The 47,035-nt window shown below is 71.5% G+C and carries 47 protein-coding genes and 1 pseudogene (1 of these 48 only partly in view); 21 read left to right on the plus strand and 27 right to left on the minus strand.

All coding sequences use genetic code 11. From position 1 onward, the window contains the following. From ACK4TT_RS07155 to ACK4TT_RS07165, 3 genes are all read right to left on the minus strand, one after another. Positions 1-1,104, minus strand: partial view of a pentapeptide repeat-containing protein gene (locus ACK4TT_RS07155; RefSeq protein WP_409637672.1) — the 5' portion only. The gene continues 111 nt to the left of window position 1, outside the view; the window shows 1,104 of its 1,215 coding nt (coding positions 1-1,104); its start codon is at positions 1,102-1,104; its stop codon lies beyond the left edge, outside the window. A 69-nt stretch (positions 1,105-1,173) separates the two neighbouring features. Continuing rightward, the gene (locus ACK4TT_RS07160) at positions 1,174-2,127 is read right to left on the minus strand and encodes a magnesium transporter CorA family protein (protein WP_409637675.1); all 954 of its coding nucleotides are present in this window, start codon (positions 2,125-2,127) and stop codon (positions 1,174-1,176) included. A 60-nt stretch (positions 2,128-2,187) separates the two neighbouring features. Then, complete coding sequence (locus ACK4TT_RS07165; RefSeq protein WP_409637678.1) at positions 2,188-2,862, minus strand: CHAP domain-containing protein; 675 nt, start codon at positions 2,860-2,862, stop codon at positions 2,188-2,190. Positions 2,863-3,364: 502 nt separating this feature from the next. Here ACK4TT_RS07165 and ACK4TT_RS07170 point away from each other — a divergent pair. Further along, entirely contained in the window at positions 3,365-4,162 is a 798-nt protein-coding gene (locus tag ACK4TT_RS07170) for a TerC family protein (protein WP_409637681.1), read from the plus strand. Here ACK4TT_RS07170 and ACK4TT_RS07175 read toward each other — a convergent pair. Further along, positions 4,159-6,321 carry a primosomal protein N' gene (locus ACK4TT_RS07175; RefSeq protein WP_409637684.1) on the minus strand — a complete coding sequence of 721 codons (2,163 nt, stop codon included), beginning with the start codon at positions 6,319-6,321 and terminating at the stop codon, positions 4,159-4,161. The two genes, ACK4TT_RS07170 and ACK4TT_RS07175, sit on opposite strands and share 4 nt — an antisense overlap. Before the next feature lie 63 nt (positions 6,322-6,384). Here ACK4TT_RS07175 and fsa point away from each other — a divergent pair, with 63 nt between their 5' ends. From fsa to ACK4TT_RS07190, 3 genes are read left to right on the plus strand one after another with little or no spacing between them, the layout of a single operon-like run. Continuing rightward, positions 6,385-7,038, plus strand: a complete 654-nt coding sequence (gene fsa, locus ACK4TT_RS07180) for a fructose-6-phosphate aldolase (protein WP_409637687.1) — start codon at positions 6,385-6,387, stop codon at positions 7,036-7,038. Between the two features lie 12 nt (positions 7,039-7,050). Further along, on the plus strand, positions 7,051-7,752 hold the full coding sequence (locus tag ACK4TT_RS07185) for a DUF484 family protein (RefSeq protein WP_409637690.1): 702 nt from the start codon (positions 7,051-7,053) through the stop codon (positions 7,750-7,752). Then, entirely contained in the window at positions 7,737-8,663 is a 927-nt protein-coding gene (locus ACK4TT_RS07190) for a tyrosine recombinase XerC (protein WP_409637693.1), read from the plus strand. Before ACK4TT_RS07185 ends, ACK4TT_RS07190 begins: the two co-directional genes overlap by 16 nt. 22 nt (positions 8,664-8,685) lie before the next feature. On the opposite strand, the gene ACK4TT_RS07195 is transcribed toward ACK4TT_RS07190, so the two are convergent. Together ACK4TT_RS07195 and lpdA are read right to left on the minus strand one after the other, a co-directional pair. Then, positions 8,686-9,114, minus strand: a complete 429-nt coding sequence (locus ACK4TT_RS07195) for an N-acetyltransferase family protein (RefSeq protein WP_409637696.1) — start codon at positions 9,112-9,114, stop codon at positions 8,686-8,688. Next, positions 9,096-10,502, minus strand: coding sequence for a dihydrolipoyl dehydrogenase (gene lpdA, locus ACK4TT_RS07200; protein ID WP_410212697.1), 1,407 nt, complete (start codon positions 10,500-10,502; stop codon positions 9,096-9,098). Before lpdA ends, ACK4TT_RS07195 begins: the two co-directional genes overlap by 19 nt. Before the next feature lie 113 nt (positions 10,503-10,615). Between lpdA and ACK4TT_RS07205 the strand changes: the two genes are divergently transcribed. The 3 genes from ACK4TT_RS07205 (at position 10,616) to queG (ending at position 13,443) form a co-directional block, all read left to right on the plus strand. Continuing rightward, entirely contained in the window at positions 10,616-11,548 is a 933-nt protein-coding gene (locus ACK4TT_RS07205; protein ID WP_409637702.1) for a cation diffusion facilitator family transporter, read from the plus strand. An 82-nt stretch (positions 11,549-11,630) separates the two neighbouring features. Next, positions 11,631-12,320, plus strand: coding sequence for a glutathione S-transferase family protein (locus ACK4TT_RS07210; RefSeq protein ID WP_409637704.1), 690 nt, complete (start codon positions 11,631-11,633; stop codon positions 12,318-12,320). After that, the gene (gene queG, locus ACK4TT_RS07215) at positions 12,301-13,443 is read left to right on the plus strand and encodes a tRNA epoxyqueuosine(34) reductase QueG (RefSeq protein WP_409637707.1); all 1,143 of its coding nucleotides are present in this window, start codon (positions 12,301-12,303) and stop codon (positions 13,441-13,443) included. Before ACK4TT_RS07210 ends, queG begins: the two co-directional genes overlap by 20 nt. Here the strand turns inward: queG and rfbC are convergent. Further along, entirely contained in the window at positions 13,440-13,994 is a 555-nt protein-coding gene (rfbC, locus tag ACK4TT_RS07220) for a dTDP-4-dehydrorhamnose 3,5-epimerase (RefSeq protein WP_409637710.1), read from the minus strand. The two genes, queG and rfbC, sit on opposite strands and share 4 nt — an antisense overlap. A 33-nt stretch (positions 13,995-14,027) precedes the next feature. Between rfbC and ACK4TT_RS07225 the strand changes: the two genes are divergently transcribed. Beyond that, positions 14,028-15,056 (plus strand): glycosyltransferase family 2 protein, encoded by a 1,029-nt coding sequence (locus ACK4TT_RS07225; protein ID WP_410212698.1) that lies wholly within the window; start codon positions 14,028-14,030, stop codon positions 15,054-15,056. On the opposite strand, the gene argE is transcribed toward ACK4TT_RS07225, so the two are convergent. The 3 genes from argE to ACK4TT_RS07240 are packed head-to-tail and all read right to left on the minus strand — an operon-like array spanning position 15,031 to position 17,952. Then, positions 15,031-16,194: an acetylornithine deacetylase gene (argE, locus tag ACK4TT_RS07230; RefSeq protein WP_410212699.1), complete on the minus strand. Its 1,164-nt coding sequence runs from the start codon at positions 16,192-16,194 to the stop codon at positions 15,031-15,033. The genes ACK4TT_RS07225 and argE overlap by 26 nt on opposite strands. Positions 16,195-16,228: 34 nt before the next feature. Next, complete coding sequence (locus tag ACK4TT_RS07235; RefSeq protein WP_410212700.1) at positions 16,229-16,723, minus strand: FKBP-type peptidyl-prolyl cis-trans isomerase; 495 nt, start codon at positions 16,721-16,723, stop codon at positions 16,229-16,231. A gap of 20 nt (positions 16,724-16,743) precedes the next feature. Continuing rightward, a complete protein-coding gene (locus ACK4TT_RS07240) occupies positions 16,744-17,952 on the minus strand; it encodes a threonine ammonia-lyase (RefSeq protein WP_410212701.1) in 1,209 nt (402 codons plus the stop codon). 60 nt (positions 17,953-18,012) lie between these two features. Here ACK4TT_RS07240 and ACK4TT_RS07245 point away from each other — a divergent pair, with 60 nt between their 5' ends. Continuing rightward, on the plus strand, positions 18,013-18,591 hold the full coding sequence (locus ACK4TT_RS07245) for a D-glycero-alpha-D-manno-heptose-1,7-bisphosphate 7-phosphatase (protein ID WP_409637726.1): 579 nt from the start codon (positions 18,013-18,015) through the stop codon (positions 18,589-18,591). On the opposite strand, the gene ACK4TT_RS07250 is transcribed toward ACK4TT_RS07245, so the two are convergent. The 5 genes from ACK4TT_RS07250 to ACK4TT_RS07270 all read right to left on the minus strand — a co-directional run bounded on the left by ACK4TT_RS07250 (position 18,584) and on the right by ACK4TT_RS07270 (position 22,486). After that, complete coding sequence (locus ACK4TT_RS07250; RefSeq protein WP_409637728.1) at positions 18,584-18,958, minus strand: hypothetical protein; 375 nt, start codon at positions 18,956-18,958, stop codon at positions 18,584-18,586. The genes ACK4TT_RS07245 and ACK4TT_RS07250 overlap by 8 nt on opposite strands. A 99-nt stretch (positions 18,959-19,057) precedes the next feature. Beyond that, on the minus strand, positions 19,058-20,692 hold the full coding sequence (locus tag ACK4TT_RS07255) for a cisplatin damage response ATP-dependent DNA ligase (protein WP_409637730.1): 1,635 nt from the start codon (positions 20,690-20,692) through the stop codon (positions 19,058-19,060). A 37-nt stretch (positions 20,693-20,729) separates the two neighbouring features. Further along, positions 20,730-20,942 (minus strand): hypothetical protein, encoded by a 213-nt coding sequence (locus ACK4TT_RS07260; protein ID WP_409637733.1) that lies wholly within the window; start codon positions 20,940-20,942, stop codon positions 20,730-20,732. Positions 20,943-20,999: 57 nt separating this feature from the next. Then, on the minus strand, positions 21,000-21,437 hold the full coding sequence (locus ACK4TT_RS07265; protein ID WP_410212702.1) for a YybH family protein: 438 nt from the start codon (positions 21,435-21,437) through the stop codon (positions 21,000-21,002). A 38-nt stretch (positions 21,438-21,475) separates the two neighbouring features. Next, the gene (locus tag ACK4TT_RS07270) at positions 21,476-22,486 is read right to left on the minus strand and encodes a ligase-associated DNA damage response exonuclease (protein ID WP_409637738.1); all 1,011 of its coding nucleotides are present in this window, start codon (positions 22,484-22,486) and stop codon (positions 21,476-21,478) included. Positions 22,487-22,559: 73 nt separating this feature from the next. Between ACK4TT_RS07270 and ACK4TT_RS07275 the strand changes: the two genes are divergently transcribed. Together ACK4TT_RS07275 and ACK4TT_RS07280 are read left to right on the plus strand one after the other, a co-directional pair. Then, the gene (locus ACK4TT_RS07275) at positions 22,560-22,988 is read left to right on the plus strand and encodes a PaaI family thioesterase (protein ID WP_409637741.1); all 429 of its coding nucleotides are present in this window, start codon (positions 22,560-22,562) and stop codon (positions 22,986-22,988) included. Positions 22,989-22,992: 4 nt separating this feature from the next. Further along, a complete protein-coding gene (locus ACK4TT_RS07280; protein WP_409637744.1) occupies positions 22,993-23,412 on the plus strand; it encodes a PaaI family thioesterase in 420 nt (139 codons plus the stop codon). Here the strand turns inward: ACK4TT_RS07280 and phnD are convergent. Both phnD and ACK4TT_RS07290 read right to left on the minus strand, forming a co-directional pair. Next, positions 23,409-24,419, minus strand: coding sequence for a phosphate/phosphite/phosphonate ABC transporter substrate-binding protein (gene phnD / locus ACK4TT_RS07285; protein ID WP_410212703.1), 1,011 nt, complete (start codon positions 24,417-24,419; stop codon positions 23,409-23,411). The genes ACK4TT_RS07280 and phnD overlap by 4 nt on opposite strands. Then, positions 24,416-25,222: a hypothetical protein gene (locus tag ACK4TT_RS07290; protein ID WP_409637750.1), complete on the minus strand. Its 807-nt coding sequence runs from the start codon at positions 25,220-25,222 to the stop codon at positions 24,416-24,418. Before ACK4TT_RS07290 ends, phnD begins: the two co-directional genes overlap by 4 nt. Before the next feature lie 129 nt (positions 25,223-25,351). Between ACK4TT_RS07290 and ACK4TT_RS07295 the strand changes: the two genes are divergently transcribed. The 4 genes from ACK4TT_RS07295 (at position 25,352) to ACK4TT_RS07310 (ending at position 29,999) form a co-directional block, all read left to right on the plus strand. After that, entirely contained in the window at positions 25,352-27,025 is a 1,674-nt protein-coding gene (locus tag ACK4TT_RS07295; protein ID WP_409637968.1) for a lysine--tRNA ligase, read from the plus strand. Between the two features lie 147 nt (positions 27,026-27,172). After that, the gene (locus ACK4TT_RS07300) at positions 27,173-27,649 is read left to right on the plus strand and encodes a MerR family transcriptional regulator (protein ID WP_409637753.1); all 477 of its coding nucleotides are present in this window, start codon (positions 27,173-27,175) and stop codon (positions 27,647-27,649) included. A 66-nt stretch (positions 27,650-27,715) separates the two neighbouring features. Beyond that, positions 27,716-29,503 carry an acyl-CoA dehydrogenase C-terminal domain-containing protein gene (locus ACK4TT_RS07305; RefSeq protein WP_410212704.1) on the plus strand — a complete coding sequence of 596 codons (1,788 nt, stop codon included), beginning with the start codon at positions 27,716-27,718 and terminating at the stop codon, positions 29,501-29,503. Between the two features lie 16 nt (positions 29,504-29,519). After that, positions 29,520-29,999 (plus strand): OsmC family protein, encoded by a 480-nt coding sequence (locus ACK4TT_RS07310; RefSeq protein WP_410212705.1) that lies wholly within the window; start codon positions 29,520-29,522, stop codon positions 29,997-29,999. Here ACK4TT_RS07310 and ACK4TT_RS07315 read toward each other — a convergent pair. From ACK4TT_RS07315 to ACK4TT_RS07335, 5 genes are all read right to left on the minus strand, one after another. After that, complete coding sequence (locus tag ACK4TT_RS07315; protein WP_409637762.1) at positions 29,996-30,502, minus strand: N-acetyltransferase family protein; 507 nt, start codon at positions 30,500-30,502, stop codon at positions 29,996-29,998. The genes ACK4TT_RS07310 and ACK4TT_RS07315 overlap by 4 nt on opposite strands. Then, the gene (locus ACK4TT_RS07320; RefSeq protein ID WP_410212706.1) at positions 30,499-31,065 is read right to left on the minus strand and encodes a helix-turn-helix domain-containing protein; all 567 of its coding nucleotides are present in this window, start codon (positions 31,063-31,065) and stop codon (positions 30,499-30,501) included. The genes ACK4TT_RS07315 and ACK4TT_RS07320 overlap by 4 nt, the downstream gene beginning before the upstream one ends. A gap of 7 nt (positions 31,066-31,072) precedes the next feature. Continuing rightward, complete coding sequence (locus ACK4TT_RS07325; protein WP_410212707.1) at positions 31,073-31,510, minus strand: very short patch repair endonuclease; 438 nt, start codon at positions 31,508-31,510, stop codon at positions 31,073-31,075. Between the two features lie 31 nt (positions 31,511-31,541). Then, positions 31,542-32,531, minus strand: coding sequence for a cysteine synthase A (cysK, locus tag ACK4TT_RS07330; RefSeq protein WP_409637770.1), 990 nt, complete (start codon positions 32,529-32,531; stop codon positions 31,542-31,544). A 104-nt stretch (positions 32,532-32,635) separates the two neighbouring features. Continuing rightward, positions 32,636-33,763 (minus strand): DNA cytosine methyltransferase, encoded by a 1,128-nt coding sequence (locus ACK4TT_RS07335; RefSeq protein WP_410212708.1) that lies wholly within the window; start codon positions 33,761-33,763, stop codon positions 32,636-32,638. A 54-nt stretch (positions 33,764-33,817) separates the two neighbouring features. Here ACK4TT_RS07335 and ACK4TT_RS07340 point away from each other — a divergent pair, with 54 nt between their 5' ends. The 5 genes and pseudogenes from ACK4TT_RS07340 (at position 33,818) to recQ (ending at position 39,293) form a co-directional block, all read left to right on the plus strand. Further along, on the plus strand, positions 33,818-34,270 hold the full coding sequence (locus ACK4TT_RS07340; RefSeq protein WP_410212709.1) for a COG3650 family protein: 453 nt from the start codon (positions 33,818-33,820) through the stop codon (positions 34,268-34,270). A 117-nt stretch (positions 34,271-34,387) separates the two neighbouring features. Further along, complete coding sequence (locus ACK4TT_RS07345) at positions 34,388-35,035, plus strand: endonuclease domain-containing protein (RefSeq protein ID WP_410212710.1); 648 nt, start codon at positions 34,388-34,390, stop codon at positions 35,033-35,035. A gap of 72 nt (positions 35,036-35,107) precedes the next feature. Beyond that, positions 35,108-36,847, plus strand: coding sequence for an N-acyl-D-amino-acid deacylase family protein (locus ACK4TT_RS07350; protein ID WP_410212711.1), 1,740 nt, complete (start codon positions 35,108-35,110; stop codon positions 36,845-36,847). A gap of 127 nt (positions 36,848-36,974) precedes the next feature. Continuing rightward, positions 36,975-37,298: pseudogene (locus ACK4TT_RS07355) on the plus strand (endonuclease domain-containing protein); the annotation flags it as partial. 156 nt (positions 37,299-37,454) lie between these two features. Continuing rightward, positions 37,455-39,293 (plus strand): DNA helicase RecQ, encoded by a 1,839-nt coding sequence (recQ, locus tag ACK4TT_RS07360; protein ID WP_410212719.1) that lies wholly within the window; start codon positions 37,455-37,457, stop codon positions 39,291-39,293. A gap of 4 nt (positions 39,294-39,297) precedes the next feature. On the opposite strand, the gene ACK4TT_RS07365 is transcribed toward recQ, so the two are convergent. The 5 genes from ACK4TT_RS07365 to ACK4TT_RS07385 form a co-directional block, all read right to left on the minus strand. After that, positions 39,298-39,690, minus strand: a complete 393-nt coding sequence (locus tag ACK4TT_RS07365; protein WP_410212712.1) for a hypothetical protein — start codon at positions 39,688-39,690, stop codon at positions 39,298-39,300. A 69-nt stretch (positions 39,691-39,759) separates the two neighbouring features. Then, entirely contained in the window at positions 39,760-41,994 is a 2,235-nt protein-coding gene (locus ACK4TT_RS07370) for a TonB-dependent receptor (RefSeq protein ID WP_410212713.1), read from the minus strand. A gap of 144 nt (positions 41,995-42,138) precedes the next feature. Continuing rightward, complete coding sequence (locus tag ACK4TT_RS07375) at positions 42,139-43,674, minus strand: DHA2 family efflux MFS transporter permease subunit (protein ID WP_410212714.1); 1,536 nt, start codon at positions 43,672-43,674, stop codon at positions 42,139-42,141. Between the two features lie 9 nt (positions 43,675-43,683). Continuing rightward, positions 43,684-44,826, minus strand: a complete 1,143-nt coding sequence (locus tag ACK4TT_RS07380; RefSeq protein ID WP_410212715.1) for an efflux RND transporter periplasmic adaptor subunit — start codon at positions 44,824-44,826, stop codon at positions 43,684-43,686. A gap of 13 nt (positions 44,827-44,839) precedes the next feature. Beyond that, positions 44,840-46,258 carry an efflux transporter outer membrane subunit gene (locus ACK4TT_RS07385; protein WP_410212716.1) on the minus strand — a complete coding sequence of 473 codons (1,419 nt, stop codon included), beginning with the start codon at positions 46,256-46,258 and terminating at the stop codon, positions 44,840-44,842. 99 nt (positions 46,259-46,357) lie between these two features. Between ACK4TT_RS07385 and ACK4TT_RS07390 the strand changes: the two genes are divergently transcribed. After that, positions 46,358-46,981 (plus strand): TetR/AcrR family transcriptional regulator, encoded by a 624-nt coding sequence (locus ACK4TT_RS07390; protein WP_410212717.1) that lies wholly within the window; start codon positions 46,358-46,360, stop codon positions 46,979-46,981. Positions 46,982-47,035: the final 54 nt, after the last annotated feature.

The following is a 47,035-nucleotide window of genomic DNA, read 5'->3' on the forward strand; positions in this document are numbered from 1 at the left end:
GCGCAGGGATGCGCGGGTGAAGTCCGTGCGCACGAAGCGGCCCGGCGCGATCATAAGCGGCCCCATGCGCGCGCCCCGCAGGTCGGCGCGGGCGAGCTGGGCGTCGGTGAACTTCGCGCCCCTGAGGTCCGCCTCGCGCAGGTTCGCGCCCCGGAAATCGCAGCCCGACAGGTCCGCGCCCTGAAGCTGGGCGCCTTCCAGATCCATGCCGAAGAAGATCGAGCGCGGCGCGGCGAGCGCGGTCAGCTTGCGGCGCTTCAGCGCCTTCAGCGGACGGAAGTCCACCTGCTCCAGGCGCATCACCTTGCCGCGCGCGCCGTCGCTGTCGCAGTAGGTCTCGTGGTCGGCGAGGATCTCGTCCAGGGCCCGGTCATCGACGTAGACGATGGGGGGCGGAGCGCGCAGCACCTCCGAGAGGTCCACGTCCTCCAGCCTCGCCTGCTCCAGGTTCACCCCGGCCAACACGGCGCGCTTCATCGAGGCGCCGGTGAGGTCGGCGCCGCCCAGGTCCGCGCCCGACAGGTCCGCCCCGTCCAGCACCGCCCGCGTCAGCCGCGCGCCCGCCAGGACCGCGCCCGCCAGGTTGGCGTCGGTGAAGTCGCTGGCCATGGCGATGGTGCCGGCCATCTGGGCGCCGGCGAGGTTCGCCCCCGACAGCACCGCATAGTTCAGTTCGCCCGGCCGGTGCTCGTGGCGCAGGATGCGGAAGCCGTCGAGCTTGTCCTGCAGGGCGATGCGGCCCTCGCGCAGGTCGCAGCCGGCCATGTCGGCGCCCGAGAGGTTCGCGCCCTTCAGGCAGGCGCCGCGCAGGTCGGCGCGCTTCATGTTGGCGCCGCGGAGGTCGGCCTCGCGCAGGTCCGAGCCGAACAGGATGGCCCGCGCCAGGTTGGCCTTGGACAGCATGGCGCCCTCGAGCTTGGCGCCCGACAGGTCGGCGTCGCGCAGGTCGACGCCCTCCAGCGAGCAGTTCGAGAGATCGGCGTAGGTCAGGGACAGGCGCCGCCCGCCCGAGCGGCCGGCCAGATAGCGCCGATGCGCCTCCAACGCGTCGTGCAGCGTCTGGGCGTCGATGGCCAGATGGTGCTGTTGAGCCTGGGACTGCATGAAGACCTTCGGCGGGGACCTTCACGCGCCGCGCTTAAGGAACGGTTGCGGGGCAACCCTAACGGAGGGTTAGAGCCAGCCCCGCCGCTTGAACCACAGGATCGGCAGCACCGCCGAGATGACCATCAGGACCAGGGCGAAGGGATAGCCCAGCGGCCAGTGCAGTTCGGGCATCCGGTCGAAATTCATGCCGTAGATGGAGGCCACCAGGGTCGGCGGCAGGAAGACCACCGCCACCACGGAGAAGAACTTGATGATGCCGTTCTGCTCGATGTTGATCAGGCCCAGCGCCGCGTCCAGCAGGAAGGAGACGTGGCTGGACTGGTAGCTCGCGTGCTCGGTCAGCGACTGGGCGTCGCGCTGCAGCGAGTCCAGATGGGCCCGGCGCTCGGGATCGCCCGAGATTTCCGGGGCGAGGGCCGCGAAGCTGAGCAGGCGGGCAAGGCTCACCAGGCTGTTGCGCGTCAGGGCGATCACCGACTGGGCGTGGGCGAGGTCGGTGAGCAGCGGGCGGAAGTTGCCGCTCTGCGGTCGCTGGAAGATCGAGAGCGACGCGGCTTCCACGGAGTCGCCGGCGCGGCCCAGCACCTCGGCCAGGCGCTCGACGACAGCGTCCAGCAGGCCGAGCAGCGCCGAGACCGCCGACTGGGCCTCGCCTTCCCGCACCCGCTCGCCGAACACCTCGAAGGCGCGCAGCTTCTCGTAGCGGACCGTGACCAGGACGCCCTTGCCCACCACGAAGGTCGCCGGCGTGGCGTGGGGCTTGGGCGCGCTGCTGTGGGCGAGCAGCGTGGCGGTCATGAAGGTCGCCCCGTCCTCCTGGTAGAGGCGGGTGGAGGGCTCCAGCGCCTCCATCTCGTCGCGGGTGGGCAGTTCAAGGCCCAGCGCCGTCTCGACCGCGAATTCCTCCTCCCGCGTCGGACGGACGAGGTCGATCCAGACCACGTCCGGACCGGGCCGCCAGTCGGCCCCGGCGCTCTCGGTCTGGAAGCCGTGGGTTCCGCGCCTCAGGACGTTCAGCATGGCGTCTCCTCGCGGCCCATCTGCGGGCGCGGGACCGGAGCCGTCAACCGGCGCGGAAACTCAGTTGCCGGGGGTCTCGCCACGCGCCGCCGCCGCGATCAGGGCGGCGATGCGGTCGGTGGAATCGGCGGCCTGGCTCAGCACGCCCAGGGGGCCGGCGCCCGGACGCACGGCGGCGCCCATCTGGCTGGCGGCCGACTGGGCCACGGCGATCATGCCGTTCTGGAGCTTGGACACGCCCGAGGCCGCCATCACCCGCGCCGTGGCGTCGGGATAGATGAAGCCGTGGGTCGGATAGGTGGACCCGCCGAGGTCGCGGCTGGGATCGTACCAGACCTTCACCTCGCTCCAGTCGCCCTGGGGCGACACGTCGATGACGGTGACGTCCTTCTCCACCTTGCCGCGCGACCCCTCGATGGGGGACCAGTTGGCGTGGGTGATCTGGACGACGCGGTCGGTCAGCACCTGGCTGACCACGGCCACGTGCCCCAGGCGCATGCGCGCCGTCGGCTTGAAGCACAGCACCGCGCCGGCGCGCGGCTGGTAACCGGTCTCGTACCGGCCGGCGGCCTGCTGCCACCAGGTGCGCGCGTCGCCGAAGATCTGGATGCCCGAGATCAGGCGCGCGAAGGGCACGCATTGCCAATAGGTATCGGCGATGGCCCCCGCAGGGGCGAGGACCATCACGGCCGCAGCGGCCAGGGAACCCACGAGGGTCCTCGTCCGTTTGCGCATGTTTTGGCTACTCCCCGACACTGGGCGAAGGAATAACCCTATCCGCGACTGAGTGAAAAGAGGGTTTACACCCAGCGCCGACGCGTCGCCCGGAATTTATCCACAGGACGCCAGCGGCCCGCTCACGCTTAGCCGGAGGCCATAAAATTAGAGCCAAAGTTATTGCCGTTCATATTCCTGAATATCAAGCATCATATGCCGGATGCGTTAGCCAAGTCGCCGTATTTGAACTCTCGATTTCGGGAAATCCATTCTCCGAATACACGATCCTATACAGACTGTAATGACGACCGGTGGCGGGGCAACAATCTGAAACAATCCCCGACCGGCCCGCGGGCGCCGTTTTTCGAGGCGCCGCCAAGTCGTGGGTCTGCTCCTTCACAAAACCGAGAGCTGGTGAGCGGCGGGTGGCGGCGGCGCCGAAAAAACGAACAGCGCTCTCCGGGTCTAGGCGAAGCCGTCGGAAACGCTATCTAGCTTGGCTGCATATGGGGAGAACTGAATGGATATCGCCGCGCTCCTGAGCGACCCGGCCGCCTGGGCCGCCCTCGTCACCCTGATCGTGATGGAGGTGGTGCTGGGCATCGACAACCTCATCTTCATCTCGATCCTCTCGAACAAGCTGCCCGAGCATCAGCGCCAGAAGGCGCGGCGCATCGGCATCTCGCTGGCGCTCATCATGCGCCTGGGCCTGCTTTCGACCCTGGCCTTCATCGTGGGTCTCACCCAGCCCGTCTTCGAGCTGCCCTGGCATGGCCCGATCGGCGAACACGGCGAGCCGATGTTCGAGCTGTCGTTCTCCTGGCGCGACCTGATCCTGATCGCCGGCGGCCTGTTCCTGGTCTGGAAGGCCACCAACGAGATCCACGAGAAGGTCGACCCGGCCGCCACTCACGGGGTGATGGACGCCGACTCCAAGGTCATCTCGAACATGGGCTCGGCCATCGCGCAGATCCTCCTGCTGGACCTGGTGTTCTCGGTGGACTCGATCCTGACGGCCGTCGGCATGACCGACCATCTGCCGATCATGGTCACGGCCGTGGTGGTGGCGGTGGGCGTCATGCTGCTGGCCGCCGATCCGCTGGCGAACTTCATCAACAAGAACCCGACGGTCGTGATGCTGGCCCTGGGCTTCCTCTTGATGATCGGCGCCGTGCTGATCGCCGATGGCTTCGGCTTCCACGTGCCCAAGGGCTACATCTACGCCGCCATGGCCTTCTCGGCCGGCGTCGAGGCCCTGAACATGCTGGCCAGGCGCGCGGTCGCCCGGAAGGCGCCGCACGGAGAGACGAAGCACTAGAGGAAGCTGTACGGGTCGATGTCGATGGCCACCCGGACCTGTCCGGGGGGCCGGACCCGGGCGCGCCAGGCGGCCATGTAGGCCGAGAGGTCCACGCCCCGGTCCGCCCGCACCAGGAAGCGCTTGCGCCGGCGACCCCGCACCAGGCCCAGCGGGGCGTCGGCCGGCCCGTACACCTCCACCCCCGGCGTGTTCGGCGCGGCCTCGGCCATGCCGCGCACGAAGGCGTCGAGCTGGGTCGCGTCCGGCCCCGAGGCGATCACCGCCGCTAGGCGCCCGAACGGCGGCAGGCCGGCGGCCTCCCGCTCGGCCATCTCGGCCTCGACGAAGGCGTCGCGGTCCTGGGCCTTCAGGGCCTGCATCACCGGGTGCTCGGGCGCGTAGGTCTGCAACAGGGCCCGCCCCGGCCGGTCCTTGCGCCCGGCCCGGCCCGTGGCCTGGGCCAGGAGCTGGTAGGTCCGCTCGGCGGCCCTGAGGTCGCCGCCGCGCAGGCCGAGGTCGGCGTCCACCACCCCCACCAGGGTCAGCTTGGGGAAATTGTGGCCCTTCGCGGCGGCCTGGGTGGCCACCAGGATGTCGATCTCGCCCGCCGCCATGGACTCCACGAGCCGCCGCGCCTCGCGGGCGTCGAACACCGTATCTGACGAGAAGACCACCACCCGGGCCTCGGGGAACAGCTCGCGCGCCTCCTCCTCCACCCGCTCCACGCCGGGCCCGATCGAGACCAGGCTGTCCCTGGCTCCGCAGTGGGGACAGGCGGCCGGCTTGGGCATGGAGAAACCGGTCAGGTGGCATACGAGGCGGCCCGAGTAGCGGTGCTCCACCAGCCAGGAATCGGTGTCGGGCGCGCACAGCCGCTCGCCGCAGGCCTTGCAGAGCACCAGCGGCGCATAGCCCCGCCGGTTGAGGAACAGCAGCGTCTGTTCGCCGCGCGCCCAGGTCTCGCCCATGGCCGCGATCAGCGGGGGCGAGAGCCAACGGTCCTTATCGGGCGGGGTCTCGCGAAGGTCGATCAGCTCGATGTCCGGCAGGCGCGCCGTTCCGTGCCGGGCGGAGAGCCGCAGCCACCGGTAGCGTCCGGCCTCGGCGTTCCGGAGGCTCTCCAGCGACGGCGTGGCCGAGGCCAGGACCACCGCCGCCCCCTCGATCTTGCCCCGCGCCACCGCCAGGTCCCGGCCGTGGTAGATGAAGCCGTCCTCCTGCTTGAACGAGCTGTCGTGCTCCTCGTCCACGACGATCAGCCGAAGCTTGCGGAACGGCAGGAAGAGCGCCGAGCGGGCCCCCACCACGATCCGGCAATCGCCCGAGGCTGTGGCCTCCCACACGCGCCGCCGCGCGGGCGGGGCGACGTCCGAGTGCCACTCGCCGGGCGGGGCGCCGAAGCGGTTCGCCACGCGCGCGATCACCGCCTGGGTCAGCGCGATCTCCGGCAGCAGGATCAGCACCTGGGCGCCCGGATCGGCCGCCAGCGCCTCGGCCGCGGCCTCCAGATAGACCTCGGTCTTGCCCGAGCCGGTCACCCCGTCCAGCAGGGCGACGGAGAAGCCCCCGACCCGCACCATCTCCTTCAGGGCGCCGGCCGCCGCCGCCTGGCTGGCGTTGAGCGCCGATCCCGCCCGCGACAGGTCGGGCGGCGGGAAGGTCGCGGCCTCGACCACGAAGCGTTCGGCCAGCGCGCCCTCGTCCAGCAGTCCCTTCACGACCCCGGCCGAGACGCCCGCCGCCCGGGCGAGGTCGGCGCCGCTCATCGGCCTTCGCGCGGCGGCCTCCAGCACGCGGGACCGGGCCGGCGTGGCGCGGGCCGGCGCGACGCCCGTCGCCTCCAGCACCCGCACAGGCTTGGGCTTCGGCGCGCGGGCGCCCCGAAGGGCGATGGCCAGCGGCTGGCCGGGCGCGTCCACCGAATAGCGGGCGGCCCACTGCACGAACTCCAGGGTTCCGGGCGGCAGGGGCGGATCGTCCAGGCGTTCGGCGACGGGCTTAAGCGGCCGGTTGCCGCCGGCCGCCTCGCGCAGGGCCGCCACCACGCCGCGCATCAGCCGGGGGCCCAGCGGCACGGCCACCTGGTCGCCGGGCGCGAGCGCCATCCCCTCCGGCTCGGCGTAGTCGAACGCCTCGGGCAGGGGCATGGGGATCAGGACGGAGGCGATGCGGCTCATCTGGGGGTTCGCTCACGCCCTCATGGCGGCTACAAGCGGCGCGAACAAGCCCGGATCGGACCCATGCAGCTCTTCCTCGACACCACCGACGTCGCCGCCCTGAAGGACCTCGCCGCCACCGGCCTGGTGGACGGCGTCACCACCAACCCCTCGCTGATCGCCAAGTCGGGGCGGAACATGCTGGAGGTGATCGCCGAGATCTGCGGGATCGTCGAGGGCCCGGTGAGCGCCGAGGTCGCCTCGACCGACGTGGAGGGCATGCTGGCCGAGGGCCGCAAGCTGGCGGGCGTCGCCCCCAACGTGGTGGTCAAGGTGCCGCTGACCCGCGAGGGCCTGATCGCCACCGCCGAGTTCTGCGCCGAGGGGATCGCCACCAACGTCACCCTGTGCTTCTCGGCGACCCAGGCGCTGCTCGCCGCCAAGGCGGGCGCCACCTACATCAGTCCGTTCATCGGCCGCCTGGACGACCACGGCGCCGACGGCATGGACCTGATCACCGAGATCCGGGCCATCTACGACAACTACGACTACGACACCGAGATCCTGGCGGCCTCGATCCGCACGCCGGCCCACGTGAAGGAGGCGGCGCTGGCCGGCGCCGACTGCGCGACCATTCCGCCCGACGTCTTCCAGGCCCTTTTCAAGCACCCGTTAACCGAAAAGGGGCTTCAACAATTCCTCGCGGACTGGGCCAGGACGGGCCAGTCGATCTTGTAGGGGGTTAACCATATGGACGGTTCGCAGGGCGATATGTTCGAGGCCGCCCCGCTGGCGCCGTCCCCCCTCTCGCCCGAAAGCGTCCGGCGCTTCCTGGCCGACAACCCCGAGTTCCTGCGCGAGGACGACGGCCTGCTGGCCGAGCTCGGCCTGAAGGTCGCCGCCGGCAACGTGGTCGACTTCGGACCGGCGGCCCTCGCCCGCGTCCACGCCGCCCACCAGCGCGAGGCCGAGCAGCGGCGCGAGCTGGAGGAGGTCGCCCGCGCCAACTTCGCCGCCCAGGCCCAGATCCACGGCGCCGTCGTCGACCTGCTGGATGCGCGCAACCCTTCGGACCTGGCCCGCCGGGTGGACGAGCTGGCGCGCAGCCGCTTCGGCCTCGCCGCCGGCGTCATCGCGCTGGAAACCGACGGCCTGCCGCCCGCCGGCTGGGTGCGCCTCGTCGAGGGCCAGGTGGACATGATCCTGGACGGCCCCCAGCGGCTCGCCCGCATGGGCTTCGCCCCCACCGCGCTCGGCCTGTTCGGCGAGGCCAAGGACGAGGTCCGCTCGATGGCCATGGTGCGCATGGCGATCTGGGAGCCGTCCCGCACCGGCCTGCTGGCCTTCGGCTCGGCCGATCCGGTCGGCTTCACCGAGGACATGGGCTCCGAACTCGTCGCCTTCCTGGCCCGGGTCGTGGAGCGCACGGCGGAGCGATGGCCGCTCCTCTGACCGCCTTCCAGGCCCGGGCCGCCTGGCTTGAGCACCTGGCGAACGAACGGCGCGCCTCGCCCCGGACGCTGGAGGCCTACGGTTTCGCCGCCGGCCGCTACATCACCTTCCTGGAGCAGCACCGCGCCGAGAGCCTCTCGGCCAAGGACCTGGGCTCCGTCACGGCCGGCGAGGTCCGCGCGTGGCTCGCGCACCTGCGGATGGGCGAGAAGCCGCTGTCGCCCCGCTCGCTGTCCCAGGCGCTGTCGGCCATCCGCACCTTCCACCGGTTCCTGGACCGGCGGCTCGACATCCCCAACCCCGCCATCGCCCTGGTGCGCGGGCCGCGCGTGAAGCCCGGCGCGCCGCGCCCGGTCACCGAGGACCAGGCCGTGGGGCTGATCGCCGAGCCGGCCCTCGACCCGGACCGCGAGGACTGGGAGGTCGCCCGCGACCAGGCGGTGCTGACCCTGCTCTACGGCTGCGGCCTGCGGATCTCGGAGGCGCTGTCGCTGAAGCGGTCGGAGGCGCCGCTTCCCGACCAGCTCCGCATCACCGGCAAGGGTTCGAAGACGCGGATCGTGCCCGTGCTGCCGGCCGTGCGCGAGGCGGTGGACGACTATCTGGCCGCGGTCCCGTTCGGCCTCTCCCCCAACGATCCCCTGTTCCGGGCCAAGCGCGGCGGGCCCCTAAGTCCGCGCCACGTCCAGGCCACCGTCCAGACCCTGCGCGGGCGCCTCGGCCTGCCGGCCAGCGCCACGCCGCACGCGCTCCGTCACTCGTTCGCCACGCATCTGCTGGGCGCCGGCGCCGACCTGCGCTCGATCCAGGAACTGTTGGGCCACGCCTCGCTGTCCACGACCCAGCGCTACACCGAGGTGGACGCCGCCGCCCTGCTCAGCGCCTATTCGAGCGCCCATCCAAGGGCATGACGCCGGGCCGCCCGAACGAGGCTCAGCCCCGCACGAAGCGGAGCCAGGCCACGCCGTTGTCGCTGCCGGTCTCGGTGCAGCGGAAGCCCTCGCGCCGGTAGAAGGCCTGGGCCCGGCGGTTGGCCGCCTGGCACTTCAGCGACAGCGGCCCCCCGGCCACGGCCTGCAGGTGGTCGAGCAGCGCCTTGCCGATCCCCCGCCCGCGCTCGGCCACGTAGAGCGAGTGGATGAAGTTCTGCGGCCGGTAGAAGGCGGCGATCCCCAGGAGCCGGCCGCCTTCCTCCGCCACATAGACCTCCTCGACCAGCGCCGCCCGCAGGAAGTCCGACGCCTTGTGGCGGTCGGGCGGGAGCCAGGTAAAGGTCTCGCGCAGGACGCGGACGTAGAGCTCGGCGCAGTCCGCCAGTTCTCCCGCCCGCGCCCGGCGGACGGTCAGGCCTGCATCGTCCATCCTTCGACGCCCATGGCGGCCTGGCGCAGGGCCTCGGACCGGGTGGGGTGCGGATGGCAGGTGCGGGCCACGTCCTCGGACGCCGCCCGGAAGGCCATCGCCACGCAGTACTCGCCGATCATCTCCGAGACCTGCGGGCCGATGGCGTGGGCGCCCAGGATCTCGTCGGTGGCGGCGTCGGCCAGCACCTTCACGAAGCCCTCGGTCTCGTGGTTGATCTTGGCCCGGCTGTTGGCCGTGAAGGGGAACTTGCCGACCTTGTAGGCGCGGCCCTCTTCCTTGAGCTGCTCCTCGGTCTTGCCGACCCAGGCCACCTCGGGCGCCGTGTAAACAACCGACGGGACGAGGTTGTAGTCCACGTGGCCGTAACCCTTGGCGATCGTCTCGATCACCGCCACGGCGTCCTCCTCGGCCTTGTGGGCCAGCATGGGCCCATGGATCACGTCGCCGATGGCCCAGACGCCGGCGGCGCTGGTCTTGAAGTGGTCCGTCTCGATGAAGCCGCGCTTGTCGGGCGTGATCCCCACCGTCTCCAGACCCAGGCCGTCCGTGAAGGGCCGCCGGCCGATGGCCAGGAGGACGTAGTCGCCCTCGATGGTCTCGGCCGCGCCGCCGGCCACCGGCTCGAAGGTCAGGGTGACGCCGGACTTCGAAGCCTTCGCCCCCGTCACCTTGGCGCCCAGCTTGAACTCCATGCCCTGTTTGGTCAGCGAGCGCTGGAAGGTCTTGGCCACCTCGGCGTCCATGCCGGGGGTGATGCGGTCCAGGTACTCGACCACCGTCACCTTCGCCCCCAGGCGGCGCCACACCGAACCCAGCTCCAGGCCGATGATGCCGGCGCCGATGACGATCAGGTGCTTGGGGACCTCGGGCAGCGCGAGCGCGCCGGTGGAATCGACGATCCGCTTCTGGTCGACGGCCACGCCCGGCAGCTTGGACGGCTCGGAGCCCGTGGCGATGACGATGTTCTTGGCCTCCAGGGTCGTGACCGAGCCGTCCTCGGCCTTGACCTCCACCTTGCCGGGGCCGGCGATACGGCCGAAGCCCTTCACCCAGTCGACCTTGTTCTTCTTGAACAGGAACTCGATGCCCTTGGTGAGCTGGCCGACGCTGTCGGCCTTCTGCTTCATCATCTGGGCCAGGTTGAGCTTGGGCGTCACCTCGATGCCGAGGGTGGCGAATTCGTTCCCCGCCGCCGCGTAGAGTTCGGAGGCGTGCAGCAGCGCCTTCGAGGGCATGCAGCCCACGTTCAGGCAGGTGCCGCCCAGGGTCCCGCGGCTTTCCACGCACGCCGCCTTCAGCCCCAACTGTCCGGCCCGGATCGCGGCGTTGTAGCCGCCGGGTCCGCCCCCGATGATCACGACGTCGTAGGTGGTGGTCTCAGCCATGGATCGCTCGCCTTGAAATGGGGGCGCACCCTAGGCCGGGAAAACCCAAGGTCAACCTCGGGAACCTCGCCTGACCGCTTCGCGGATGCGCCTGGCGGGGATATGGGTGTCGCATGACCGTTCCACACGGCCTTTCGCCCGCCCAAGCGGCGGCCCTCACCCGGCGCGTCACGGCGCTGTCCGTCGCCACGGCCGCGATCCTGGTGACGATGAAGGCCGCCGTCTGGACGGTCTCGGGCTCGACCGCGCTCCTGGCCTCGATGGCCGACTCGGCCCTCGACCTGGCGGCCTCGCTGACCACCTTCTTCGCCGTGCGCTACGCCCATGCCCCGCCCGACGCCGAGCACCGGTTCGGGCACGGCAAGGCCGAGGCCTTCGCCAGCCTGATGCAGGGCGGCCTGGTGTTCGCCTCGGCGGCCCTCGTCGCCCGCGAGGCCATCGGGAACCTGATCGACCCCCAGCCCATCCGCCAGGAAGGTTGGGCCGTGGCGGTGATGGCCGTATCCATCGTGCTGACGCTCCTGCTGGTCGCCGCCCAGACGCGCGTGCTGAAGAAGACCGCCTCGGTGGCCGTCTCGGGCGACCGGGCCCACTACTTCTCGGACCTCGCCTCCAACCTGATCGCGCTCGCCGGCATCGGCGCGGCGGCCTGGTTCGGGATCGAGGGCTTCGACGCGGTGGCCGCCCTGGCGGTCGCGGCCCTCTTGCTCTGGGGCGCCATCGGCGTCTTCCGCGAGGCCTCCGGCCAGCTCATGGACCGCGAGCTCTCGGACGAGGCCCGGGCCGAGATCGTCCGCCTGGTCACGGCGGACGCCACCCTGACCGACGTCCACCAGCTTCGCACCCGCGCCTCGGGCCCCTTCGTGCACATCCAGATGCACGTCGACCTCGACCCGGACCTGACGCTCGAGGCCGCCCACCGGTCGATCGTCGCGGCCGAGAAGCGGATCCTGGAGCGCTTCCCGGCGGCGGACATCCTCATCCACGCCGACCCGCGCGGCCGGGCCGAGCCGCACGGCGGGGCCTTCGCCGAGGTCCATACGTAACGCAGTAAACGGCCCCTTAAGACGCGGGGCGTCAGGTGGGGCCAAGGATCGATTCGCGCGAGAGAGACGCGCCACGGAGCCCATGAGCGTCGAACGCACCCTGCACCACTTCCCCCTCGACCCGGCCTCGCGCCAGGTGCGCCTGGCGCTGGGCGAGAAGCGGCTGCCGTTCGCCGAGGTGCAGGTGCGCTACTGGGAGCGGCCGAAGGAGTTCACCCGGCTCAATCCCTCGGGCCTGGTCCCGGTGCTGGTCGAAACCACGGACGGGGGCGAGCCCCTGGTGCTCTGCGAGGCCCGGGCCATCCTGGACCACATCGAGGAGACCGCCTCCGAGCCGCCGCTGCTGGGCCACGAGGCCGCAGAGCGGGCCGAGGCGCGACGCCTGCTCCAGTGGTTCGACCGCAAGTTCGAGTTCGAGGCCGGCGGCTACATCCTGCACGAGAAGATGGAGAAGCGGCTGCTGGGCCTGGGCGCGCCCGAACTCGCCAACCTGCGCCAGGGCCGCGACGGACTGCGGGTCCACCTGCACTATCTGGAGGATCTGCTCCAGGCGCGCGAATGGCTGGCCGGCAAGCGTCTCTCCCTGGCGGATTTCGCCGGCGCGGCCCATCTGTCGGTCATCGACTACTTCGGGGACGTGCCCTGGCGCGACTTCCCCGGCGTGAAGACGTGGTACATGAAACTGAAATCCCGGCCGTGCTTCCGGCCGCTGCTGGCCGACCGCTGGCCGGGGCTCACGCCCGCGGGCCACTATGACGACCTCGACTTCTGACGCGCCGGAAGAGCTGATCCGGGCCGAAGCCCTGATCAGGAATGAAGCAAGGGCGCTGGGCTTCGACCTCTGCCGCATCACCGACGTCGACGAGGCCTGGCCGGCCGCGGCGCGTCTGGCCGAGTTCGTCGCCGCCGGCCGGCACGGCGAGATGGGCTGGATGGCCGAGACCCTGGAGCGCCGGTCCAATCCCCGCGCCATGTGGCCGGACGCCCGCTCGGCCGTCGTGCTCGGCCTGAACTACGGGCCCGAGGGCGACCCGCTGGAGATCCTCGGTCGCCGCGACCGGGGCGCGATCAGCGTCTATGCCCGCAACGAGGACTACCACGACCTGATCAAGAAGCGGCTGAAGGCGCTGGGCCGCTGGATGCAGCAGAGGTTCGGCGGCGAGCTCAAGGTGTTCGTCGACACCGCGCCCCTCATGGAAAAGCCGCTCGCCGAGCGGGCCGGCGCGGGCTGGCAGGGCCGCCACACCAACCTCGTCAGCCGCGAGTTCGGCTCCTGGCTGTTCCTCGGTTCGATCCTGACCACCCTGGAGCTTTCGCCGGACGCGCCCGAGGCGATGCACTGCGGAAGCTGCGCCGCCTGCCTGGAAGCCTGCCCGACGAACGCCTTCCCGGCGCCGTTCCAGCTCGATGCGCGGCGCTGCATCTCCTACCTGACCATCGAGCTGAAGGGGCCGATCCCGCGCGAATTCCGCGAGGCCCTGGGCAACCGCATCTACGGCTGCGACGACTGCCTGGCGGTCTGTCCCTGGAACAAGTTCGCCGCCCAGGCCCGCGAGCAGAAGCTGGCCGCCCGCGAGGAACTGAAGGCCCCGAAGCTGACCGACCTCGCCCGGCTGGACGACCCTGCCTTCCGCGCCCTCTTCACCAGGAGCCCGGTCAAGCGCATCGGCCGCGACCGCTTCGTCCGCAACGTGCTCTACGCCATCGGTAACTCGGGCGAGCCCGCGCTCGCCCCGGAGGCGGCGCGCCTGCTGGACGATCCCTCCCCGCTCGTTCGCGGCGCGGCGGTCTGGGCCATGTCGCGGCTGCTGCCTGGCGCGGACTTCGAGGCCATGCGCGCCGCCCGGCTCCCGGCCGAGACCGACGCCGAGGTGCGCGAGGAGTGGCTGGCCTAGAAGGCCGCCGCCCCCAGGTCCTTCAGCCTCGGCAGCTTCTGGTCCTTGTCGGACAGCACCGGTTCGCCGTCGAGCGGCCAGTCGATGGCCAGGTCCGGGTCGTTCCAGGCGATCCCGCCCTCGCAGTCCGGCGCGTACGGGCCGTCCACCTTGTAGAAGAGCTCGACCCCGTCGGTGAGGGTGCAGTAGCCGTGGGCGAAGCCGCGCGGCACCCAGATCTGCTCCCCGGCCTCGGCGGTCAGCGTCGCGCCGACCCACTGGCCGAACGTGGGCGAGCCCGGCCGGACGTCCACGGCCACGTCGAAGATCGCGCCCTTCAGCACCCGCACCAGCTTGCCCTGGGCGTGCGGCGCGGTCTGGAAGTGCAGGCCCCTAAGCGTGCCCTTCCTGGCGTTGAAGGCCTGGTTGTCCTGCACGAAGTCGGCCTCGACGCCGGCGGCCGACATGGCCTTGCGGCTCCACGTCTCGGCGAACCATCCGCGCGCATCGCCATGGCGCTTGGGCGTGATAAGCAGGACGTCGGGCAGGGCTAGCGGCGTGATCGCGGTCATGTCGTCGATGTCTGGAGTTTGGACCGGCCCCGCATGGCCCAGAGCAACAGGAAAGACAAGCCGCAAGGGCCGGCGGTGACCGTCGCCGTCGTCGCCTACAACAGCGGCGAAACCTTGGCGCGCTGCCTGGAAAAGCTGGCCGCCCAGACCTACCGCGACTTCGAGCTCGTCCTGGTGGACAACGCCTCGCCCCAGGGCGAGGCCCAGGCCGCCGCCCAAATCGTTCCGGGGACGCGCCTGATCGAGAACGCCGAGAACCGGGGCTTCGCCGGCGCCTGCAACCAGGCGGCCGAGGCGGGCCGGGGACAATGGCTGGCCCTCCTCAACCCCGACGCCTATCCGGAGGCCGACTGGCTGGAGCAACTGGTGGCCGCCACGGCGCGCCACCCGGACGTCAGGAGCTTCACCTCACGCCAGGTGATGGACGAGGACCCGGGCGTCCTCGATGGCCTGGGCGACGTGATGAGCCTGCCGTGCATCCCCTACCGGGGCGGCTACCTGCAACCCGACCCCGGCGACACGCCCGAGGGCGAGGTGTTCAGCCCCTGCGGCGCGGCCATGCTGATCGACCGGGCCCTGTTCCTGGAGCTGGGCGGCTTCGACGAGGGGTTCTTCTGCTACTGCGAGGACGTGGACCTGGGGTACCGGCTGCAGCTCGCCGGCGAGCCCACCGTGCTGGTCCCCTCGGCCGTGGTCCGCCACGTGGGTTCGGCCTCGTCCGGCGGCGCGAAATCGGAGTTCGCCCTCTTCCACGGCTACCGCAACCGCTTCTGGGTGCTGGCCAAGGACACGCCGGCCCTGCTGCTGCCGCTCGTCCTGCCCACCCACCTGCTGGCGGCGGCCTATGTGGCGATGCGGCCGCAGAATCGGCCCTACCTCGGGGTGACGCTGAAGGCCTACCGCGCGGCCATCGCCGGCCTCGGGCCCGTGCTGAAGCGCCGCCGCGCGGTCCAGGCGACGCGCCGCCGCTCGGCCCTGGGGATCGCCCGGGCCATGACCTGGAACCCCCGAGACCTCACCGGCCGCCGCGCCGTGATCAGGGTTCGGCCGACCAGTCGATGAGCCGGCGCATGAAGAGCGCGCCGCGCTGCATCTGGGAGACCTCGACGTACTCGTCCGGCTGGTGGGCCTGGGCGATCGAGCCCGGGCCGCAGATCACCGTCGAGAAGCCCGCCTCCTGGAACTGACCGGCCTCGGCGGCGAAGGCCACCACCCGGGCCGGGCCGTTGTCGCCCGCCAGCCTGCGCGCGAAGGCCTCGGCCGCGCCGCCCGGCTCGGGCGCGAAGGGGGGCACGTCGGTCCGCTTCTCCAGCACCACCCCGGCCTCCGGCGCGCGGGCCTTCAGCGCCCGGTCCATGGCCGCGACCTCGGCCCGGAAGTCCTTCAGCACCTCGTCCGGCTTCAGCCCCGGCGGGCAGCGCAGGTCGAAGACGAACTCGCAGTGGCGGGCGATGATGTTGTGGGCCGTGCCGCCCTCGACCATGCCGATGGTGAGCGTCGCGCCCTTGGGCGTGAACGGCGAGGCGGGGTCGGCCTCGCGCTCCAGCCGTTCGGAAAGGTCGGTGAGGGAATTCATCAGCCGCGCGGCGGCCATCACCGCCGAGACGCCCTGCTGGGTCTGGCTGGAGTGGGATTCGCGGCCCGTCACCGTGACCTTGAAGGTGGCGATGCCCTTGTGGCCGTTGACCGCCACCATGTCGGTGGGCTCGCCCACCACCACCAGGGCGGGCGGCGGCAGCTCCCGGCGGATCACCTCGATCATCAGCGGCGCGCCCAGGCAGCCGATCTCCTCGTCGAACGAGAAGGCCAGGTGCACGGGACGGCGGCCCCGCGCCAGCTCGGGCGCGGCGGCGAGCGCCAGCGCCAGGAACCCCTTCATGTCGCAGGTCCCGCGCCCGTGGAGGCGGCCCTCCTTCTCGACCACCGTCCAGGGGTCGGTGCTCCAGGGCTGACCGTCCACCGGCACCACGTCGGTGTGGCCCGACAGCACGACGCCCCCGGCCTCGGACGGGCCCAAGGTGGCGAGCAGGTTGGACTTCGAGCCGTCGGCGTTCGGCACGCGCCGGTGCGGGACGCCCAGGCCGTCGAGGTAGGCCTCCACCCATTCGATCAGGGCGAGGTTCGATCCGCGCGAGGTGGTGTCGAAGCTGACGAGCCTGGCGAGCAGGTCGCGGGCGGCGGGATAGAGGTCGGCCGACATGGCTCCAGGCATAGACCCGCCCGGCGCCCGGCGGCTACCCCTGCATGATCCGGCCGGGGCCGGACAGCACGTCGATCAGCTCGATGCGGAAGATGAGGGCGGCGTTGGGCGGAATCTCGCCGCCGCCGGCGCCTTCCGCCCCATAGCCCTTCTCGGGCGGGACGTAGAGGATCCACTCGTCGCCCGGGCGCATCTGCACGAGCGCCTCCTGCCAGGCCGGGATCAGCCCCTCCAGCGGCATCGCCGCCGGCGCGCCGCGCTCGTAGGACGAGTCGAACACCCGGCCGTTCACGAGCTTGCCCTCGTAGTGGACCTTCACTTCGTCCTTCAGTGTGGGCTTCATGCCGGTCTCGGGGCCCGAGCGCACGACCTTGTAGGCCACGCCCGAGGGCAGGACCTTCACGCCCTCCTCGGTGGCGACCTTCTTCATGAAGGCGGCGGACTCCACGGCCATGTCGGGGCCCTTGGCCTTCGGCTGGCAAGCGGCCAGCGCCAGGGCGGCGGCCGCGAGGATCAGGGTGCGTCGCATCTGTTCACACCACTCGCTTTTCAGACTACGCGGGGCGGATAGCCGCGATCGCGCAGGGCATCCATGACTTCCTGGGTGTGCTGGGCGTCCCGGGTCTCGATCATCACGTCGAACTCTGCGCCCTTGGCGGGCACGTCGAGGGCGAGGCGGTTGTGGGCCACCTCGATGATGTTGGCGCCCATCGCCCCGATGGTGGCCGAGACGTTGGCCAGGAGGCCCGGCCGGTCGTCGCCGATGATGCGCAGGGAAACGATGCGGCTCTCGCGCACCAGCTCGCGCGTCAGCACCGAGGCCAGCAGGCGCGTGTCGATGTTGCCGCCGGTGATGACCAGGCCGCATTTCTTGCCGCGGAACCGCTCGGGATAGGCCAGGAGGCCGGCCAGGGAGGCGGCGCCCGCGCCCTCGGCCACGGTCTTCTCGACGTTGCAGTAGAGGGCGATGCCGCGCTCGAAGTGCGGCTCCTCGATCAGCAGCACCTCGTCGATCAGCGGCCGGGCGATGGAATAGGTCAGGGCGCCCACCTCGCGCACGGCGATGCCCTCGGCGATGGTCGAGGCGCCGCCGTTCGCCGCCGTGCGCACGCCGCGCATCTTGGCGGTGAAGGAGGGGAACATGGCGGGCTCCAGGCCCACGATGTGGATGTCCTTCTTGAGGTGCTTGGCCGCCGTCGCCATGCCGGCGATCAGCCCGCCGCCGCCGATCGGGATCGGCAGGACCTCCAGGTCGGGGCAGTCCTCCAGCATCTCCAGCGCCACCGTGCCCTGGCCGGCCATGACGTCCAGGTCGTCGAACGGGTGGACGAAGGTCAGCTCGCGCTCCTCGCACAGCTTGCGGGCGAAGGCCGAGGCCTCGTCGTAGCTGTCGCCGTCGATGACAACCTCGGCGCCGTGGTTGCGGGTCTGCTGGACTTTCACGAAGGGCGTGCCCTTGGGCATGACGATGGTGACCGGGATGCCCAGGCGGGCGGCATGGTAGGCCAGGCCCTGGCTGTGGTTGCCGGCCGAGGCGGCGATGACGCCGCGCTTCTTCACGTTCTCGCCCAGCTGCAGCAGCTTGTTCAGCGCGCCGCGCTCCTTGTAGGCGGCGGTGAACTGCAGGTTCTCGAACTTCACCCAGACCTCGGCCCCGGTGATCTCGGAGAGCGTCCGCGAGTGGCGGCAGGGCGTGCGCTCGATGTGACCCTGCAGCCGTTCCTTGGCCGCCAGGATGTCGTCGAAGCTTAGGGTCATAAGGCGGGCCGGGTTTCCAGAGGGCGGGCAACCTAGTAGCGGCGCCAAGGCTCTGCTGCAATGCAGCGTCTCGACGCGGCTTGGGCTATACTGCGCGACGTGCCTGGTGACCTGTCCGATTCCGCGCCCCGCCCCGCCCTGTTCCTCGACCGCGACGGCGTGCTGAACGAGGACAAGGGCTACGTCCACCGCTGGGACGACTTCCACTGGATTCCCGGCGCCAAGGCCGCCATCGCCGCCTTCAACCGGGCCGGCTGGATCGTCGTCGTGGTCACCAACCAGTCCGGCATCGGGCGCGGCTACTACGCCGAGGACGACATGCACGCCCTCCATGCCCAGATGAACGCCGAGCTGGCCGAGGCCGGGGCCCACATCGACGCCATCTACTTCTGTCCCGAGCACCCGCAGGCGCCGCTCGAGCGCTATCGCCATCCCGACCCGCCGAACCGCAAGCCCAACCCGGGCATGATCCTCCAGGCGCTCTCAGAGTGGCCCATCGACCGGGAACGCTCGATCCTGGTCGGCGACAAGCCCTCCGACATGGAAGCCGCCACACGGGCCGGAATACGCGGCCTGCTCTTCCCGGGCGGCGACCTGGAGGCCTTTCTGAAGGCGCAGGCCCTGCTGCCGCCTACTTGAGCCCCGCGCAGGGGTCGCGGCGGGGTTGGGCCGGCATCGGCATCCCGCGCTGGGTCGCCCGCTCCGACATCAGGCGGTGGTGTTCGGCCACATAGGCCTCGCACGACTTGCGGTCGGTGAAGCCCTGCATCCTGGCGTGGTGCGCCTGGCGCTCCTCGGCCGTCATCATCGACCAGCCATAGGTGTTGTGGGCGCCCCAGCGCGGTCCCATGCCCATGCCGCCCCCCGGCCCCATGCCCATGCGCGGCCCGGCCTGGGTTTGGGCCTGGGTTTGGGCCTGGGTCTGAGCCTGGGTCTGAGCCTGGGCCGCAGCAGCCGTCAGGGCGAGGGCCGCGCCGCCGGCCAGGAGGATGTCGAGCATGCGCATGGCTGAACCTTTCGGGTGAAGGTTAACGGGACGCACCCCCTTACGCCCGTCGTCGATCCACCGGATTGACGGGGCTCAAAGGACGCGGCGGCGCGCGCCTCAGCGCCCCTCGATCCGCTCCAGGATGCGCTCCAGCGTGGCGAGTTCGTCCGCCTCGCCCGGCGGCTTGTCCCGGCGGATGCGGCGGATGCGCGGGAAGCGCATGGCGATCCCCGACTTGTGGCGGGTCGAGCGCTGAAGGCCCTCGAAGGCCACCTCGAAGACGAGGCCCGCGTGCGGTTCGGCCCGCACCGCCCGCACCGGCCCGAAGCGTTCCACCGTGTTGTCGCGGACGAACTTGTCGATCTCCTTCAGCTCCTCGTCGGTGAAGCCGAAGTAGGCCTTGCCGACCGGGGTCAGCACCCGCCCCTCCACCGGGTCCTGGCGCCAGACCCCGAAGGTGTAGTCGGAATAGAAGCTGGACCGCTTGCCGTGCCCCCGCTGGGCGTACATCAGCACCGCGTCCGCCAGATAGGGGTCGCGCTTCCATTTGAACCAGGGGCCCTTGGGACGGCCGGCCTCGTAGATGGAGTCCCGGCGCTTGAGCATCAGGCCCTCGGCGACCTCCGGGTCGCCCGGCGGCGGCTGCGCGCGCAGTTCGGCGAGTTCGGCCCAGCTCGCGAAGGGCTGGAGGGGCGACAGGTCGATCCGCGGGCTCCCTTCACGAGCCACGAACGCCTCCAGCCGACGCCGGCGCTCGGCGAACGTCAGGGGCCTCAGGTCCTCCTCACCGTCCTGCAGCAGGTCGTAGGCGCGAATTCCGGCCGGATAGGCCGCGAGCAGCTTCGCGTCCACCGTCTTGCGGTTCAGGCGCTGCTGCAGGTCGGCGAAGCTCGCCACGCGCCGTCCGTTTGGGCCGTCCCGCATCACCAGCAGCTCGCCGTCGATCACGCCGTCCCGGGGCAGGGCCTCCAGGATGTCGGGGAACGTGCGCGAGATGTCGTCGCCGGTCCGCGTGTAGAGCCGGCGCACCCCGCCCTCGTGCACCGCCTGGACACGGATGCCGTCCCACTTCCATTCGGCGGCGTAGTCGGCCGGGTCGAGCCTTCCGAAGTCCACCGCCTCGTCGATGGCCTGGGCCAGCATCACCGGCCGGAAGCGGCCCGGGTTCTCGGACGTGGGCTTCCCTGACCGCCCCTCCAGCCAGGCGAACAGGTCTTCATAGGGCGGGTGGAGCGCGTGCCACAGCTCCTCGATCTCGGCGGGCTCCACCCCGCCCAGCTCGGCCGCCGCGCGCTTGGCGAGCCGCGCGGTCAGGCCCACGCGCAGCGCCCGGGTCATCAGCTTGAGCAGGGCCCAGCGCTCGCGCGGGTCGGGCAGGGCGTCCAGCCACCCCTCGATCAGCCGCTGAACCTCCGCGCGCGAGGCGTCGCGCAGGCCCTCCACCACCTCGGCCAGGTCGGGCTCGCGGTTCGCCCCCGGCCGTCCGGGCCAGCACAGGGAGACCGCCTCGGCCAGGTCGCCCACATAGTCGTAGGACCACCAGAAGAGCTGGGGGTCCATGCGCGCCTCGATGGCCTTGCGGATGAAGCCCGGCTTGGCCGCGTCGAAGGTCAGGTCGCCGGTCAGCGCCGCCAGCGCCCAGCCCCGGTGAGGGTCGGGCGTGTCGCGCAGGTAGTCGCGCACGAGCGTCAGCTTGGCGTTGCGCGAGGGCGTCAGCGACAACCGGTCCAGCAGTTCGGCGAAGGCCCGCATGGCTCAGAGGTAGGACCGCGCAGGCTTCGCCGCCAACTCAGCCCTCGTCGGCCATGCCGCCGTGGTCGGCCTCGCCGGCCTCGCCGATCATGCCCGAGCGGGCGTCGTCGTCGAGGCCGTCCCCCCGGCGCTCGCCGCCGCCCATCTTCGAGAGGCCCGGGTCCGGCGGCGGCGCGGTCGGGGTCTGTGGCGGCTCGCGGCCGCCCTCATGCGCAGGATCGCGAGGCGGCGTGTCTCGGGGCTCGGACATGGTCAGGCTCCTTGCTTCGAGCCAACGTGGGACGTCCGCCGCCGTTCCGCCGGCGGCTCAGAAGCCCAGGTTGCGGATGATCTTCCACCCGCCGTCCAGCTTTTTCCAGACGGTGAGATAGGGCGCCGCGCGCCGGGTCTCCCGGCCGTCCGGGCCGCGGGCCACGATCTCGCCCAGGCCCCACTCGTAGACCAGCCCGCCATCGCCGCAGGCCAGGCCCGGGCTGTAGATGCCGCCGCCGGCGATCGAGGCCGACGGGACCCCGGCGAACACCGCCTGCACCTCGGCCGGCCCCTTGGCCACCGTCCCGTCGCCCAGGACGAAGACGCCGTCCGCCGCGTAGGCCGCGGCGATGGATGCGGCGTCGCCCGCCTGCATGGCCCGCAGCCAGTCGCCGTTGGCGTGGTCGATGGCCGGCCGCGCGTCCTCGGCGAGGGCGGCGCATTCGGGCGAGGCGGCGGCCACCACGGCGGCCAGCAGGAGCGGAGCGATCATGGCCCCTGCTCTAGCGCGCCACGCGCGCCCTTGCAGCCTCAGTCCTCCTCCTCGTCCTCGTAGCCGACCAGGGCCAGCGCCCGGGCCGGGATGTCGTGGAGCTGGGCCCAGCGGGCGAGCGCCTCCTCGCGGCCGTGGGTAATCCACAGCTCGCCGGGCCGCAGCTCGTCCACCGTGGCGGTCAGCTCGTCCCAGTCGGCGTGGTCCGAGATGATCAGGGGCAGCTCCACGCCCCGCTGGCGGGCCCGCGCGCGGATGCGCATCCAGCCCGAGGCGAAGGCGGCGACGGGGTCGGGGAACCGGCGGCTCCAGCGGTCCTGCAACGCGGACGGGGGGGCGATGACGATCTGGCCGGCGAAGTCCTTTCGCTCGGCCGTGGTGGCCGGGGCCAGCGGCCCCAAGTGGACGCCGTGCCGCTCGTAGAGGGCGTTCAGCCGTTCGAGCGCGCCGTGGACGTAGATGGTCTCCTCCCACCCCGCCTCCCGCAGCAGGCGGATGATCCGCTGGGCCTTTCCCAGGGCGTAGGCGCCGACGATGTGGCTGCGCTCCGGGAACTGGGCGACGGAGCGCAGCAGCCGGGCGACCTCCTCGCGGTCGTCGGGATGGCGGAAGACCGGCAGGCCGAAGGTCGCCTCCGAGATGAAGACGTCGCAGGGGACCGGCTCGAAGGGCGCGCAGGTGCTGTCGGGCCGGCGCTTGTAGTCGCCCGAGACGACCATGGTCAGGCCCTTCCAACGCACCACCGCCTGGGCCGAGCCCAGCACGTGGCCGGCGGGGACCAGGGTGACCTCCACGTCGTCGCGGGCCACCGCCTCGCCGTAGGCCGCCGCCTGCCTCGCCCCGGCGAAGCCCGCGCCGTAGCGCTCGGCCATGATGTCGAGGGTCTGGGCGGTGGCCAGCACCGCGCCATGGCCGGCCCGGGCGTGGTCCGAATGGCCGTGGGTGATCACCGCCCGCGCCACCGGCCGCACGGGGTCGATGTAGAAGTCGCCGGGGGCGCAATAGAGCCCCTCGGGCTTGGGGCAGAGCAGGTCCTGCGGGCGGATCATCGCCTGCACAATGTAGGAGCGGCCGGTCGGCTCCGCATTGACGGACGGCGGGTCAACGACCTAGGCCGGTCCCATGAGCTTCAACATCCCCGGCGATATCGGCGAGCACATGTCCCGCGTGGTGCCCCACGCCAAGGCCCTGGGCTTCGAGGTGGTCTCGATGGGCGACGGGCGGGGAATGATGCGCACGCCCTTCCGCGACGAGCTGGTCGGCGACCCCGACACGGGCGTCATCGCCAGCGGCGTCGTGACGGCGCTGCTCGATCACGTCTGCGGCCTTGCGGTGCACGCCGCGCGGAACAACGCCTTCCCGACCGCCACACTCGACCTGCGGATCGACTACATGCGGCCCGCCGCCCCCGGCGCGGGGCTCACCGCCGAAGCCCATTGCTACAAGATCACCCGCTCCATCGCCTTCGTCCGGGCCGAGGCCTGGGACGTCGACCGCTCGGACCTCGTGGCCACCGCCCAGGCGGCCTTCATCCTGCAGGGAGGCGCCTGAGGCCATGAGCGACCCCTCCGCCCAGCTCCTGCGGGAATTCATCCTGCGCTCGCCCTACGTCCGGTTCCTCGGCATGGAGGCCGATCTCGAAGGCGCCGAGGTCAAGGCCCGGCTGCCCTTCGCCGAGCACCTGATCGGCAACCCCTTCCTGCCGGCCCTGCACGGGGGCGTCATCGGGGCCTTCATGGAGATGACGGCGCTGGCCCAGCTCGCCGTGGCCGAGCGTTCGCGCAAGCGGCCCAAGACCATCGACGTGACCATCGAATACCTGCGCCCGGGCCGGGCCCAGCCCCTCCACGCCCGCGCCGACCTCAGGAAGGTCGGCCGCCGTATCGCCAACGTCCATGTCGAGGCCTGGCAGGACGACCCGGCCAAGCCGGTGGCCTTCCTGCGCGGCCACTTCCTGCTGAGGGACGAGGGCTAGCTTCCCGAGCCCTGCCCTTCCAGCGCCGCGCGCTCCTTGCGGATCTCGGCCAGGGCGGCCTCGGCCTTGGCCACGGCCGCGGCGTCGCCCTTGGCCTTGGCCTGCAGGAGCTGGCCCGTGGCCTCCATCTCGCGCACCGGCAGCAGGTGGGAATCGTCCGCCCGCTGGAACGGCCGGGTCTGGATGCGCGCCAGGATCGCCCGCTGGCGGGCCGCCTCCGGCGTGTCGCCCACGCCATAGCTGAACATGAAGTCCTCGATCTTCGTCTTCAGCGCCGGATCGAGGTCCTTGCGGATGATCAGCGGGTCCTCCGGGATGCGCGGCGAGCGCCAGACGATCTCGACGGCGTCGAGCGTCTTCTTCGCGAGCGGGGTGTCCAGCATCCCCATCCGCTCCATCGAGGCGGTGTTGTTGGTGGCCGCCTGGAGGGTGCCGGCGCCGACCGCGAACAGGTTCGCCTCATGGTTCGCCGAGCGGACGGTCTTGAAGCACTTCTCCGGCTCGATGCCGCGCGGGGCGAACAGGTACGTCATGGGCGCCAGCGTGCCCGAGGTGGACTTCGCGTCGCCCATGCCGAAGTCGATGGTGCGGTCGCACTTCAGGAGCTTGTCCAGCGTCAGGCCCGAGCCCTTGCGGACGATGATCACCGCCTCGTAGCCGTCGGGGCCGGTGGGGTTGGCCGACCGGGCGAAGACCTGGCCGTTCGCCCGGCGCACCGCCTCCAGCCCCGACTGGTTGGTGAACCAGCCCACGTCGGTCTGCTTGAAGCGCATGGCCTCGATCAGGCCCGTGTAGTTGGTCCCGTAGTAGGCCTTCACCGGCATGCCGATGGCCTTGGACATGTCGGCCAGGAAGGGCTCCCAGTCCTTCTGGGCGCTCTGCTGGCTCTCGGCCGAGAGGATCGAGAAATTGACCTCGCTCTTGGCCCCCTCGGCCTTCTCGGCGGGCTTGGAACAGGCGGCCAGCGCCAGGGCGGCCACGAGACCCAGAGCGATCCTGCGGTTCATTTGCTTCCCACCCCCGGCAGCCGCATGGACACCACCTCGCGGTCCGGCCGCCGGATGCCAAAGAGCGTGCCCGGCGCCGATTTGTCAAAGGCGATCGCCTGGCCCTCGATGGGGGCTGCGATGGTGGCCACGTGATCCAGCTTGGAGCCGCCCTTGGGCAGCTCCAGGACGTAGAGCTCGGGATGGTCGTGGCCGGTGACGTAGAGCCGGCCGTCCGGTCCCCAGCCGCCGCCCGACGAGCTCATCGGCTTGAAGCGCTCCACGACCGCGGCGGGGAAGGACCAGGCCTCCAGCCGCCGCCACTGGTCGTCGAACTTCACGAACTGGGTGTAGGCCGAGCCCCGCCCCGGCTCGCCGCCCTTGCCCTCGTAGTTGGCGAATGCCGCCCACCAGAAGCCGTCCTTGCGGTCCACCCACGTCAGCGAACCCGCCTGCTGGCCCAGCGAGACGGTGCGCAGGTGGACCATGCGGACCGGATCGAAGATCTCCACCGAGCTCGACATCGGCGTCTCGGGGAAGTTGGAGGCCGCGCAGACCAGCTCCCCACCGATGACCGCGCACGAGTTGATGTGCGGGAAGCGGGCGGAATCGCCCGACCACTCGGCCACCCTGCGGCCGGTGGCCTTCTCGTACTTGGCGATGCGGGAATTGGCGACGGCGTAGAAGTGGCGCGCGTCCACGGCCACGCCCTGGCGCGCCTCGGGCGCGGGCCAGCGCCGCAGCGTCTCGGCCTGAAGGGCGGGTTGCGCCGCGGCCGGGACGGCCGCCGACAGCAACGCGAGCATCGCCAGACCGCTTCTCATCAGGCCCCTCATCGTCACGGCGCGTCCTCGTTCCCGATCGCCGCCGCATAAGGTCCGGGCATGACAGTCTCGCGACGGCGGAAGCCTTAGGGCTTGAGCCCGGGAGGCATGAGCGCTAGGCCGCCCCGCATGCTGCAAGGACTTTCCCACCAGGCCCGCGACGCCAAGAGCTGGCCCTTCGAACAGGCGCGTCTCCTCCTGGAGCGCATCCTGCGCCTGCGCCTCGACGACGCCGAGCGCGACCTGGCCGCCACGCTGTTCGCCCAAGGGAAATTCCACGAGGCCGTCGCGACCCTGCCCGCGCTGACCAGGCCGGTGATCTTCCAGTGCGGCTTCGGGGCCTCGGGCCTGCCGCACATGGGCACCTTTGGCGAGGCCGCGCGGCCGACCATCGTGCGCAACGCCTTCCGCGCGCTGACCGAGGACGCGATCCCGACCAAGCTGATCGTCTTCTCCGACGACATGGACGGGCTTCGGAAGATCCCCGACAACGTGCCCAACCGCGAGATGCTGGAGGAGGACCGCGACAAGCCGGTCTCGAAGGTCCGCGACCCGTTCGGCGAGCACGAGAGCTTCGCCCACCACAACAACGCCCGCCTGCGCGCCTTCCTGGACGGCTTCGGCTTCGACTACGAATTCATGTCGTCCACCGACTGCTACACGGGCGGGCGGTTCGACGCGGTCCTGCTGCGCGTCCTTGAGCGCTTCGAGAAGGTCCAGGCGATCATGCTCCCCACCCTGGGCGAGGAGCGCCGCGCCACCTATTCGCCCTTCCTGCCGATCAGCCCGAAGACCGGCAGGGTGCTGCAGGTCCCCACGCTGGAGCGTAATCTCGACAAGGGGACCATCGTCTTCGCCGACGAGGACGGGACGCTGACCGAGGTCCCGGTGACCCGCGGGCACGTGAAGCTGCAGTGGCGTCCCGACTGGGCCGCCCGCTGGACGGCGCTGGAGGTCGACTTCGAGGCCTCGGGCAAGGACCTGGTCGACAGCGTCCGCGTCTCCAACCGCGTCTGCCAGGTGCTGGGCGGCTCGCCTCCCGAGGCGTTCCACTTCGAGCTCTTCATGGACGAGAACAACCAGAAGATCTCCAAGTCCAAGGGCAACGGCCTGACCATGGAGGAGTGGCTGCGCTACGGCACGCCCGAGAGCCTGGCCTACTACATGTACCAGTCGCCCAAGTCGGCGAAGCGGCTCTATTTCGACGTGATCCCCAAGGCGACGGACGAGTACCTGTCCCACCTCGACGCGTTCAACCGCGACCGCGCGGCGGGCAAGGTCAACCTCGACAACCCCGCCTGGCACGTGGGCCGCGGCGCGCCGCCCGAGAAGGGTTCGCCGGTCAGCTTCTCCCTGCTCCTCAACCTCGTCTCGGCGGCCGACGCCTCGACGAAGGAGATCCTCTGGGGCTTCCTCGAGCGCTACCAGCCGGGCGCGACGCCTGGGAGCGAGCCCCTGCTCGACCAGCTCGCGGGCTATGCGCTGAACTACTACGAGGACTTCGTGAAGCCCGCCAAGCGGTTCCGGGCGCCCGACGACCGCGAGCGGGCGGCCATGCAGGACCTCGTCGCCCGCCTGAAGGCCCTCCCGGCCGGCGCCGACGCCGAGACCATCCAGAACGAGGTCTTCGAGGTGGGCAAGGCCGCCGGCTTCGAGCCGCTCCGCCTCTGGTTCGCCGCGCTCTACGAAGTGCTGCTGGGCCAGAGCCAGGGCCCGCGCTTCGGCTCGTTCGTGGCCATCTTCGGCGTGGACCGGACCGTGGACCTGATCGAGCGCGCCCTCCGCGGCGAATTGTCCAGCTAGAGTCCCACGCGGCTCCCTTTCCCGAGCGGGAAGGCGCCTCCCCCAAGGTGAGGCTCGTTGGTTATCGGCGTTCACGTACCCTTGACGTAAACGGAAACGTGTCCTTACGCTGTCAGCGCAAAACATAACAACCCGAGGGAACACCCCATGCCCACGGACCTGCGCCGTCCCGTCCGGACCTATACGATCCGGCAGCTCTGCCTTGAGTTCAAATGCACCCCCCGCGCCCTCCGCTTCTACGAGGACAAGGGCCTGCTCAATCCCGCCCGCGACGGGATGAACCGCGTCTATTCCTATCGCGATCGCGCCCGCCTCCAGCTCATCCTGCGGGGCAAGCGCGTCGGCCTCTCCCTGGCCGAGATCGGCGAGATTCTCGACCTCTACGAAGCCGACGAGAACGGCGCCCAGCAGGCGGCCAAGAGCCTGCGCAAGTTCAAGGAGCGCATCGTCGCCCTGGAACAGCAGAAGCAGGACATCGACCAGGCCATCGCCCAGCTCCAGCGGGGCATCGCCGACGCCGAGAAGCGGCTTTCCGAGACCCGGCCGGACCTCCTGCCCCGCGCCGCCGACTACGACCAGATGCTCCGGCGACGACTTGACGACCTGGAACATCAGGAAGCCTAGATAAGACCGACCTGGGGGCCCGCCGGGCCCCTAATTTTTTCCGGCTCAACTTCTCCCGGAGTGCGCATGCCCTACCAGGCCCCCGTGCGGGACTACCGCTTCCTGCTGCGAGACGTCCTTCAGCTCGACAACTACGCCAACCTCCCGGCCTTCGCCGACGCGTCCATGGACACCGTCGAGGCGATCCTGGAGGAGGCCGGCCGGTTCACCTCCGAGGTGCTCGCGCCGCTCAACGCGGTGGGGGACAAGGAAGGCTGCACGTGGAGCCCGGACTTCTCGGTCCGGACCCCCACCGGCTTCAAGGAGGCCTACGCCCAGCTCATCGAGGCCGGCTGGCCGGCGCTGGGCGCCGACCCGGCCTACGGCGGCCAGGGGCTGCCGCATGTGGTCAATGTCGCCTTCTCCGAGATGAGCTCGGCGGCCAACATGGCGTTCTCCATGTACCCGGGCCTGACGCACGGCGCCTATTCGGCGATCCATGCCGGAGGCTCGCCCGAGCAGAAGGCGCTCTACCTGCCCAAGCTCGCCTCTGGCCAGTGGGCCGGAACCATGAACCTCACCGAGCCGCACTGCGGCACCGACCTCGGCCTCCTGCGCACCAAGGCCGTTCCGCAGGCCGACGGGACCTACAGGATCTCGGGCCAGAAGATCTGGATCTCGGGCGGCGAGCAGGACCTGACGCCCAACATCGTCCACCTGGTGCTGGCCCGCATCGAGGGCGCGCCGGCGGGCGTGCGGGGCATCAGCCTGTTCATCGTGCCGAAGTTCATCCCCGACGCCGACGGCAATCCGGGCGAGCGCAATTCGGTGAAGTGCCTGGGCCTCGAAGAGAAGATGGGCATCCACGGCAACGCCACCTGCGTCATCAGCCACGAGGAGGCCACGGGCTGGCTCGTCGGCGAGGAGAATCAGGGCCTGAAGCTCATGTTCGTGATGATGAACGAGGCCCGCCTGGGCGTCGGCCTCCAGGGCATCGCCCAGGCCGAGGCCGCCTATCAGGCCGCCGCCGAGTTCGCCAGGGAGCGCCTCCAGGGCCGCTCGCTGACCGGGCCGAAGAACCCCGACGGGCCGGCCGACCCGATCATCGTCCACCCCGACGTGCGCCGGATGCTGATGGACGCCCGCGCCATCGTCGAGGGCGGCCGGGCGTTCATGGCCTGGACCGCGCTGCACGGGGACCTGAGCCACGCGAGCCCCGACGAGGCCGTGCGCCAGAAGGGCCGCGACTACATGGCCCTGATGACCCCGGTGGTGAAGGCGTTCCTGACCGACCGCGGCTTCAAGGTCTGCTCCGACGCCATGCAGGTCCACGGCGGCTCGGGCTTCACCGAGCACTTCCCGGCCAGCCAGTACCTGCGCGACGTGCGCATCGCCCTGATCTACGAGGGGACCAACGGCGTCCAGGCCCTGGACCTGGTGGGCCGCAAGCTCGCCGCCGACGGCGGCCGGGCGGTGATGAGCTTCTTCGCCGAGCTCGACGCCTTCGTGGCCGAGAACGAGGGCGACGCGGCCCTCAAGCCGTTCATGGACGGCGTCGCCCGGGCCAAGGCCGAACTTCAGGAAGCCACCATGTGGCTGATGCAGAACGGCCTCGCCAACCCCGACAACGCCGGCGCGGCCTCCACCGACTACCTGCACCTCTTTGGCCTCACGGCGCTGGCCTACATGTGGGCCCTGACGGCCAAGGCCGCCCAGGCGAAGATCGCCGCCGGCGACAAGGACCCGTTCTACGAGGGCAAGCTCGTCGTGGGGCGCTACTATGTCGATCGCATCCTGCCGGAAACCTCGGCCCATCTTGCTAAGCTGAAGACGGGCGCCGACCTGATGATGAAGCTGCCCGCCGAGGCGTTCTGACCCTGGGGACTTTCCGATGGCCGAGTACCGCGCGACCGCGCTCTTCGAACTGGACGCTCCCGGCGAGGACTTCCTGAAAGGGCGCTACTCGCGCGGCCACACGGTAACCTTCGGCGGCGGGTTCGAGCTGCCCGCCACCGCCTCGCACCACGTGGTCGGCCCGAAGTGGGCCGCCCCCGGCGCGGTGGACCCGGAGGAGATGCTGGTGGCCTCGCTGTCCACCTGCCACATGCTGACCTTCCTGCACGTGGCGCGGAACGCCGGCTTCGTCGTCACCCGCTACCGCGACGCCGCCGTGGGCGTGATGGAGAAGACCGCCGAGGGCCGCATGGCCGTCACCCGCGTGACGCTTCGTCCCGAGATCGCCTACGAAGGCCGCCGCCCCAGCGCGGCCGAGGCCGAGCACCTGCACCACCAGGCCCACGAGGAATGCTTCATCGCCAACTCGGTGAAGACCGAGGTCGTGGTCGAGGAGGTGGAGCCGGCGGAAGTCTAGACCCGGCCCAGCCGCTTCCAGTAGATCGCCGTGCCGACGAGGCCGCCCTGGGGTTTGAAGGCGTAGTCGGGGATCACCCCGGCCCGCGTCCAGCCCATGCTCTCGTAGAGTTCGGAGGCGCCGCCTTCCGTGGCCGTGTCGAGGTTGAGCAGGGTGCGGCCGCGCGCCGCCGCCAGCCCCTCGGCCTCGATCATCAGCGCCCGCGCCAGGCCCTTGCCGCGCATGGCCGGCGCCACCATCAGCTTCCAGATTTCGCCCCGGAACGGCTGGTTGGGCGGGGTGTCGAGCCACAGCGTCACCGTGCCTTCCAGCCGCCCAGCCACGAAGGCCCCCAGGACGATCCGGCCGGGATCGGCCACGGCGCCGGCCCAGTAGGCCTCCGCCGCGCCCTCGGGCACGGGGTCCATGAAGTGCACCGAGCCGCCGGCCGCCACCGTCTCCCGCAGGATCTCGGCCAGGCGCGGGACGTCGGCGGCGCCGAGCGGCGTGATGGTGATGTTCATCGCCGCGCCACCGCGACCAGATAGACCGCCGGCTCCGTCCCCGGGTTCACGAAGGCGGAATCCGCCGGCGGTCCGAAGGCGTAGGAATCCCCCGGCGAGAGCGTCGTCTCCCGGGCCCCCTCGCGGATGGTCAGGGCCCCGCCGATCAGCCACACGACCTGGCGGATGAAGGCGTAGGACGAGGCCGGCAGCTCGACCTTGGCCCCGGCCGGCAGCTCCACCTGCACCAGCTCCACCGGGTGGTCGCCGCGCGCGAACACCTGGCGGCGCAGGTAGCCCGTGCCGGGATCGCGCCAGCGCGGCTGGTCGGCGGCCGCCACCTTGCGCCCACCCTCGCCCTCGGCCCGGGTCAGGAGGGCGGCCAGGGTCAGCTCGAAGGCGCCCGACAGCTTGGCCAGCAGCGCTGCGGTAGGGCTCGCCTCGCCGCGCTCGATCTTGCTGATCATCGCCTTGGAGACGTCCGAGCGCTGGGCCAGCTCGCCCTGGCTCCAGCCCCGCGCCTCCCGCTCCAGCCGGATGCGCTCGGCCAGGCGCTCCGTGGGATCGGCCTCTATAGTATTCATACGTCCACTATGATGGACGATTCCGTTCGCGGTCAAGCTGGGCGAGGAGCGCCTTCAGCCGTCCCTCCAGGGCCGCCGGGTCCCTGAGCTCGCACTCCCAGATCGTCTCGACGCGCCAGCCGGCGGCGGCCAGCGCCTCGCGGGTCCGGACGTCGCGGGCCACGTTGCGGGCGACCTTGGCGGTCCAGTAGTCGCGGTTCTGCTTGGGCACGCGCGCCCCGCGCGCGCAGTCGTGGCCGTGCCAGAAGCAGCCGTGGACGAACAGCGCCAGGCGCCGCCCCGGCATGACGATGTCCGGCTTGCCCGGCAGGTCCTCGCGATGCAGCCGGTAGCGGGCGCCGAGCCTGGTCAGCGCCCGCCGCACGGCCAGTTCCGGCGTGGTGTCCTTGCCCTTCACCCGCCGCATCACGGCGGATCGCTTCTCCGCGTCGAAGACGTCGGTCATCGCCCGCGCCGCGGCGCGGGGAGGCGGGCGCTCACAGCCCCTCGAACAGCGCCGTCGAGATGTAGCGCTCGGCGAAGCTGGGCACGATGGCCACGACCAGCTTGCCGGCCATGTCGTCGCGCGCCGCCACGTGGAACGCCGCGGTCAGCGCCGCGCCCGAAGAGATGCCGACGGGGATGCCCTCTTCGCTGGCCGCGCGACGGGCCATGGCGAAGGCGTCATCGTTGGAAACCTGCACCACCTCGTCGATGACGCCGCGGTCGAGGATCGAGGGCACGAAGCCCGCCCCGATGCCCTGGATCTTGTGGGGGCCGGGATTGCCGCCCGACAGCACGGGCGAGGCCTCGGGCTCGACGGCGATCATCCTCACCGACGGCTTGCGCGCCTTCAGCACCTGGCCGACGCCGGTGATCGTGCCGCCGGTGCCGACGCCCGCGATCACCGCGTCGACGGCGCCTTGCGTGTCGTTCCAGATCTCCTCGGCCGTCGAGACCCGATGGATCAGCGGGTTGGCGGCATTGTCGAACTGCTGGGGCATCACCGCGCCGGGGGTGGCCTCGACCAGCTCCTTGGCCCGGGCCACGGCGCCCGCCATGCCCTTCTCGGCCGGGGTCAGCTCCAGCTTGGCGCCCAGGATGACCAGCATCTTGCGCCGCTCGATCGACATGCTCTCGGGCATGACCAGGGTGATCTTGTAGCCCTTGGCGGCGGCCACGAAGGCCAGGGCGATGCCGGTGTTGCCGGAGGTGGGCTCGATGATCGTCCCGCCGGGCTTCAGGACGCCCTTGGCCTCGAGGTACTCGATCATCGCCACGCCGATGCGGTCCTTCACCGAGCCGGCCGGATTGAAGAACTCCAGCTTGGCCACGACCTCGCCCTTGGGCTTCAGCGCCGCGGTCAGGCGCGGCAGGCGCACGAGCGGCGTGTCGCCGATGGTGTCGAGGATGGAGTCGAAGATCTTGCCCCGACCGGCCCGGCGGAAGCGGGCGGCGTCGTAGGCCTTGTCGGGAGTGGCGTCCATGGGACGGACCTCGTTGGCAGTCGGTTTGAAGTGGCCCTTCAGGCGCCGAACCTAAGGCTTCCGGGGGTTTTTGGAAGGCGCCGCCGATGGCGCCGCTTATAGATTTACTCGGCGGCCAGGGCCGTCGGAGGCGCGAGCAGCGGTTCCAGCAGCTCGCGGGCCAGCCAGCGGACCACCGGGACGGCCACGCCGTCGCCCGCCACGTGCAGGGCCCCGGTCGCCGGCGCCGGCAGGCGGTATCCGTCGGGCAGGCCCATCAGGCGCGCGGCCTCGCGGGCGCCGATCAGGCGGCTGCGGACGCGGCCATCCTCGACGACCACGATGGCCTGGCGCGAGGAGCCGCCGCGCGGCGTACGCAGGCAGCCGGCCAGGCCGTCGAACCGCACCTCGGCCCGCTGCACCCGCCGGCCGTCCTCGACCCGCGTGCGCCGGAAGACGGCGCCCACCGCCCGGCCCCGCTGGGCCGCGAGCTTGGCGCGATGAGCGGGGGCCATCAGCGACAGCAGCCGCTCGGTCTGGGCGGGCGTGTGCCAGGCGGCGGCGTGGTCCGGCTCCAGCAGGGCGGAAAGGTCGGTGTTGCGGGCCGGCGGCGCGGGCAGGCCCCACCAGACCCAGCGGGCGGCCAGCTCCGGCGGCAGGGCCCCGGCCGCCGCGCGCACGGCGCGGGTGTGGAAGGGGCTGTCGCCGGTCAGGCCCGGCGGCGGCGCGTCACGGCTCGCCACCACGAACACCCGGGGCCGCGACTGGGGCAGGAAGCGGCCCGCGTCGATCTCCAGCGCGCCGAAGACATAGCCCTGGGCGGCGAGCGCCCGGGCGAGCGCGGCGAAATCCGCCCCGCCGCGCGAGGTGAGCAGGCCGACGACGTTCTCGATGACCACCAGCCGGGGCGCGCGGCCCGCCGCGTCCAGCGCCTCCATCAGCCGCCAGAAGCCGAAGAAGGCCGACGAACGACCGCCTTTCAGCCCGGCCCGCGCGCCGGCCAGGCTGAAGTCCTGGCAGGGCGACGAGGCCCAGGCGAGGTCAGCGCGCCCCGGCAGGTCGCCGGGCTCCAGCTTCCAGACGTCCCCCTCGCGGAAGTGGTCGGCCGCGTCGGCGAAGTTCGCCCGGTAGGTCGCCGCCTTGATGGGGTCGAAATCGTTGGCGAAGGCGCAGGACCACGCCTCGCCAAGGCCCAGCCGCGCCATGCCGCCGCCGGCGAAGAATTCGTAGAAGGTGAAGGGTCGACAGGTCACGGCGGGACGGTAGCTGATTTGCCTTGCCCGCGCGCCTGCCGGAAGGATGACCCCATGCGCTCGCCCCTCCCCTTCCTCGCCGCCCTCCTGCTCGGCGCCTGCCAGCCCCAGGACCCGGACGGCGCACCCGCTCCGCCTCCGGCCGATGCGCCGGCCTCCCGGTTCGAGCCCATGTCGCCGCTGAGCGACTTCAGCGGGCCGATCGCGGCGCGCGGGACCGAGCCCTTCTGGGCGGTGACGATCGACGGGACCCGCCTGACGCTCGCCCGTCCCGACCGGACCGAGATGACGTTCGAGGCGCCCGGCGCGGCCATCCAGCCGGGCAAGGCCGTGTGGGACGCCAGGGCCGCCGACGGCGCCGCGATGCGGGTGACGCTCTACGTCAGCACCTGCTCGGACGGCATGAGCGACCTCTCCTACCCCCTGACCGCCGAGGTCGAGGTCGGGTCCGAGACCCTCCGCGGCTGCGCGGCCAGGACGGCGGAGCTGCCCCGCGAGGGCGGGTGACGCGCTTCACACTTGCTGCCCGAAAGTATATGTTCCGCGTTTGTTCGATCCCTTCCCGTTTACGGGAAGGGGGGACCGCGCCCCGCAGAGGGCGTGGTGGGAAGGGAAGGCGGACGCATGGCGGACCGGACCGCGACCCGCATCGCCAGCCGGGCCCGGGCGCTTCGAAAGGCCATGACCGGACCGGAGGTCCTGCTGTGGACCCGGCTCAACGGGCGTGGGGAGGACAAGCCCGTGTTTCGGCGGCAGTTCGCCTGCGGCGCGATGATCTTCGACTTCTACTGTCCGATGGCGAAGCTGGCGGTGGAGATCGACGGCGCGACCCATTGGAGCGACGACAGGCAGGCCAGGGACGAGGGCCGTGACCACTGGCTGGCCTCACGCGGGATCGCGGTGCTCAGGATCGGCGCCGGCGAAGTCTACCGGAACCTCGACGGCGTCGCCGATGCGGTGATCCTTGCGGTGGAGGCGAGGATTCGCGGCGGCGCGCGCGGCGCCTGTGGCTTTCCCTTCCCACCGCTCGCTCTTCGGCGAGCGGTCCCCCCTTCCCGCGAGCGGGAAGGGATCACGCTATCAACCCAGCTCCAGCATGGGGATCTGGCCGGAGTCGGCCTGGGCCTCGCCGCCGTCGCGGCCGGGCAGGGTGAAGCCGATGGCGACGGCCAGGGCGGCTATGGCGAGCAGGGCTTTGAGCGGCATGGTTCTATGCGCCTCCAGGCGCAGGCAACCCGTTCATCGGATGCGGGTTCCCACGGCCGTGCTTGACCTGACGCGGCGTCCGGGCGGCTAATGGCCGCAAACAGGCGTTCGAACGCCGGAGCCTTTCGGGAGGGCGCCGTGGAGAAGGCATTCGACCTCGTGATCCGGGGCGGGACGGTCGTGGACGGGACCGGCGGTCCGTCGGTCGAGGCCGACGTGGGCGTGAGGGACGGCCGCGTGGCCGCCGTGGGCCGGCTGCCCGGCGCCGGGGCCGAGGAGATCGACGCGCGGGGGATGATCGTCACCCCGGGCTTCGTGGACATCCACACCCACTACGACGGCCAGGCGACCTGGGACTCGCGGATGCAGCCCTCGTCCTGGCATGGGGTGACCACCGTGGTCATGGGCAACTGCGGCGTGGGCTTCGCCCCCTGCCGGCCCGACGACCACGACCGCCTGATCCGGCTGATGGAAGGCGTCGAGGACATCCCCTTCCCCGTGCTGAGCCAGGGCCTCCCCTGGACCTGGGAAAGCTATCCCGACTATCTCGACGCCCTGGAGGCGCGCCGCTTCGACGTGGACGTCGGCAGCCAGCTCCCGCACGCGGCCCTGCGCGTCTTCGTCATGGGCGAGCGCGGCGCGAACCGCGAGCCCGCGACCGAGGCCGACATCCACGCCATGGCGGCGCTGGCCAGGCGCGCGGCCGAGGCCGGGGCGCTCGGCTTCTCCACCTCGCGCACGCTCAACCACCGCACCTCGGACGGCCAGCCGACGCCGACGCTCACCGCCGGCGAGGACGAGCTGACCGGCATCGCCCTGGGCCTCGCCGCCGCCGGCAAGGGCGTGCTGCAACTGGTCTCGGACTTCGCCGACCCGGAGGCCGAGTGGGCCATGCTGCGCCGGATCGTCGAGCGCTCGGGCCGGCCCCTGTCGTTCAGCCTGGTGCAGAGCCCCCGCGCGCCCGAGAGCTACAAGGTGCTGCTGGCGGGCCTTTCCGAAGCCAACGCCGCGGGCCTGCCGATCCGCGCCCAGGTGGCGGGACGGCCGGTGGGGGTGCTGTTCGGCTTCGAGCTGACCATGAATCCGTTCAGCCAGCATCCGGCCTACCAGGAGATCGCCGGCCTGCCGCTGGAGGCCCGCGTCGAGCGGATGCGCGATCCCGCCTTCCGCGCCCGCCTGCTGCACGAGGAGAGCGAGGCCCAGCGCGGTTTCGCCGGAACCCAGCCCCGGGCCTGGGACAACATGTGGCCGCTGGGGGCCGAGCCCGACTACGAGCCGACCCGCGAGACGACCATCGCGGCCCTCGCCGCCGCGCGCGGCGCCGATCCGGCCGAGATCGCGCTCGACCACATGCTGACGAACGGCGGGCGCGGCATGCTCTACCTGCCGTTCCTCAACTACGCCTTCGCCAACCTCGACCCGGCCCACGAGATGCTGGGCCATCCCCACTGCGTGCCGGGCCTGTCGGACGGCGGCGCGCACGTCGGCATGATCTGCGACGGCAGCTTCCCGACCTTCAACATCACCCATTGGACCCGCGACCGCACGCGCGGGGCGAAGCTGCCCCTGGAGCGCATGGTCAAGGCCCAGTGCCGCGACACCGCCGAGACCGTGGGCCTCCACGACCGCGGCCTGATCGCGCCGGGCTACCGGGCCGACCTCAACGTCATCGACTACGGGCGGCTGAAGCTGCACGCGCCCCAGGTGGCCTACGATCTGCCGGCCGGCGGGCGCCGCCTGATCCAGAAGGCCGACGGCTACGTGGCGACCATCGTGGCGGGCCAGGTCACCTACCGCGACGGCGAGCCCACCGGCGCCCTGCCGGGGCGCCTGCTGCGCGGCGCCCAGTCGGAGCCGATGCGGATGGCGGCGGAATAGCTTCCCTCCCTTGATGGGGAGGGACAGCTCGCCGCAGGCGAGCAGGGTGGGGAAGCCAAGACCGGGCTCAGCGCCGGACGGCAACCCTGCTTGTTTTTAGAACAAATATAGAACACGATCGAGTCCCATGCGGCCCGAGATCCAGCGCGCCCGCGAGCTCCGCCGGAACATGAGCGAGCCCGAGGTGATGCTCTGGGCGAGACTGAAGCGCCTCCGGACGGACGGCGTCCGCTTCCGTCGCCAGGCGCCGTTCCGGGGCTACTTCCTGGATTTCGTCTGCTTCTCGCGTCGGCTGGTGGTGGAGGTGGACGGCAGCCAGCATGCCGAAGAGGTCCAGGCCGAGCATGACGCCGTGCGGGATCGCATCCTGCGGCGACAGGGATTCGTGGTGTTGCGGGTCTGGGCCTCCGAGGTCCGGCGGGACCTCGGCGTCGTGATGGATCGCATCCTCGCCGCCCTGGAGGCGGGGCGCTGTGTGGAGGGGCGACCAACCGGACGCGCCGCGCCCGGTCGAGGCTTCCCCACCCTGGCCGCTGCGCGGCCTGTCCCTCCCCATCAAGGGAGGGAAGGGCATCGCAATCCGGGCGATTCGCGCCATAAGGGCGGCATGTCGCTTGCCCTCGCCGAAGCCGAGCTTCCGCCGCTGGACCAGGCCCGCGAGATCCTCCGCCGCACCTTCGGCCACCAGGACTTCCGGGGCCTCCAGGCGCCGGTGATCGCCGAGGCGCTGGCCGGGCGCAGCGCCATGGCCGTGCTGCCGACGGGCGGCGGCAAGAGCCTGTGCTACCAGATCCCCAGCCTGATCCGGCCGGGCCTGGGCCTGGTGGTCTCGCCGCTGATCGCGCTGATGACCGACCAGGTGGCGGCGCTGCAGCAGTCGGGCGTGGCCGCCGCGCGCCTCGATTCCAACATCGACCTCAACGAGCGCGCCGAGACCTGGCGGCGCATCGAGCGCGGCGAGCTCGACCTGCTCTACGTCTCGCCCGAGGGGCTCATGCAGCCCGCCATGCTGGACCGCCTGGCCCGGACGCCGCTCGCGCTCATCGCCATCGACGAGGCCCACTGCGTCAGCCAGTGGGGCCACGACTTCCGGCCCGAGTACCGGATGCTGGGGCGCCTCGCCGAGCTGTTCCCCGAGGTCCCCCGCCTCGCGGTCACCGCCACCGCCGACGCCCGCACCCGCGAGGACATCCGCGGCGAGCTGCGCCTCCAGGGCTGCGCCGAGTTCGTGGCCAGCTTCGCCCGTCCCGAGCTGATCCTGTCGGCCGAGCGCAAGAAGGGCTCCAAGGAGAAGCGGGTCGTCGAGCTGGTCACCGCCCGCCCCGACCGCTCGGGCGTGGTCTATGCGGGTTCGCGCGACGGGACCGAGAAGCTGGCGGAAGCCTTGCGCCAGGCGGGCGTGCCGGCGCTCGCCTACCACGCCGGCCTCGACCGGCGGCTGCGCGAGCAGCGGCTGGAGGAGTTCCTGGAGGCCGACGCCGCCGTGATGGTGGCGACCATCGCCTTCGGCATGGGGGTGGACAAGCCCGACGTCCGCTTCGTGATCCACGCCGACCCGCCCGCCGCCATCGAGGCCTACTGGCAGGAGATCGGCCGGGCGGGCCGCGACGGCGACCCGGCCGAGGGCATCACCCTCTACGGCTCGGCCGACCTCGCCTGGGCGCTGCGCCGCATCGCCGAGCGCGAGGTGGACGATGCGGTCAAGCAGGTCCAGACGCGCAAGGTCCGCCAGCTCTACGCCATGCTGGACGGGACCGTCTGCCGGGCGGCCAGCGTGCGGCGCTACTTCGGCGAGGAGAGCGCCGAGCCCTGCGGCCAGTGCGACATCTGCACCGGCGAGATCGACACCGTCGACATGACCGAGCCCGCCCAGAAGGCGCTGTCCGCCGCCCACCGGCTGGCCGGCCGGTTCGGGCGCGGGCGGCTGATCGACCACCTCCTGGGCCGCACCAAGGACGTCACCGGCCACGAGGCCTCGCTGTCCACCTACGGCATCGGCCAGGAGCTGTCGGCCGTGCAGTGGCGCGACCTGACCGAACAGCTCCTGTTCGAGGGCCTGCTCAAGGAAGACCCCAACGACGGCCGCCCGCTGGTGGGCGTGGGCGACGCCGAGGCGGTCCGCGCCGTGTTCAGGGGCGAGCGGCGGGTGGCCATGCGCCGCCCCGCCGAGGCGGCCGAGCCCCGCGCGCGGCGCAGGAGCAAGGCCCCGCCGCTGTCGCCGTCCGACGCGCCACTGTTCCAGGCGCTGAAGGCCTGGCGGGCGGGCGAGGCCAAGGCCCAGCACGTGCCGCCCTACGTCATCTTCCACGACGCCACCCTGGCGGCCATCGCCCAGGCGAGGCCCGGGAGCCGCGCGGCGCTCGCCCAGATCAATGGCGTGGGCGAGGCCAAGCTCGCCCACTACGGCGAGGCGGTGCTGGAGGTGGTGGCGGGCTTCGAGGGCTGAGCGCTCAGCCGCCCGGCGCGCATCGGGCCTTGTCGCCGGCCTTGCAGGCCTTCACGTCGGCTTCCCACTTCGCCATGGCCTGGGCGTAGGCCGCCTGGGCCGCCGCCGCGTCGGCGGCGATGCGGGCGGCTTCGGCCTCCGTGGCGGCGACGGCGGCCTGATGGTCGGCCTGCGCCTTCGCATAGGCCGCGCGCTTCTCGGCGTTGCGCGCCTCGACCTCGGCGTTCCTGCGGTTGACCTCGACGTTCAGGAGTTCGCTGCGCCGGTTCTGATCGGCGAGCTCGGCCTCGCGGGCCATGCGCGCCGCCAGCGCCGCGTCCGTGGGCGGCGGAGGAGCCTGGGCGAAGGCCGGGACGGCCAGCAGGGCGGTAAGGATCAAGGCGGCGGCCGGACGCATTGGCGGGCTCCCAAGCTCAAGCTTGGACGCCTTCTAGCCGGACGTCGCCGGCCGCCGCCTTGATCCCGATCAGAAGTTGGCCTTCACCTCGACGCCCCAGGTGCGCGGGTCGTTCACGAAGCCGGTCAGGTTGTTGAAGTCGATGCCGCCCTCGAGGCTGCGGTCGTTGGTGATGTTGCGGCCGAACACCGCCGCCTCCCAGCGCCCGCCGTCGGCCCGGTAGCCCAGGCGCAGGCCGCCCTCCAGCAGCCGGTCGTCGTTGAACTCGGCCGACTCGTAGAGGAAGAAGCTGACCTTCGAACGATAGGCCCAGTCGGTGAACACGAACACCTCCCCGCTCGCCAGCGGCCAGGCGTAGCCGGCGGTGACGTTGGCGATCCACTTGGGCGCATTGGGCAGGCTGTTGCCGTCGATGCTGACCGCGCCGGCCGCCGGGCCCGCCGGGTCCAGCACCGTGCAGGGCGCGCCGCAGGGCTGGGTGAACAGGTTCGGGTCGTCGATCTCGGTGTTGTTGTAGGAGAGGCCCGCCGTCAGCACGAGGCGGTCGACCGGCTCGGCCTCGGCGTTGAACTCGAAGCCGTAGCCGGTGGCCTTGTCGGCGTTCAGCAGGCGGTTGAAGTTGGCGCCCCCGCCCACGGCGGTGATCTGAAGGTCGTTGGCGCGATAATAGAAGACGGCGGCGTCGAAGCGGGCCCGCATCTGCGGCAGGCGGCCCTTCACGCCCGACTCGTAGGACATCACCGTCTCCTTGTCGGCCACCGACAGGGTGTCGCCGAACACCAGCCGGCCCTGGATCGAGGGCGCGCGGTAGCCCCGGGCCACGCGGGCGTAGAGGTTCACGTCGTCCGTGGCCGCGTAGGTGGCGTTGAGGTTGAAGCTGACCTCGCTGGAGTCCGGGTTCGCCGTCAGGATGGCGGTGGGCGGCGCCCCGAAGGGCGACAGGGTCCGCTGGGCGAGGAAGTCCTTCTTGTCGTCCGAATAGCGGACGCCGCCGCCGACGTTCAGCCGCTCGGTCAGGTCATAGTCGAGGTTGGCGAACAGCGCCCAGCTCTCGGACTTCTGGTTCTGGTAGGCGTAGCCCTGCAGGCTCCCCCCGCCCAGGGTGTTGTAGTCGAAGCTGTCGATCTTGACGCTTTCGTTGAAGTAGAAGGCGCCGACCGTATAGGCGAGCTGGCCGGTGTCGCCGGCGATCCGCAGCTCCTGGCTGAACTGGCGGTGGAAGGGGATGCCGTCGGCGCTCTCCGACGGGAACGGGATCAGGCCCGGGCCGGACGGCGGGGCGAACACCGCGCCGTAGCCGCCGTCGATGTCGCCGCGCGAATAGGCGTCCACCCGCTCGTAGGCGGTGATCGAGGTGATCTCCGGCCCGCCCAGGTCGTAGGTCAGCTTCAGGCTGGCGCCCGAGGACTCGATCTTCTGATAGGCGCGGCCCTGCGCGTCCTGGCTGATCTCGTCGCGCTGGAAGCCCGGGACGAAGTCGTTGGTCCCCTGCCGGATGATGTTGGCCCGGAAGAGGCGCGGCGTGCCGTCCAGGTGCTGGTAGTGCAGGTTGAGGAGGGCGGCGAGCTCCTCGGTGGGCGTCCACAGCAGTTGGCCGCGCACCGCCACCTGGTCGTAGCCCTCGGCGTCGTGCTTCTTGGGCGTGAGCGTGTTGTCCACCCAGTCGCCGCGGTGCTGGTAGAGGGCCGAGAGGCGGCCGGCCAGCACGCCCGGGACGATCGGCCCCGAGAGCGCGCCCTCCAGGTTGATGGTGTCGTAGGTGGCGTACGAGGCCCGGCCGTAGCCCTCCAGCGCCTGGGTCGGCTTGGCGCTGTCGAACTTCAGCACGCCGGCCGGGGTGTTGCGGCCGAACAGGGTCCCCTGCGGCCCCTTCAGCACCTCCACCTGGTCGATGTCGAACAGCGGGAAGCCCTTCAGCACCGGGTTCTCCAGCACCACCTCGTCATAGACGAAGCTCACCGGCTGGGAGGCGTTCAGGTCGAAGTCGGTGTTGCCGAGGCCCCGGATGTAGGGACGCGGGAAGGTCCGGCCGAAGCTGGATTCCAGGGTCAGGCTGGGGACCCGGGCCGAGAACACCCGGATGTCGCCGCCCGACGAGCGGATGGCGTCCAGCTTCTCGCCCGAGACGGCGGTCAGCGCGGCCGGCACGTCGTTGATGTCCTGCGCCCGCTTCTGGGCGGTGACGATCACCTCGCCCAGCTCGATGGACTCCCGAGGGGCCTCCTGGGCGTGGGCCGCCCCCGCCAGCACCGCCAGGGCCACGCCCGCCGCCAGCGCCGCGCGCCGCGAACCCGCCTTCGTCATGATTGGAGCCCCCTCGTTCGCCGGCGCCGCGCCGACATCAACCTGAGATGTCGCGAAAGCTACACCAGGGCGTCGCGCGAGCGTCACGGACCAGCCGCCCCTCGGCCCGAAAGCCGCGCCGGCGTGACCTTGGGGCAACAGGGGTCAGTGGCCGCCGGTGGTGTCGATCGGTCCCCTGGGCCTGGGCGCGACCCAGATGAGGGCGCCCGCGGCGACAAAGACCACGGCGATGGCGGCGAACATGTCGAGGGCGCCCAGCATCAGGCTCTGCCCCTCGACGATGCGGGTCAGGCTGATGACCGCCGATTCGCGCGACATGCCCGAGGCGGTCATTTCGCCGACCACCCGCTCCCCATTGACGAGCGCGCCGGCGAGCTCGGTCTGGTCGATGCGAGCCGCGTTGCTCCAGCCGGTCTGGATGACGGCGGTGGCGATGGCGCCGCCGAGGGTGCGCATGAAGTTCGACAGGCCGGCCGCGTTGGCCGTCTCGTGGGGCTCGACGCTGGCGATCGCCAGGCCGGACACCGGGATGAAGAACATCACCATGAAGACGCCGGAGAGCAGCGTCGGCGCGGCCATCTGCAGGAAGGTGACGTCGGGCGTGAATCCCATGCGCCAGACATGGAGCAGGCCGAGGCCCGTCAAGCCGGTGAAGATCACCGCCCGGGCGTCCACCTTCTCCAGGATCTTGCCGACGATGGGCGCACAGCCGATCGCCAGCAGCCCCATGACGCCGGTCGCGTAGCCCGCCCAGGTGGCCGTGTAGCCCATGTTCTGCTGCAGCCAGAGCGGCAGCAGCACCACCGAGGCGAAGAACGCCCCGAAGCCCACCGTGTAGGTCACCGCCGCCGCCGCGAACCCCCGGCTGCGGAATATCCGCAGGTCCACGATGGGCTGGTCGTGGGTCAGCTCCCAGATCAGGAAGGCCGCGAAGCCCACGGCGGCGACCACGGCCAGCGCCACGATCTCGGCGCTCGCGAACCAGTCGAGGTTGCGGCCCTCGTCCAGCATGACCTGGAAGGCGCCGACCCAGACGACGAGCAGGCCCAGGCCTACGAAGTCTATGGCCGCCTTCTCGCGCCGGTCGGGCATGTCGCGCAGCATCAGCCAGGCGACGGTGACGCCCAGCGCCGCCAGCGGGACCTTCAGGTGGAAGATCCATGGCCAGCCGGCCGAGTCGCTGATGATCCCGCCCAGGATCGGCCCCAGGACCGGGGCGATCAGGGTGGTCATCGCCCAGATGACGTTGGCCAGCATCGCCTTATCCCGCGGGAAAACCTGTATCAGCAGCATCAGCGAGAGCGGCATCAGCGGACCGCCCGCCAGCCCCAGAAGCACCCGGCCGGCCACCAGCAGGCCGAAGGAGGAGGCCAGGCCGCAGAGCAGCGAGAGCGCCCCGAAGGCGGCGTAGCAGACCAGGAATACGCGCTTGGCGCCGAACCTCTTGGCCAGCCAGCCGGTCAGCGGGACGGTGATGGCCTCGGCGACGGCGTAGGCGGTGATGACCCAGGTGCCCTGGGTCACCGAGACGCCCAGCGAGCCCGAAATCGTCGGGATCGACACGTTGGCGATGGTCGTATCGAGCACCACCAGGAAGTTGGACATGCCGATGGCCAGGGCGGCGCCCAGCAGCGACAGGCCGGTCAGCGGGGCGGGCCCCGCCGTTTCGGAACGGGTCATGACGGGCGCCTATCTGGAGACGTCGATGTCGACATCCATGGACAGGCCGACGCGCAGCGGATGCTCGGCCAGCTCCTTCGGATCGAGGGCGATGCGGACCGGCAGGCGCTGGACCACCTTGATCCAGTTGCCGGTGGCGTTCTGGGCCGGGACCACGGCGAAGGCCGAGCCGGTGCCGCCCGAGAAGCCGACGACGCGGCCGGCGAACTCCACCTTGTCGCCATAGAGGTCCGCGGTCAGCCTGACAGGCTGGCCCGGCTTCACCCTGGCGAGTTGGACCTCCTTGAAGTTGGCGTCGACATAGGCCGCCTGGATCGGGACCACGGCCATCAGGGACACGCCGGGCTGGACGCGCTGGCCCACCTGCACCCGGCGGCGGGAGACCACGCCGTCGAGGGGCGCCCGGATGACCGTTCGGCTGAGGTCGAGCGCGGCCTGGTCGCGGGCGGCGCGCGCGGCGACCACCTCAGGATGCGTCTCGACCGTCGTGTTCTCGATCAGGACCGCGTTGGCCGCCCGCGAGCTCGTCGCGGCGGCGCGGTTGGCGATGGCCTGGGCCTGGGCGGCCAGCGCGGCGCGCAGGTTCGACTCCGCGGTCACCGCCGCGTTGCGCGCCGCCGTCAGCTCTTCGCCGGACACCGAGCCCGAGGCGGCCAGGGCCTCGCGCCTTTCGAGGTCGATGCGGGCCTTGGCGAGTTCGGAACGGGCGGCGGTCACCTGGGCGGCGGCGCGGCCCTGGTCGGCGATGCGGGCCGAGACCTGCGCGGCCAGCCCCTGGTCGGTGGCCATCAGTCCGCGAACCCGACGCTCGGCGGCGGCGAGGTCGGCCTCGGCCCGGGCCAGGGCCAGGCGCGCATCGCTGTCGTCCAGAACCACCAGCACGTCGCCCCGCTTCACGGCCTGGGCGTCGGCGACCCGCACCTCGCGCACGGGGCCGGCCACCAGCGGCGTCACCTCCGCGATGTCCGCGCCGACATAGGCGTTGTCGGTCTTCACGTGGCGGCCGCCGAACACGGCGCCATAGGCGGTCACGCCCGCGCCGGTCGCCACGACGGCGGCGGCGAGCCCCAGGAACAGGCGCCTGCGCAGGACCAGGCGGCGGGCCTGCGCGCTCCCGGCGTTCTCGGGTTGGGTGTCGGTCTTGGCGAGCATCTTGGCTTTCCCGTCAGGATCTGAAGCCGCCGCCCAGGGCGCGCACGAGGGCGACGTCATGGGTGAAGGCCTGGGTGTCGAGCTGGGCCGCGCTGCGGCGCGCGGCGATGAGGGCGTCCTCGGCCGTGAGCACGTCGAGGTAAGTGGCGAGACCGCCCCGGTAGCGATCGCGCGCCACGGTCCAGGCGGTTTCCGCGGCGGCCTCGGCCGCCTGGGTCCGTTCCAGCCGCGCCGTCAGCGCGCGGCGGCTTGCGAGGGCGTCGGCGGTTTCGCGCAAGGCCTGGACGAGCGCGTCGTCATAGGCCGCGACCGCGGCGTCGTAGTCCGCCTCGGCGCCGCGCAGCCCGGCCCGCAGCCGTCCGCCATTGAAGATCGGCAGGCTGACCGCCGGGCCGACGCCGCCGATCTCCGATCCGGCCTTGGTGAAGTCGGCGAGGTTCAGCGACTGCAGACCGTAGAAGGCCGCGAGGTTCACGTTCGGATAGAACTGGGCCCGGGCGACCTTGATGCGCCCGGCGGCGGCCTCCGCCCGCAGGCGCGCGGCCCGCACGTCCGGTCGGCGGCCGATCAGCTCGGCGGCGAGGTCCGCCGGCGCGCCCGCGGCGCCCAGGCCCTTCAGCGTCGGGCGGGCGATGGCCAGGCCCCGGTCCGGTCCGGCGCCCAGCAGGGCCGCCAGCCGGTGGCGGCCAAGCGTGACGGCCTCCTCCGCCCGGGCGAGATCGGCCTGGGCGGCGGCATGGGCCGAGACCGCGCGCTGCACGGCGCCTTCGTTCTCGAGGCCGCTCTGCTGGCGGGCCCGCATCAGGTCGGCGGTCTGGCCGCGCACCGCCACCGCGTCCCTGGCGGCGTCCAGGTCGGCGAAGGCGCCGGCGAGATCAGCGTAGGCGGCGGCGACCGCTGTGGAGAGGGCCAGCCTGGCCGCCGCCGCATCCGCCCGCGCCGCCTCGGCCTCCGAGACGGCGGCGGCCAGCGCCGCCCGGTTCCGGCCCCAGAGGTCCAGGTCCCAGGCGAGGTTCAAGGTCGCGCGCCCGTTGTCGTCCCATCCCTTGGGTACGGGCTGCCCCAGGGTTTCGCTCTGCTGAGCCATCTGGACCGACCCCGCCGACGAGAGTTCGGGCAGGAGACCCGCCCGCGACTGCCGGGCCAGGGCCTCGGCCTTGCGCATCCGCGCGTCAGCGGACCGCAAGGTCGGCGCGCCGGCCACCGCCTCCTCGATCAGGCCATCGAGCTGGGGATCGCCATAGGCGCGCCACCACGCCGCCTCGGGCCACGCGGCCTCGGGTCCCGCCGTGGCGGCCTCGAGGGCGTAGGCGGAGGGCGGCCTGGGCGCCGGTCCCGTCGCCGGGGCTGGGGCGGTCGCGCAGGCGCCGAGCCCGAGCAGGCTTGCGGAAAGCAGAAGCCCCCGCGTTCCGCCCGACAACGTGCCCTTCATGATCGCCTCCTTAAATGGACCATGCGGTCTATTATTGAGGCGGCTTGGCGCGGTCAATACAAAATCGTACCGTACGGTCCAGAAAAGGAGCGACTCCCCATGCGCGTGCGTACGGACGAGAAAAGACAGGCGATCATGGAGGCGGCCGAGGCGGTCTTCCGAGAGGTCGGCTACGAGCGCGCCAGCATGTCGGCCATCGCCGCGCGCGTCGGCGGGTCAAAGCAGACCCTCTACAGCTACTTCCAGTCCAAGGATGACCTGTTCTCGGCCGTCATGGTCGAGGCCATGGACGAACAGGCCGAGCTCCTCCTGGCCCTGCTCCACGGCGGCGACGGAGACCTGCGCGCGACCCTGGAGGCCTTCGCCGACGCCTACGTCGACTTCATCCTGTCTCCCGAGGTGCTCACCCTGACCCGGGTGGCGGTCACCGAGGGCGGCAAGGGGACGCTGGGCGCGCGCCTCTATGAACTGGGCCCGCTGCGCGGCTGGGCCGAGATGGCCGCCACCCTGACGCGCTGGGCCGGCGAGAGCCGCCTGCGCATCGACGACCCGACCTTCGCCGCCTTCCACCTGAAGGCGCTGCTGGAAGCCGGGCTGTTCGAGCCCGCGCTGTTTGGCGCGCCGCCGCCCGTCGACCGCCGGGCGGCGGCGCGGGCCGCGGTCGCCGCGTTCCTGCGCGCCTACGCGCCGAGCGTCGAAGGGCCCGAGGGTCTGGACCCATAAGCGGGATTCCGGACTTGGCCGAACAGTGCTTCAAGCTCTCAGAGGAGAGCGGGA

The organism is Phenylobacterium sp., assembly GCF_046463815.1.
Classification (GTDB): Bacteria; Pseudomonadota; Alphaproteobacteria; order Caulobacterales; family Caulobacteraceae; genus Phenylobacterium.

Coding starts and splice junctions, on each gene's coding strand:
- ACK4TT_RS07160 (WP_409637675.1), bottom strand. CDS start 2,127: ATGCTGAACGTCCTGAGGCGCGGAACCCACGGCTTCCAGACCGAGAGC.
- ACK4TT_RS07165 (WP_409637678.1), bottom strand. CDS start 2,862: ATGCGCAAACGGACGAGGACCCTCGTGGGTTCCCTGGCCGCTGCGGCC.
- ACK4TT_RS07170 (WP_409637681.1), top strand. CDS start 3,365: ATGGATATCGCCGCGCTCCTGAGCGACCCGGCCGCCTGGGCCGCCCTC.
- ACK4TT_RS07175 (WP_409637684.1), bottom strand. CDS start 6,321: ATGAGCCGCATCGCCTCCGTCCTGATCCCCATGCCCCTGCCCGAGGCG.
- fsa (WP_409637687.1), top strand. CDS start 6,385: ATGCAGCTCTTCCTCGACACCACCGACGTCGCCGCCCTGAAGGACCTC.
- ACK4TT_RS07185 (WP_409637690.1), top strand. CDS start 7,051: ATGGACGGTTCGCAGGGCGATATGTTCGAGGCCGCCCCGCTGGCGCCG.
- ACK4TT_RS07190 (WP_409637693.1), top strand. CDS start 7,737: ATGGCCGCTCCTCTGACCGCCTTCCAGGCCCGGGCCGCCTGGCTTGAG.
- ACK4TT_RS07195 (WP_409637696.1), bottom strand. CDS start 9,114: ATGGACGATGCAGGCCTGACCGTCCGCCGGGCGCGGGCGGGAGAACTG.
- lpdA (WP_410212697.1), bottom strand. CDS start 10,502: ATGGCTGAGACCACCACCTACGACGTCGTGATCATCGGGGGCGGACCC.
- ACK4TT_RS07205 (WP_409637702.1), top strand. CDS start 10,616: ATGACCGTTCCACACGGCCTTTCGCCCGCCCAAGCGGCGGCCCTCACC.
- ACK4TT_RS07210 (WP_409637704.1), top strand. CDS start 11,631: ATGAGCGTCGAACGCACCCTGCACCACTTCCCCCTCGACCCGGCCTCG.
- queG (WP_409637707.1), top strand. CDS start 12,301: ATGACGACCTCGACTTCTGACGCGCCGGAAGAGCTGATCCGGGCCGAA.
- rfbC (WP_409637710.1), bottom strand. CDS start 13,994: ATGACCGCGATCACGCCGCTAGCCCTGCCCGACGTCCTGCTTATCACG.
- ACK4TT_RS07225 (WP_410212698.1), top strand. CDS start 14,028: ATGGCCCAGAGCAACAGGAAAGACAAGCCGCAAGGGCCGGCGGTGACC.
- argE (WP_410212699.1), bottom strand. CDS start 16,194: ATGTCGGCCGACCTCTATCCCGCCGCCCGCGACCTGCTCGCCAGGCTC.
- ACK4TT_RS07235 (WP_410212700.1), bottom strand. CDS start 16,723: ATGCGACGCACCCTGATCCTCGCGGCCGCCGCCCTGGCGCTGGCCGCT.
- ACK4TT_RS07240 (WP_410212701.1), bottom strand. CDS start 17,952: ATGACCCTAAGCTTCGACGACATCCTGGCGGCCAAGGAACGGCTGCAG.
- ACK4TT_RS07245 (WP_409637726.1), top strand. CDS start 18,013: ATGCAGCGTCTCGACGCGGCTTGGGCTATACTGCGCGACGTGCCTGGT.
- ACK4TT_RS07250 (WP_409637728.1), bottom strand. CDS start 18,958: ATGCGCATGCTCGACATCCTCCTGGCCGGCGGCGCGGCCCTCGCCCTG.
- ACK4TT_RS07255 (WP_409637730.1), bottom strand. CDS start 20,692: ATGCGGGCCTTCGCCGAACTGCTGGACCGGTTGTCGCTGACGCCCTCG.
- ACK4TT_RS07260 (WP_409637733.1), bottom strand. CDS start 20,942: ATGTCCGAGCCCCGAGACACGCCGCCTCGCGATCCTGCGCATGAGGGC.
- ACK4TT_RS07265 (WP_410212702.1), bottom strand. CDS start 21,437: ATGATCGCTCCGCTCCTGCTGGCCGCCGTGGTGGCCGCCGCCTCGCCC.
- ACK4TT_RS07270 (WP_409637738.1), bottom strand. CDS start 22,486: ATGATCCGCCCGCAGGACCTGCTCTGCCCCAAGCCCGAGGGGCTCTAT.
- ACK4TT_RS07275 (WP_409637741.1), top strand. CDS start 22,560: ATGAGCTTCAACATCCCCGGCGATATCGGCGAGCACATGTCCCGCGTG.
- ACK4TT_RS07280 (WP_409637744.1), top strand. CDS start 22,993: ATGAGCGACCCCTCCGCCCAGCTCCTGCGGGAATTCATCCTGCGCTCG.
- phnD (WP_410212703.1), bottom strand. CDS start 24,419: ATGAACCGCAGGATCGCTCTGGGTCTCGTGGCCGCCCTGGCGCTGGCC.
- ACK4TT_RS07290 (WP_409637750.1), bottom strand. CDS start 25,222: ATGAGAAGCGGTCTGGCGATGCTCGCGTTGCTGTCGGCGGCCGTCCCG.
- ACK4TT_RS07295 (WP_409637968.1), top strand. CDS start 25,352: ATGCTGCAAGGACTTTCCCACCAGGCCCGCGACGCCAAGAGCTGGCCC.
- ACK4TT_RS07300 (WP_409637753.1), top strand. CDS start 27,173: ATGCCCACGGACCTGCGCCGTCCCGTCCGGACCTATACGATCCGGCAG.
- ACK4TT_RS07305 (WP_410212704.1), top strand. CDS start 27,716: ATGCCCTACCAGGCCCCCGTGCGGGACTACCGCTTCCTGCTGCGAGAC.
- ACK4TT_RS07310 (WP_410212705.1), top strand. CDS start 29,520: ATGGCCGAGTACCGCGCGACCGCGCTCTTCGAACTGGACGCTCCCGGC.
- ACK4TT_RS07315 (WP_409637762.1), bottom strand. CDS start 30,502: ATGAACATCACCATCACGCCGCTCGGCGCCGCCGACGTCCCGCGCCTG.
- ACK4TT_RS07320 (WP_410212706.1), bottom strand. CDS start 31,065: ATGAATACTATAGAGGCCGATCCCACGGAGCGCCTGGCCGAGCGCATC.
- ACK4TT_RS07325 (WP_410212707.1), bottom strand. CDS start 31,510: ATGACCGACGTCTTCGACGCGGAGAAGCGATCCGCCGTGATGCGGCGG.
- cysK (WP_409637770.1), bottom strand. CDS start 32,531: ATGGACGCCACTCCCGACAAGGCCTACGACGCCGCCCGCTTCCGCCGG.
- ACK4TT_RS07340 (WP_410212709.1), top strand. CDS start 33,818: ATGCGCTCGCCCCTCCCCTTCCTCGCCGCCCTCCTGCTCGGCGCCTGC.
- ACK4TT_RS07345 (WP_410212710.1), top strand. CDS start 34,388: ATGGCGGACCGGACCGCGACCCGCATCGCCAGCCGGGCCCGGGCGCTT.
- recQ (WP_410212719.1), top strand. CDS start 37,455: ATGTCGCTTGCCCTCGCCGAAGCCGAGCTTCCGCCGCTGGACCAGGCC.
- ACK4TT_RS07365 (WP_410212712.1), bottom strand. CDS start 39,690: ATGCGTCCGGCCGCCGCCTTGATCCTTACCGCCCTGCTGGCCGTCCCG.
- ACK4TT_RS07370 (WP_410212713.1), bottom strand. CDS start 41,994: ATGACGAAGGCGGGTTCGCGGCGCGCGGCGCTGGCGGCGGGCGTGGCC.
- ACK4TT_RS07375 (WP_410212714.1), bottom strand. CDS start 43,674: ATGACCCGTTCCGAAACGGCGGGGCCCGCCCCGCTGACCGGCCTGTCG.
- ACK4TT_RS07380 (WP_410212715.1), bottom strand. CDS start 44,826: ATGCTCGCCAAGACCGACACCCAACCCGAGAACGCCGGGAGCGCGCAG.
- ACK4TT_RS07385 (WP_410212716.1), bottom strand. CDS start 46,258: ATGAAGGGCACGTTGTCGGGCGGAACGCGGGGGCTTCTGCTTTCCGCA.
- ACK4TT_RS07390 (WP_410212717.1), top strand. CDS start 46,358: ATGCGCGTGCGTACGGACGAGAAAAGACAGGCGATCATGGAGGCGGCC.